General features: G+C 63.2%; 47 protein-coding genes (1 of these 47 running past the window's edge). 7 read left to right on the top strand and 40 right to left on the bottom strand.

Going from position 1 to position 57671, the window contains the following annotated elements:
• The 17 genes from ligA to ACFSM5_RS15290 form a co-directional block, all read right to left on the bottom strand.
• On the bottom strand, positions 1–453 hold the 5' portion of the coding sequence (ligA, locus tag ACFSM5_RS15370; RefSeq protein ID WP_379877355.1) for an NAD-dependent DNA ligase LigA. Its footprint begins 1737 nt before the window's first position; only the first 453 of its 2190 coding nucleotides appear in the window; its start codon is at positions 451–453; the stop codon falls past the left edge of the window.
• Entirely contained in the window at positions 450–2114 is a 1665-nt protein-coding gene (gene recN, locus ACFSM5_RS15365) for a DNA repair protein RecN (RefSeq protein ID WP_379877354.1), read from the bottom strand. Before recN ends, ligA begins: the two co-directional genes overlap by 4 nt.
• 17 nt (positions 2115–2131) lie before the next feature.
• Positions 2132–2941, bottom strand: a complete 810-nt coding sequence (locus ACFSM5_RS15360; protein ID WP_379877353.1) for an outer membrane protein assembly factor BamD — start codon at positions 2939–2941, stop codon at positions 2132–2134.
• Positions 2942–3049: 108 nt separating this feature from the next.
• Positions 3050–3931 carry an S-methyl-5'-thioadenosine phosphorylase gene (locus tag ACFSM5_RS15355; protein ID WP_379877352.1) on the bottom strand — a complete coding sequence of 294 codons (882 nt, stop codon included), beginning with the start codon at positions 3929–3931 and terminating at the stop codon, positions 3050–3052.
• 187 nt (positions 3932–4118) lie between these two features.
• Complete coding sequence (locus ACFSM5_RS15350) at positions 4119–4877, bottom strand: cytochrome c1 (protein ID WP_379877351.1); 759 nt, start codon at positions 4875–4877, stop codon at positions 4119–4121.
• Entirely contained in the window at positions 4878–6140 is a 1263-nt protein-coding gene (locus ACFSM5_RS15345) for a cytochrome b (protein WP_379877350.1), read from the bottom strand.
• 11 nt (positions 6141–6151) lie between these two features.
• A complete protein-coding gene (gene petA, locus ACFSM5_RS15340; RefSeq protein ID WP_379877348.1) occupies positions 6152–6697 on the bottom strand; it encodes a ubiquinol-cytochrome c reductase iron-sulfur subunit in 546 nt (181 codons plus the stop codon).
• 221 nt (positions 6698–6918) lie between these two features.
• On the bottom strand, positions 6919–7050 hold the full coding sequence (locus tag ACFSM5_RS15335; protein WP_379877347.1) for a hypothetical protein: 132 nt from the start codon (positions 7048–7050) through the stop codon (positions 6919–6921).
• 193 nt (positions 7051–7243) lie between these two features.
• Positions 7244–7708, bottom strand: coding sequence for a hypothetical protein (locus ACFSM5_RS15330; protein ID WP_379877346.1), 465 nt, complete (start codon positions 7706–7708; stop codon positions 7244–7246).
• Between the two features lie 10 nt (positions 7709–7718).
• Entirely contained in the window at positions 7719–9758 is a 2040-nt protein-coding gene (locus tag ACFSM5_RS15325) for a serine/threonine-protein kinase (RefSeq protein ID WP_379877345.1), read from the bottom strand.
• A gap of 179 nt (positions 9759–9937) precedes the next feature.
• Entirely contained in the window at positions 9938–11923 is a 1986-nt protein-coding gene (locus ACFSM5_RS15320; RefSeq protein WP_379877344.1) for an acetyl-CoA carboxylase biotin carboxylase subunit, read from the bottom strand.
• 16 nt (positions 11924–11939) lie between these two features.
• A complete protein-coding gene (locus ACFSM5_RS15315; RefSeq protein ID WP_379877343.1) occupies positions 11940–13997 on the bottom strand; it encodes a S9 family peptidase in 2058 nt (685 codons plus the stop codon).
• Between the two features lie 15 nt (positions 13998–14012).
• Entirely contained in the window at positions 14013–15545 is a 1533-nt protein-coding gene (locus tag ACFSM5_RS15310; protein WP_379877342.1) for an acyl-CoA carboxylase subunit beta, read from the bottom strand.
• Positions 15546–15633: 88 nt separating this feature from the next.
• A complete protein-coding gene (locus ACFSM5_RS15305; protein WP_379877341.1) occupies positions 15634–16323 on the bottom strand; it encodes an ATP12 family chaperone protein in 690 nt (229 codons plus the stop codon).
• Between the two features lie 85 nt (positions 16324–16408).
• Positions 16409–17170 carry a substrate-binding periplasmic protein gene (locus ACFSM5_RS15300; RefSeq protein WP_379877340.1) on the bottom strand — a complete coding sequence of 254 codons (762 nt, stop codon included), beginning with the start codon at positions 17168–17170 and terminating at the stop codon, positions 16409–16411.
• 79 nt (positions 17171–17249) lie between these two features.
• Entirely contained in the window at positions 17250–17906 is a 657-nt protein-coding gene (locus ACFSM5_RS15295) for a substrate-binding periplasmic protein (protein WP_379877339.1), read from the bottom strand.
• A 226-nt stretch (positions 17907–18132) separates the two neighbouring features.
• Positions 18133–20904 (bottom strand): AsmA family protein, encoded by a 2772-nt coding sequence (locus ACFSM5_RS15290; RefSeq protein ID WP_379877338.1) that lies wholly within the window; start codon positions 20902–20904, stop codon positions 18133–18135.
• A 191-nt stretch (positions 20905–21095) separates the two neighbouring features.
• Between ACFSM5_RS15290 and ACFSM5_RS15285 the strand changes: the two genes are divergently transcribed.
• Both ACFSM5_RS15285 and ACFSM5_RS15280 read left to right on the top strand, forming a co-directional pair.
• Positions 21096–21389, top strand: coding sequence for a hypothetical protein (locus tag ACFSM5_RS15285; protein WP_379877337.1), 294 nt, complete (start codon positions 21096–21098; stop codon positions 21387–21389).
• Positions 21390–21507: 118 nt separating this feature from the next.
• Positions 21508–21810, top strand: coding sequence for a hypothetical protein (locus tag ACFSM5_RS15280; protein ID WP_379877336.1), 303 nt, complete (start codon positions 21508–21510; stop codon positions 21808–21810).
• A gap of 5 nt (positions 21811–21815) precedes the next feature.
• Here the strand turns inward: ACFSM5_RS15280 and ACFSM5_RS15275 are convergent, their stop codons facing one another.
• The 23 genes from ACFSM5_RS15275 to ACFSM5_RS15165 all read right to left on the bottom strand — a co-directional run bounded on the left by ACFSM5_RS15275 (position 21816) and on the right by ACFSM5_RS15165 (position 50804).
• Positions 21816–22928 carry a hypothetical protein gene (locus tag ACFSM5_RS15275; protein WP_379877335.1) on the bottom strand — a complete coding sequence of 371 codons (1113 nt, stop codon included), beginning with the start codon at positions 22926–22928 and terminating at the stop codon, positions 21816–21818.
• Positions 22929–23041: 113 nt separating this feature from the next.
• The gene (locus tag ACFSM5_RS15270; protein WP_379877334.1) at positions 23042–25126 is read right to left on the bottom strand and encodes a type VI secretion system Vgr family protein; all 2085 of its coding nucleotides are present in this window, start codon (positions 25124–25126) and stop codon (positions 23042–23044) included.
• The gene (gene tssH / locus ACFSM5_RS15265) at positions 25123–27714 is read right to left on the bottom strand and encodes a type VI secretion system ATPase TssH (RefSeq protein WP_379877333.1); all 2592 of its coding nucleotides are present in this window, start codon (positions 27712–27714) and stop codon (positions 25123–25125) included. Before tssH ends, ACFSM5_RS15270 begins: the two co-directional genes overlap by 4 nt.
• 15 nt (positions 27715–27729) lie before the next feature.
• Entirely contained in the window at positions 27730–28758 is a 1029-nt protein-coding gene (gene tssG / locus ACFSM5_RS15260) for a type VI secretion system baseplate subunit TssG (protein WP_379877332.1), read from the bottom strand.
• The gene (gene tssF, locus ACFSM5_RS15255; protein WP_379877331.1) at positions 28722–30599 is read right to left on the bottom strand and encodes a type VI secretion system baseplate subunit TssF; all 1878 of its coding nucleotides are present in this window, start codon (positions 30597–30599) and stop codon (positions 28722–28724) included. The genes tssG and tssF overlap by 37 nt, the downstream gene beginning before the upstream one ends.
• Positions 30589–31092, bottom strand: coding sequence for a type VI secretion system baseplate subunit TssE (gene tssE / locus ACFSM5_RS15250; RefSeq protein ID WP_379877330.1), 504 nt, complete (start codon positions 31090–31092; stop codon positions 30589–30591). Before tssE ends, tssF begins: the two co-directional genes overlap by 11 nt.
• Before the next feature lie 112 nt (positions 31093–31204).
• Complete coding sequence (locus ACFSM5_RS15245; RefSeq protein ID WP_379877329.1) at positions 31205–31705, bottom strand: Hcp family type VI secretion system effector; 501 nt, start codon at positions 31703–31705, stop codon at positions 31205–31207.
• An 83-nt stretch (positions 31706–31788) separates the two neighbouring features.
• Positions 31789–33264 carry a type VI secretion system contractile sheath large subunit gene (tssC, locus tag ACFSM5_RS15240; protein WP_379877328.1) on the bottom strand — a complete coding sequence of 492 codons (1476 nt, stop codon included), beginning with the start codon at positions 33262–33264 and terminating at the stop codon, positions 31789–31791.
• Positions 33265–33277: 13 nt separating this feature from the next.
• Positions 33278–33796, bottom strand: a complete 519-nt coding sequence (tssB, locus tag ACFSM5_RS15235) for a type VI secretion system contractile sheath small subunit (RefSeq protein WP_379877327.1) — start codon at positions 33794–33796, stop codon at positions 33278–33280.
• Between the two features lie 190 nt (positions 33797–33986).
• Entirely contained in the window at positions 33987–34955 is a 969-nt protein-coding gene (locus tag ACFSM5_RS15230; protein ID WP_379877326.1) for a methyltransferase domain-containing protein, read from the bottom strand.
• Position 34956: 1 nt separating this feature from the next.
• Positions 34957–35343 carry a PAAR domain-containing protein gene (locus tag ACFSM5_RS15225; RefSeq protein ID WP_379877325.1) on the bottom strand — a complete coding sequence of 129 codons (387 nt, stop codon included), beginning with the start codon at positions 35341–35343 and terminating at the stop codon, positions 34957–34959.
• Between the two features lie 3 nt (positions 35344–35346).
• Positions 35347–36489, bottom strand: coding sequence for a type VI secretion system protein TssA (tssA, locus tag ACFSM5_RS15220; RefSeq protein WP_379877324.1), 1143 nt, complete (start codon positions 36487–36489; stop codon positions 35347–35349).
• A 2-nt stretch (positions 36490–36491) separates the two neighbouring features.
• Positions 36492–40640: a type VI secretion system protein gene (locus ACFSM5_RS15215; RefSeq protein ID WP_379877323.1), complete on the bottom strand. Its 4149-nt coding sequence runs from the start codon at positions 40638–40640 to the stop codon at positions 36492–36494.
• Between the two features lie 3 nt (positions 40641–40643).
• Entirely contained in the window at positions 40644–41408 is a 765-nt protein-coding gene (locus ACFSM5_RS15210) for a DotU family type IV/VI secretion system protein (protein ID WP_379877322.1), read from the bottom strand.
• A 14-nt stretch (positions 41409–41422) separates the two neighbouring features.
• Positions 41423–42775, bottom strand: coding sequence for a type VI secretion system baseplate subunit TssK (gene tssK / locus ACFSM5_RS15205; protein WP_379877321.1), 1353 nt, complete (start codon positions 42773–42775; stop codon positions 41423–41425).
• Positions 42772–43242: a hypothetical protein gene (locus ACFSM5_RS15200; RefSeq protein ID WP_379877320.1), complete on the bottom strand. Its 471-nt coding sequence runs from the start codon at positions 43240–43242 to the stop codon at positions 42772–42774. Before ACFSM5_RS15200 ends, tssK begins: the two co-directional genes overlap by 4 nt.
• On the bottom strand, positions 43239–44123 hold the full coding sequence (locus tag ACFSM5_RS15195) for a hypothetical protein (protein ID WP_379877319.1): 885 nt from the start codon (positions 44121–44123) through the stop codon (positions 43239–43241). The genes ACFSM5_RS15200 and ACFSM5_RS15195 overlap by 4 nt, the downstream gene beginning before the upstream one ends.
• Positions 44124–44375: 252 nt before the next feature.
• The gene (locus tag ACFSM5_RS15190) at positions 44376–44747 is read right to left on the bottom strand and encodes a J domain-containing protein (protein ID WP_379877317.1); all 372 of its coding nucleotides are present in this window, start codon (positions 44745–44747) and stop codon (positions 44376–44378) included.
• A 3-nt stretch (positions 44748–44750) separates the two neighbouring features.
• Positions 44751–46796 (bottom strand): SpoIIE family protein phosphatase, encoded by a 2046-nt coding sequence (locus ACFSM5_RS15185; protein ID WP_379877316.1) that lies wholly within the window; start codon positions 46794–46796, stop codon positions 44751–44753.
• Complete coding sequence (locus ACFSM5_RS15180; RefSeq protein WP_379877315.1) at positions 46793–48679, bottom strand: HAMP domain-containing protein; 1887 nt, start codon at positions 48677–48679, stop codon at positions 46793–46795. Before ACFSM5_RS15180 ends, ACFSM5_RS15185 begins: the two co-directional genes overlap by 4 nt.
• The gene (locus tag ACFSM5_RS15175; RefSeq protein WP_379877314.1) at positions 48676–49452 is read right to left on the bottom strand and encodes a hypothetical protein; all 777 of its coding nucleotides are present in this window, start codon (positions 49450–49452) and stop codon (positions 48676–48678) included. Before ACFSM5_RS15175 ends, ACFSM5_RS15180 begins: the two co-directional genes overlap by 4 nt.
• The gene (locus tag ACFSM5_RS15170; protein ID WP_379877313.1) at positions 49452–50105 is read right to left on the bottom strand and encodes a hypothetical protein; all 654 of its coding nucleotides are present in this window, start codon (positions 50103–50105) and stop codon (positions 49452–49454) included. The genes ACFSM5_RS15175 and ACFSM5_RS15170 overlap by 1 nt, the downstream gene beginning before the upstream one ends.
• Before the next feature lie 114 nt (positions 50106–50219).
• A complete protein-coding gene (locus tag ACFSM5_RS15165) occupies positions 50220–50804 on the bottom strand; it encodes a GNAT family N-acetyltransferase (RefSeq protein WP_379877312.1) in 585 nt (194 codons plus the stop codon).
• 219 nt (positions 50805–51023) lie between these two features.
• Between ACFSM5_RS15165 and ACFSM5_RS15160 the strand changes: the two genes are divergently transcribed.
• Genes ACFSM5_RS15160 through ACFSM5_RS15140 form a run of 5 tightly spaced genes read left to right on the top strand, consistent with a single transcriptional unit; the run spans position 51024 to position 57495 of the window.
• Positions 51024–52325, top strand: coding sequence for an aspartate aminotransferase family protein (locus tag ACFSM5_RS15160; protein WP_379877311.1), 1302 nt, complete (start codon positions 51024–51026; stop codon positions 52323–52325).
• Positions 52322–53521 (top strand): diaminopropionate ammonia-lyase, encoded by a 1200-nt coding sequence (locus tag ACFSM5_RS15155; protein WP_379877310.1) that lies wholly within the window; start codon positions 52322–52324, stop codon positions 53519–53521. Before ACFSM5_RS15160 ends, ACFSM5_RS15155 begins: the two co-directional genes overlap by 4 nt.
• The gene (locus ACFSM5_RS15150; RefSeq protein ID WP_379877309.1) at positions 53521–54384 is read left to right on the top strand and encodes a hypothetical protein; all 864 of its coding nucleotides are present in this window, start codon (positions 53521–53523) and stop codon (positions 54382–54384) included. Before ACFSM5_RS15155 ends, ACFSM5_RS15150 begins: the two co-directional genes overlap by 1 nt.
• Positions 54381–56468: an MFS transporter gene (locus ACFSM5_RS15145; RefSeq protein ID WP_379877308.1), complete on the top strand. Its 2088-nt coding sequence runs from the start codon at positions 54381–54383 to the stop codon at positions 56466–56468. Before ACFSM5_RS15150 ends, ACFSM5_RS15145 begins: the two co-directional genes overlap by 4 nt.
• 10 nt (positions 56469–56478) lie before the next feature.
• Entirely contained in the window at positions 56479–57495 is a 1017-nt protein-coding gene (locus tag ACFSM5_RS15140; protein ID WP_379877307.1) for an ABC transporter substrate-binding protein, read from the top strand.
• The last annotated feature ends 176 nt before the right edge of the window (positions 57496–57671 follow it).

Genomic DNA, 57671 nt, shown 5'->3' with positions numbered 1-57671 from the left:
GGTGACGTCTTCGCCTTCCTGCCCGTCGCCGCGCGTGGCGGCGTTGACCAGTTGGCCTTTCTCGTAGCGCAGGGACAGCGAAAGCCCGTCGATTTTGGGTTCGGCGGAGATATCGAGCGGTGCATCCTCTGCCAGCCCCAGGAAGCGACGGACGCCATCCAGGAAGTCTGTCACATCCTCGTCGGTAAAGGCATTGCCCAGCGACATCATCGGGCGCGCGTGGCGGACTTTCTTAAAGCCTGCGCTGGGCGCTGCGCCCACGCGGCCTGCCGGAGCAGCCTCTTCGGTGAACTGCGGGTTTTCCTGGATCAGCTTTTCCAGCTCGCGCCGCAGGGCGTCATAGTCGCCGTCGCTGATTTCCGGTGCATCTTCGCCGTGGTAGCGCTGGTCGTGATAGGCGATCTGGTCGGCCAGTTCCTTGATGCGGGTGGCGACGTCCGAGCCAGAGCTCATGCAATCCTCGATATAAGCTTGGAGGCCGCCGCGCGCGCCTCGTCGGTAATGCTGGAGCCCGAGAGCATGCGGGCGATCTCTTCCCGACGCTGGTCGGTGGTCAGCTGCAGGACCGTCGTGCTGACCCCGGCCTCGGCCGTCGATTTCACGACATTCAGATGCGCATCGCCCAAGGCCGCCACCTGGGGCGAATGGGTGATGACCAGCAGCTGAAGATCCTTGCCCAACCGCGCCAGCCGCTCACCGACCGCCGCTGCCGTCGCGCCGCCGATACCGCTATCCACTTCGTCGAAGACCAAGGTCGGCACCGGGGCCACGCCCGCCAGCACCACCTTCAGCGCCAGCAGGAAACGCGAGAGTTCACCGCCCGAGGCGATCTTGCCAAGCGGACCGGGGTTGGAGCCGGGGTTGGTCGCGATCAGGAAGGCGACATCATCGATGCCATCCGGCCCCCAATTGTTATCCGGCAGTTTTGCCACTTGAGTGGTGAAGCGCGCGCGGTCCAGCTTCAAGGGCGGCAGCTCCGCCATCACGGCGGCGTCCAGTTTCAGCACCGATGCCTTGCGCGCCGACGACAGGGCTTCAGCCGCCGCCAGATAGGCCTTGCGGGTTTCCGCCTCGCTGGCTTCCAACTTCTTGAGACCCGCCTCGCCGTTATCGACGGCAGCCAGTTCCTCTTTCAGGCGCTGATAGAGTGCAGGCAACTCATCGCCCGTCACCTGATGTTTGCGGGCCGCAGCGCGCAGAGCGAACAGCCGGTCTTCAAGCCGCTCCAGCTGACCTTCAGAATAGCCGTCGTCGCGCAGCAGGCGCGCCAGCGTCTCGGTCGCATCCGCCAATTCGCTGGAGGCTCGGTCGAGGGAGGCCAGGATCGGATCCAGATCGCCCGCATCGCTGCCCGCACGGGACAGGAGACGCGTAGCGGAGGCTACCTTGGCTTCTGCCCCATCCTCTTCGGCGAGGGCGGAGAGGGCGTTATTGAGCGTCCCCAGCAGCTTTTCGCGCGATTGCAGGCGCGCGCGGGTCGCCGATAGTTCGCTCTCCTCCCCTTCCTGGGGATCGAGCTTATCAAGTTCACCCACCACATGGCGCAGGTATTCCTCCTGCGCCTTGACCCTGGCCAGTTGTTCGGCAGCCACGCGTTTGGCTTCGCGCACCCCGGCCCATTCGCGCCAGGTCGCCCGGCTGGCGGTCACCAGAGACGTCAGATCGCCATAGGCATCCAGAATGCCGCGATGGGTTCCGCTATCCATCAGGGCATGGCCGTCGAACTGCCCCTGGATCTCGACCAGCAGGGCACCCAACTGGCGCAACAGACCGACGCTGATCGCCTGATCGTTCACAGTCGCTCGAGATCGGCCATCGGCCGACAGGGTGCGGCGCAGGATCAACTCATCCTCGCGCTCCAGACCGTTTTCGGCCAGCAGCGCCCAGGCGGGATGGGTGTCGGGAATCTCGAAGGCTGCTGTCACAACCGCCTGGGTCGCCCCAGCCCGCACCAGACCGCTATCGGCCCGTGCACCCAGCGCCAGCCCCAGGGCGTCCAGCAGGATCGACTTGCCCGCGCCCGTTTCGCCGGTCAGCACCGACAGACCGGATCCGAAATCCAGATCCAACCGATCGATCAGCACCACATCGCGGATACCCAGACGTAGAAGCATGACGCGCTTCCCCTGGCCTAGAAGACGGAATTGAAGGCCCGGCTCATCCACGACCCCTCGTCCGCGCGGGGTTCGAGCTTGGCGCCGGTCAGAAGCGAATAAGCCTCCTCATACCAGCGCGATCCGGGAAAGTTATGCCCAAGCACGGCGGCAGCGGTCTGCGCCTCGTTCTTGATACCGATAGCGAGGTAACATTCGGTCAGGCGCAGCAGAGCCTCAGGCACGTGGCTGGTGGTCTGGAACTTCTCCACCACCACCCGGAAGCGCGAAAGCGCGGCGCCGTAATGGCCGCTACGCATATAAAAGCGTGCGACTTCCATTTCCTTGCCCGCCAGATGATCGCGGGTCAGATCGTATTTGACGCGCGCATCACGGGCATAAGGGCTTTCGGGGAAGCGGCGATAGACCTCTTCCAGCGACTTCATCGACAGATCGGTCAGCGCCTGATCGCGTTCGATATCCGCAATCTGTGCGTAAAAGCTGATCGCCTTCAGGTAATAGGCATAGGCGACATCGCGATTACCGGGATGCAGCTGAATGAAACGGTCAGCAGCAATGATCGTATCGTCGAACTGATCCTGGAGATAATGCGAATAGGCGCTCATCAACTGCGCCTTGGTTGCCCAGACCGAATAAGGATGCTGGCGGTCCACTTCGTCGAACAGCCGCACAGCCTGGCTGTACTCGCCCGCCAACATGGCGTCCGTCGCCTGATTATAGAGGGTTTCCACCGGCGCTTCGACGTAGGTGTCCTCTTCCTTGTTCGAGGAGCAGGCCGCCAGCAACAAGGCCGACAGCAGGAGAGCGACACGCAAGGGCGAAGTCATCGACCGAATATTCCTAACATCAAGAACCGGCGGCAAAGCTACATCGGGCAGTCGTATCACGCCAAGCAAGAAGCGCAAGGCCCCGCAGCGTTCTAAGTCAGAACGTGATCAGACCCCTTGAGTCAGCTGCCAGCGCGCCAGAACCGGACCCAGCTTGGTAATCAGCTTGGGATCCCTCTTAAGCTTTGCGGTCATGATGGCACCATCGAGAGCTGTATAGCAGGGCGAGGTCCCGGTCATCCGGGCGATCTTCGGCGCAACCGCCTTCACCAGCGCACGGGCATTGGCGGAGTTCAAGGCGACAACCTGCATCACCGCTTCGGCCGTAACCGCATCATGGGTCGGATGCCAGCAGTCGAAATCTGTAACCATGGCGATGGCGGCATAGGCGATCTCTGCCTCACGGGCCAGTTTGGCTTCTGGCATGTTGGTCATCCCGACCACGGCGCAGCCCCAGGATCGGTAGAGCTCGGACTCGGCCTTGGTCGAGAACTGCGGCCCTTCCATCACGATATAGGTGCCGCCGCGCTGATGCGGAAGACCGAGTTCCTTTGCCGCCTCTTCCAGGGCATCGCCCAGGCGGTGGCAAACGGGTTCTGCCATCGAAACATGACCTACGAGGCCGGTGTCGAAGAAGGTCTTTTCACGGGCAAAGGTGCGATCGATATATTGATCCACCAGCACGAAGGTGCCCGGCGGCAGGTGCTCACGCAGCGATCCGACGGCTGACAGTGAAACAATGTCCGTAACGCCCGCCAGCTTAAGAGCAAAGATATTGGCGCGATAATTCACGGTCGATGGCGTATGGGTATGACCCCGGCCATGGCGCGGCAGGAAGACCAGTGGCTGATCGCCCAGGCGTGCGAACATGAGTTGATCGGACGGTGCTCCGAACGGCGTATCGATGGTCTGCCAGCGCACATCATCGAGACCGTCGATGTCGTAAACGCCGCTTCCCCCGATTACCCCCAGCAACGGCTGCCCCGTCATACTCACTCTCCTGGTTACCTGGCTCAATTTTGTCAGGCCGCGAGAGTGGCATAAAAAAGGAGCGGCGGGAAACCCCGCCGCTCCGATTTCGTCACGCCCTTACGGGCGTTATTTTAGCTCACCCTCGCCGGGCGGGTACATCCGTACCCTTGGCCGCAGCCGCAATGGCTGCCCGGGCGCTGCCGGCTTAGTGCAGATCCTTCCAGATGCGGCGCTTGGCGGCATAGAAGACGCCGGTCGCGACGATCAGGAACAGCAGGACCTGCAGGCCCAGCTGATGACGGCGCTCCAGCTCGGGCTCGGCAGCCCAGGCAAGGAAGACCGTCACGTCATTGGCCATCTGCTCGACGGTTGCCTTGGTGCCGTCGGCAAAGGTCACCTGACCTTCGTTCAGCGGCTGCGGCATCGCGATCTTATGACCGGGGAAGTACTTGTTGTAGTGCTGGCCGTCAGCCAACTGCACATCCGCGGGCGCCTTCTCGTAACCGATCATGAGCGCGTGGAGGTAGTTGTGACCGTCCGGGCGCGCCTTGGTCATGAGCGACAGATCCGGCGGCAGCGCGCCGTTGTTGCCCGCACGGGCAGCATTGTCGTTCGGGAAGGGCTTCACGAAACGATCCGACGGGCGACCCGGACGCTGGAACATCTCACCAGCATCGTTCGGGCCGTCGGTGACCTGATAACCCGATGCAATCGACTTCACTTCGGCTTCCGAGAAACCGAGGTCCTGAAGATTGCGATAGGCGACCAGATGCAGACCGTGGCAGGCGGCGCAGACTTCCTTATAGACCTGGAAACCACGCTGGGCTGCCGGACGGTCGAAGGTACCGAAGAGGCCGTGGAACGACCACTTCACCTTCGGTGCCGGGGTAACGTCGCCAGCTGCAAAAGCCGGAGCGCTGATCGCCAGAGCCAGAGCGAGCGGAGCAAGAACCTTCTTCAGCATTTACGGCTTCTCCTTGCCGGTAACGGCCGCAGCAATCGACGAGGGCAGCGGCTTCGGCGTCTCGATCTTCGCGATCAACGGCAGGATGACCAGGAAGTGCAGGAAGTAATAAGCGGTCGCGAACTGGCCGATCAGAATGTAGGGCTGCTCTGCCGGCTTACCGCCAACCCAACCCAGCAGGATCGAGTCGGCGAAGAAGATCCAGAACGCCCAGAAGTAGAGCGGACGGAACTTTGCCGAACGGACCTTGGAGCGATCCAGCCAGGGCAGCAGCGCCAACAGGATGATCGATCCGAACATCGCGAGCACGCCACCGAGCTTGCTGTCGATGAAGACAATACCCGTGAACGGAATGCCGATGTCGAAGGTCACGGCGCGCAGGATCGCGTAGAACGGCAGGAAGTACCATTCAGGAACGATATGCGCCGGGGTCGAGAGCGGATTTGCCGGAATATAGTTATCCGGTTCACCGAAGAAGTTCGGGGCGAAGAAGACGAAGAACGCGAAGAAGATCGCGAACACGCCGATGCCGAACAGATCCTTCACCGTGTAATACGGATGGAAGGGGATCGTATCCTGGGGACCCTTGTGCTGGATACCCAGCGGGTTGTTAGAGCCATGCTGATGCAGGGCCGCGACGTGCAGAACGACCACGCCGACCAGAACGAACGGCAGCAGGTAATGCAGCGCGAAGAAGCGGTTCAGCGTCGGGTTATCGACCGAGAAACCACCCCAAAGCAGCGTCACGATCTTGTCGCCCACGACCGGGATGGCCGAGAACAGGTTCGTGATAACGGTCGCGCCCCAGAAGCTCATCTGGCCCCACGGCAGCACGTAGCCCATGAACCCGGTGGCCATCATGAGAAGCAGGATGACAACACCGATGATCCACAGCAGCTCGCGCGGCTCCTTATAGGATCCGTAGTAGAGGCCGCGGAAAATATGGATATACACGACGATGAAGAACATCGACGCGCCGTTCATGTGGATATACCGGATGAGCCAGCCGCCATTGACGTCGCGCATGATGCGCTCGACGCTGTCGAAAGCCATCGACGTATGGGCGGTGTAGTTCATAGCCAGGAACACGCCCGACAGGATCATCACCATCAGAACTGCACCGGCCAACGAGCCGAAGTTCCAGAAATAGTTCAGATTGCGTGGCGTTGGATAAGCAGAGCCGACCGAATGATCGATCAGCGTGAAGATCGGTAGGCGGCTGTCTATCCAGCGCACCAGGCCGTTTTTGAACTCAGTTGCCATGGTTGCCTCTATCAGCCGATACGGATCGAGGTATCGTTCAGGAACGTATACGTCGGAACCTCGAGGTTACGCGGCGCCGGTCCCTTGCGGATACGGCCCGAGGTGTCGTAGTGCGACCCGTGGCACGGGCAGAACCAGCCACCGAAGTCACCCTTGGCCTCACCGACCTTGTTTCCAAGCGGAACGCACCCAAGATGCGTGCAGACGCCGACCAGCACCAGCCATTCCGGCTTCTGGACACGGTCGGCATCCTTCTGAGGATCCACCAAGGCACCGGCGTCGTCGGTCTTGGCCTGAGAAATTTCATCGGCCGTACGGCGGCGCACGAAAACCGGCTTGCCACGCCACACGACGGTAATGCTCTGGCCATCCTTAATGGGAGCCAAATCAACCTCGGTGGAGGCGAGTGCCAGCGTATCGGCGGCCGGGTTCATGCTGTTGATGAACGGCCATAGCATGGCAGCGCCGCCGACGGCAGTGAACGCACCGGCGGCGAGCGAAAGAAAGTCACGACGAGTTGCGCCCTCGTGACCGGCGTTGTCGGCGGAAGTAGCCATTCCAAAATACCTCGCGGCGTCCCTGAACCCGTATCGATACCCCCCGATCTATCACACCGAGCGGATGCTTGGCGCGGAACCGGATGGCGCGGCAGACTGTCGCAGCCGTCGACCCTTCGACCGAAAGCTGCCACACAAAAACCGCGGATCCCTTGGCGGGACCAATCGATGACCACACCCCTATAGAGGAAATAGCGCCTTTTGAGAAGTCTGGCGGTGAGCTAGCGGCCTTCCGCCACAGCGGAATTTGGCCCAAGGAGCATCGGTTCGGCGGACGTGCGACCGATCTGCATCGCAACGACCGAGATCGCAGCGATCAAAAGCAGGGTAGCAATGAAAAGTGCACGTTCCATGAGACGGGCGTGTCCGAGGCGATTGGATGGATGTCCTGACCCCAATGCTGCACCGCAAAGCCCGCTTGATCCAGTGAACTTTAGGCAAGAATTCGGACAGTTTCCCTATCGCCAGGGTTGAATTTAAGCTCAAAGAAAAAGCCCGGTCCTATTCGGCACCGGGCTTTTGCAATCTCTGTCCTTGCAGACGCGATCAGATGTCTTCGCGCAAGGGGACGATTTCATCGCCCCATTCTTCAACCAGCTGCTCCTGGCGCTTCTTCATGCCGGCGATCTGCTGACGTTCCTTAAGGCCTGCAACCCGCAGGGCGATTTCGGGCGTGTAATGAAACACCGCCCAACCGATACCGGCGGCGCCATACATGACAAGCCAGGCAACCGGATTGGTCAGGATTGCAGCCAGGGCCTGGAAGTTATGTCCACCCAGGATCAGCTTCAGCAGATAAGGGATCGCGCCACAAAGGTTGAAGCCACCCACGCAGTAGGCCGCATATTTTTCCGGCCGCTTGTCGATGAACAACGCGACCAGCGTCGGAGCCATGCCAATCAGCAGCAGCAGAACCGAATTGAACGCCACCAGCGCGATCAGCGGCAACAGAACCCAGACGATCAGGCCGCCGCTGCCACGCTTCTTCTTTTGTTGAACCCGTGTCGCCATCGCGCGTGCCTTAGGTCATGAAGGAGTAGAAGACCGCAATCGCGGTCGTGATGCTGACCAGCACCCCACCGATTGCGGCTGCCACCTGCTCGCCGAAGTACCGGGCGTCTTCGTCGTGCTTGGGCCGGTTGATTTCCATCGCCTGCAGCTTGGCATCGATGTTGGCGTATTCGTTCACGGCTTCATCGAAGCCACGAGTGTCGGCGCGGCGCTCGGCCTCGTCGTCCACCACGGCCAGCAACTGAATGAGCATGCCGTCGGCCGCAGCCTTGCGGACGCGCTCGCCCACTTTTTCGCGGCGCTTCTTCAGATGATACCCGGCGATGACCGGCTGCAGCAGCGTTGCCATCCACTGGCAAAGCCCTGGGCAGACCGGCGCGTTGGTCTGTTCCTGCACCGACGCCAGCAGCTTGAGGTACGCCAGGTTGCGGGTCGACGGATCGGGATGACCGCAGGCGCGGATCATATCGTCGTTCACACGGCGGGCGCGCGAGGCAATGAAGGCGATCGAATGGCGGTCGAGCGGCGTATCCGGGCGATTATCGTTCTTAGACAGACGATCCAGCACAGGAATCAACTGCCCAAGATCCATGACCGGGTCGCGCTCGAACATCGAGCTGTGGCAATGCTCGCCGGGGTTCAGTTCGTAGAGCGCGCGCTCCACACCGAAACCCAGGGCCGAATTTTCGATGACCGGCGGCAGACGCTCCAGAATCTGGGCGGCGCGCATGTCTTCAGAACGCGGCTTCTGCTGGGCGGCAACCCAGTTCAGCGGCAGGCGCGAGGCAATGATTTCGGAGATCAGCTGACGCTTGTCGCGATCCTCCATCGCCGCTGCCAGCGCCGGGCCAAGCCCATCGATGGCGACGCCGAACCCGCGATAGCGCATCGGCGCTGCGGGATCGAGGGGGATCAGCGCCCGGGCAACCATGCGGTCTTCAGTCGCGCGACCGGCGGTACCGCCACCCGAGACGACGGCCTGCTGCATCTGTTCGGCGCGTGGCTCGTCATTCAGCGAGCGGCGCAGCCACGCATCGAGCTGCTTGGAGCGCAGCGTCGGTGCGGCCAGAGCCGGATCCTGCGCCAGGGCCATGGCCAGAGCACGGGTGTTGAAGAATTCGGTTTCCTGGAACAGGAACGGGCGGCTGGCGCGCTGCGGCAGCTTGGGCTGTTTGGGCGACTGACGACGCCCGGCCAGCCACATGTCGAGATCCTGCACCGTCCAGCGTTCACGCGGATCGTCGGTCAGAAGGCCTCGCAGCGGCTCCATGAGCGAGAGCGGGATACGCGCCTGACCGACCAGCGCGGCGTAGGAGCCGAACTCGATCTTGTTGGCCAGCGCCCGCGCTTCATCCAGCTCGCCAATGGGATTGCGGCCCAGCACCAGGAAGATGATGGTCACGCCAAGCGAATAGAGATCGTTCGCCAGCGAGCCGTTGCCCCGGCCCGTCGGATGTGCCATCGCGGTTTCGATGGTCTCGAAAATCGCAGGCTGATCGTGGGCGGGCGGGCTCGACACGCATTCGCCCAGGATCATCGTCCGGCGACCGCCGTCGGCGTAGAAAATGTTCGTCGGACGGATCGCGCGATGGGTAACCATGCGGCCCGAGAATTCACGCAAAGTGCCCAGCAGCGGCGACATCAGACCGTCAATGATGTCGTCTTCATGCATCGGCGGCTGCGTCTCGGTCAGGGACGGCATGACCCGTGTCCCGACCGGACGTTCAATCACGATGATATAGCGATAGCGCCCGCCCAGCGGCCAATACATCAGGCCCCAGTCGGCGACCTTGATCATGCCCGACTGATTATAGCCGCGCAGCATCTCCAGAATGTCGGTACGGACGGGGATATCGGGATTGCAGACCAAGGCATAGAAAGCACGGGGATCGCCCCGTGCTGTAGCGTGGAAGGCCTGCGCACAGGGGCTGTCCAAAAGCGGGATCGGCTGCCCGGGGAAGATCTGGAATCGACCCTTCAAGTCGATGACGTTGCTGTCACCGCCCTCTTCTTCGATGGCGTCCATCACGCGCCCGTCCGTCTGATCCATCCCCAGCTTTCCGACTTCGTCCGTTATGCCTGGCTAGCGACACTGATCCGTTCTCAGATCAGCTTATGCGAGTATATGCAATGCAGCTCGCGCAAAACCTAACACATAGTGTGAGGATTCGCACGGCAGTCCAACTAAAATTTGTATTTTTTTAGATTGCGACTTTTAGATGCCGTTTCTTAGGCAAATTCCATGATGACTTGATCAACCGCAAGGCTGCTGCCGGGCTTGGCGAGTATCTTGCCAATCGTAACGTCCCGTTCGGCCCTTAGCACATTTTCCATTTTCATTGCTTCGACCACGGCCAGCGGCTCACCAGCCTTGATGGTCTGCCCCTCGACAGCCGCCAGCGACACCAGCAGCCCCGGCATCGGCGACAGGAGCATCTTTGAGGTATCAGGGGGCGCCTTCACCGGCATCAGGGACAGCAGTTCGGCTGCGCGCGGTGCCATCACCCAGGCCTGGATCGCGCAACCGCCCTGGACAAGACGGCTCGTCGTTCCCCTACGGTCAATCTGCACAACCATCGCGACACCATCGACGAAACCATCGAACCGGTCGAGATGCTGGCCCAGCTCGCCGCGCACCTTGCGGATATTGCCCTGACCATCGGTGATATCGACCCCACCATCGACCAACTTGGCCGCAACCTTGTGATGCCCCTCACCCGCAACCACCGTCCATTCCTTGGGCGGCGTATAGAGTTTGCCCGCCGTGCGACCGCTCATGCCCGCATCGCGCACCACGCTCGTCATGTGACGGGCAGCGGCAAGAGCCACCAGACGGTTCAGCGCCTCCCCCTTGGGCGAGGGCGCCACATAGCCTTCCGGGAATTCTTCGGCAATCAGGTTGGTTGTGAGATCACCCGACGCAAAACGAGGCAGATGCATCAGCGCGTTCAGGAACTCGACATTATGGCCGACGCCACGCACCTCGAACCCGTCGAGGGCCAGCGACATTCTCTCCGTCGCCTCAGCACGGGTAGCGCCATAGGTGATGAGCTTGGCGATCATGGGGTCGTAGAACATCGAAATCTCGGCGCCTTCATAGACGCCAGTATCGACGCGCACCCCCTCGCCCACCGGCGGCCGAAATTTGCTGAGACGACCGATGGACGGCAGGAAGCCGCGCGACGGATCCTCAGCATAGAGGCGGCTTTCGATGGCCCAGCCGGTCAGCTTGATATCATCCTGGGTTAGGGTCAGCTTTTCGCCCGCCGCGATGCGCAGCATCCATTCGACGAGATCGAGCCCTGTGACCAGTTCAGTCACCGGGTGCTCCACCTGCAGGCGGGTGTTCATCTCCAGGAAGTAGAAATTCTGATCCTTGTCGACGATGAATTCCACCGTCCCGGCCGAGCAATAGTCGACGGCCTTGGCCAGCGCCACCGCCTGCTCGCCCATCGCCTTGCGGGTCTGGGGCGTCAGGAACGGGCTCGGCGCCTCTTCGATCACCTTCTGATGGCGACGCTGGATCGAGCATTCACGCTCACCCAGATAAAGCGTATTACCGAATTGGTCGGCCAGGACCTGGATCTCGATATGGCGCGGCTGTTCGATGTATTTTTCGATGAAGACGCGGTCGTCGGCGAAGCTGGACTTGGCTTCATTCATGGTGGCGCGCAAGCCTTCGCGCACTTCCTTGGCCGAGCGCGCGATACGCATGCCCTTGCCGCCGCCGCCCGCCGATGCCTTCAGCATCACCGGGAAGCCGATCTCCTCTGCCACCTTCACCGCCTCATCATCGGAGGTCAGCGAGCCGAGGTATCCCGGCACGGTCGAGACCCCGGCAGCGCGCGCCAGCTTCTTCGATTCGATCTTGTCGCCCATGGCGCCGATGGCATGGGGACGCGGACCGATGAAGGCGATGCCGGCGGCGGCCAACGCCTCGGCAAAAACTTTCTTTTCCGACAGGAACCCATAGCCCGGATGCACGGCCTGGGCGCCGGTCTTACGCGCCGCTTCGACGATGCGGTCGATGACGAGATAGGAGGAGGCTGACGGGCTTTCCCCGATATAGACCGCCTCGTCCGCCTCGCGCACATGCAGGGCATCGGCATCGGCATCCGAATAGACGGCAACCGTCTTGATACCCAGGCGCTTGGCGGTGCGGATCACGCGGCAGGCGATTTCGCCGCGATTGGCGATCAGGATCTTGTCGAACATCAGCCGTTCCCTCTTCCTATTCCAGACCGAGCGCGCGTTGAACGAAAGCCAGCCGTTCGGCCACCTCCTCCAGCGCGGCATATCGGCCCGAGGCGCCACCGTGTCCGGCGGTCATTTCGGTCTTGAGCAGCAAAATATTGTCGCCGGTCTTATGGGCGCGCAGCTTGGCCGCCCATTTCGCAGGCTCCCAATAGGTGACGCGCGGATCCGACAGACCGGCGGTGATCAGCATCGCCGGATAATCCTTGGCCGCCACATTGTCGTAGGGGCTATAGGACTTCATGTAGTCGTAATAGGCCGGATCGGCGGGATTCCCCCATTCGAGATATTCCGGCGGCGTCAGCGGCAGCGTCGCGTCCAGCATGGTCGAGAGGACATCGACAAAGGGCACCAGCGCACAGATGGCGCCGAACAGATCCGGCCGCTCGTTCACCACCGCGCCCATCAGCATGCCACCGGCAGACCCGCCCATGGCCGCGATGCGCCCCTTGGCCGTCACGCCGCCTTTGATCAGATGTTCGGCCGCAGCGATGAAATCGGCGAAGGTGTTCTTCTTTTTGAGGAACTTGCCGTCCTCGTACCACGCCCGCCCCATCTCCTGCCCGCCGCGGATATGGGCGATGCACCAGACCATGCCGCGCTTGAGGAACGGCACGCGGTTGGGCGAGAAGCCGGGGTCCATCGAGGCGCCGTAGGAACCATAGCCGTAGAGCAGCAGCGGTCCCTGGTTCACCACCGGCCGCGACTTATGGCGCACAAGGGTCAAGGGAACCTTGGTGCCGTCGTGACTGACCGCCCAGTCGCGCCAGACCTCGTAATCATCGGGATTATGGCCAGGAACCTTGGCTTCCTGGATGATCTCCAGCCGTTCCTCGGCCACGTGATAATCGTAATAGGTCTTGGGCCGCGCCGGGCTTTCATAGCGCAGGCGCAGGGTGCCGCGATCCCACTGGTGACCGTCCAGGGCATAGACGACATAGGCCGCCTCCGGGAAGGTCAGCAGCTTGGCCTTGGCGTCGCTTTCATGCCCGCCGGGGATGACGCGCACGCGGCGCTGGCCGTCCGCCCGCTCGGTCACCCACCAGAAGTCCTGGGCCGTGCCGATGGCGGAGAGATAGACCTCGTCCGACGGTGCGATGACCTCTTTCCAGTTCGTCTCGGCCGGATCTTTCAGCGGCGCGCGCACCAGCCGGAAGTTGCGATGTGTGTCGTTGGTGCGGATCAGCAGCTCATCGCCCCGGTCCGCCACGTCATACTCATGGTCGGCGCGGCGCGGCAGCACGCACCAGGGCTTTTCGCCGGGCGTATCCAGCGACAGCAGCCAGGTTTCCGAGGAGGTCTTGGCCGCGCTTTCGATGATCAGGAACTGGCCTGACGGGCTGGCGCCAATGCCGACGAAGAAGCTGGCGTCGCTTTCCTCGTAGATCAGTTCCGGCATCATGCCCAAGGTCTTGCGATAGACCCAGCGCGGGCGCTGCGCTTCATCCTGCTGGATGTAGAAGATCGTCTTGCCGTCGTTGCTCCAGACCAGACCGTAGGAGCAGGGGAAGGCCGTATCCGTCAGATCCTTGCCACCTTCGAGATCGCGGATATGCAGGCGCAAGCGCTCCGATCCGTCCACATCCTCCAGCCAGGCCAAGCGCCGATGATCCTTGGTGACCGTCCAGCCACCGAGCTGGAAGAAATCCTTCTCCTCGGCCCGGATGTTTTCATCCAGGAACGTCTCGTCCCCGCTCTCGCCGGTGCGGAACCACACGGGGTGCTCCTGCCCATGGGAATAGCGGTAGGAATAGTGGCGACCGAACCACCATTCGGGCGGCGAGGTATCGTCGGGAATGACCAGGGCTTTGAATTCCTCCAGCAGGGCCGGGCGCTGATCGCCCTCCCCGCCCAGCACCTGATCGACATAGGTGTTTTCGGCCCGCAGATAGTCGAGGATCGCCTCGTCCGTCACCTTGGGATAGCCGGGATCGCGCAGCCAGGCATAGGGGTCCGGGCGGCCATCGGGATGGGTATAGGCGACTTCCTGCGCACGCGGCGGCTGCGGGAAAGCGGATTGCCGGAAGGGCTTCATCGGCCGTTCCTCCTTTTAAAGCGGGATATTGTCGTGCTTCTTCCAGGGGTTCTGCAGGTCCTTGCCCCGCAGCATGGCCAGCGCCCGGATGAGGCGACGCCGCGTATTGTGCGGCATGATCACATCGTCAATGTACCCGCGCGATGCGGCGACAAAAGGATTGGCGAACTTGGTGCGATACTCCTCGGTCCGCTCCTCGATCTTGGCCGGGTCCTTCATGTCGGCGCGGAAGATGATCTCGACAGCCCCCTTCGGTCCCATCACCGCGATCTCCGCCGTCGGCCAGGCATAGTTCACATCACCCCGCAGATGCTTGGAGGCCATGACGTCATAGGCGCCGCCATAGGCCTTGCGCGTGATGACCGTCACCTTCGGCACCGTCGCCTCGGCAAAGGCATAGAGCAGCTTGGCGCCATGCTTGATGATGCCGTTGTATTCCTGCGCCGTCCCCGGCAGGAAGCCCGGCACATCGACGAAGGTCACGATGGGGATGTTGAAGCAGTCGCAGAAACGCACGAAGCGCGCGGCCTTGACTGAACTGTCGATATCGAGGCACCCGGCCAGCACCATCGGCTGATTGGCGACGATGCCGACCGGATGGCCGTCGAAGCGCGCAAAACCGATGATCATGTTCTTGGCGTAGTTCGGCTGCAGCTCGAAAAACTCGCCTTCGTCCACGATCTTGCCGATGACTTCCTTCATGTCATAGGGCTTGTTCGGATTGGCCGGGATCAGGGTATCGAGCGCCAGTTCCGGCCGGTCGGCGGGATCGGCGGTCGGCCGAGTGGGCGGCTTTTCCCGGTTGTTCGAGGGCAGGAAATCGAGGAAGCGACGGAGTTCCAAGATCGCTTCGACATCATTTTCGAAGGCCAGGTCGGCAACACCCGATTTGGTGGTGTGAGTGACCGCACCGCCCAACTCTTCCTGGGTCACCGTCTCATGCGTCACGGTCTTCACCACATCGGGGCCGGTGACGAACATGTAGCTGCTATCTTTGACCATGAAGATGAAGTCGGTCATGGCGGGCGAATAGACCGCACCGCCCGCACACGGCCCCATGATCATGGAGATCTGCGGCACCACGCCCGAGGCCAGCACGTTGCGCTGGAACACCTCGGCATAGCCACCCAGGCTTGCGACCCCCTCCTGGATACGCGCGCCGCCGGAGTCGTTCAGACCGATCACGGGCGCGCCGACCTTCATGGCCTGATCCATGACCTTGCAGATCTTCTCCGCATGCGCCTCGGACAGGCTGCCGCCGAAGACGGTGAAGTCCTGGCTGAAGACAAAAACCAGACGCCCGTTGACGGTGCCAAAGCCCGTCACCACGCCATCGCCGGGAACCTTCTGTTCACCCATGCCGAAATCGCTGGTGCGATGTTCGACGAACATGTCCCATTCCTCGAAGGAACCGGGATCCAGGAACAGGTCGATCCGTTCCCGCGCCGTCAGCTTGCCTTTTGCATGCTGAGCCTCGATCCGTCGCTCGCCACCACCCAGCCGGGCTGCAGCGCGCTTCTCTTCCAATCGGCGCAGGATCTCTTGCACGGGCGTTTCTCCCACCGTTTCTTGTTCAGCGGCAGGCACTTTACGTGCACGTAAAGTTATTCGCCAGAGGCTAACGCGTCAAAAACCCTCAAACGCGGGCAAGCTTCAGAAAGCGCTCGATCTCGATGAACTCCAACTTCAGCGCCGCGCGGCGATCCGCGGCTTCGTAATCCTCGCCCCAGAGTTCGATCTGGAAGGTTTCATCGAGCTGACTGACCGAGAAAGCTTCCTCTGCGGTCAGCTTGCCGGCGATCATGGCCGCACCGATCACGAAGGAACCGGCAGGCGGAACCGCCAGGGCGAAGGCCGTCAGTTCCACGTCCGATAGGCCCACGACATAGCGCGCTGCAGCGGCCATAGCCTCTTCCGACTGATCGATGGGCATAATCCCGGATGTCGGCACCAGCGACAGGCCCAGCTTGCCCGACGCCCAATGCAGCAGCGGGTCCCAGGTGGCCGCCTGACGCTCCACCAGCGCGGCCGGTTCCCCAGCGCGATAACAGAGCAGGTCCGATCCCGCATAGGCGACGAGCTCGATTTCCATCTCCGAGCGGCGCGGGGCAACACGGTCGATCTGGGTCGCGCTCATCCGGGTCAGCGGCATGGTTTCGGGGAGAATCTTTTCACCCTGGGCCGCCCATTCATCTGCGATGCCTTGTGCCAGCGGGAGGCTTGCGAAGATCAACGGATTACCGGCCGGCGTCTTGATCGGCCTGCCGTCCAGCAGCACCCGTCCGCCCTGCTCATCGACCGTGACGGTCTTATAGAACTTCTTCATCTGATCGCCCCGCACTTACGCGAAAAACCTGTCGAGGCATCAGGTAGCCCAATCGGCGCCAACCTGCCAGAGGCAGTTGCGGCAGCTATCGGCCCAGGGCTTTTAAGATCATATCGTATTCGCCACTCAAACGGATCGAGGTCAAACCGCGATTAACGGCCTCCAGCAGCGCTTCGCCCTTCGGGTCGCCCCTGCGAACCAGCAGATAATGGCCGCTGACCATCAATTCATCCTGGGCCAAGGCGATACGCCGCTCCACCTTCAACGTGCGGGCGATGTGCCAGATCACAGAGGGGTCGTTGACGACGATATCCGTGCGACCTGCCGCCAACATGCGCACGCAGGCTTCGAGATCGTTCGGCTCCAGGCGCTTCACCCGCCCAGCCTCGACCGCGCCGACCAGCACGCGGGGAATAGGCCAGCCGACCGGGATGCAAGCAGTCTTGCCGTTCATAGCGGTGATTCCGCTCCAGCCACCATGGGCCTGCGACGGAACGAAGGCCCCCATGGTCAGCGCGCCCAGTGGATCGGAAAAACGAAAACGCCGCTCCCGCTCGTCCGTACGGGCCAACGGAAAGGCAGCGTTGATTTCGCCGTGCCCCAATTCGTAGAGCGCCCGGTTTCCGGGCATTTCCACGATCTGCACTTTGACATCAACGGCCCGCAGCGCGGCCTTGACCACTTTGGCCAGCAGACCGCCATCCGGCAAAGTCGAATCTGTATAAGGCGGATATCCAGATACGATTGCGAGGACCGGAAGAGACGCGTCCGATGAGAGCGCCTGACTTTTTGCAGGACCACCGATAAAAACAAGAGCCAGAATAACCAGCCCTCTGCAAAGTCGCATCTGCACAACCCTTTAGAGCATCACCTCTTTATCGCTTAAAAAGCCGTTATTCCGCAATATTTATTCAAATGCTTGACTATCAGGGATAGCCGCGCAACTGCTCCAGTCGCCCACTGGATGCCAGAGCCGAGAGACCATCATTGATGAGTGCAACCATACGGTCGGCATCACCTAATGCTTTCGATACAGCAACAGCCATCGGCACTTCCGTCACTAGCCCTCCGCGACGCACCTGGGGTAAGGTCGGATCGAGTATCCATTGCCGGTCAACGATTGCCGCATCTCCGATAAAGAAATCGACGCGCCGTGCCGCCAACATCCGCAGGCACCCGGCCAGATCAGCGGCGGAGATACGGGTTACCCTCGAGGCTTCTTCCAGCGTCATCGCGGGAGGGTCCGACCAGCCGTCCGGGCGACAATAGGATTTCCCAGTTGCACTGACCGCCCCCTGCCACCAGGGGTCGACTTCCAGTGGGTAATAGATTCGGGAACGCACCATCACCAGGGCATCGGAAAATAGGACCTGCTGGGTACGTTCCGGCGTGATGGCATAGGGAAAGGCCCCAGTATAGGACCCTTCCATCATAAGCTGCCACCCGCGACGCCAGGGGAGGAAATCGACCTGAAGCTTGCGCCCCTGGGTTGCCAAAGCCTCACGCAGAATCTGCGTCGCAACACCGCCTTCTGGGGAGAGTTTGTCAACATAGGGCTGATAATCCGGCCCCGTGACGAACATCAGCGCCTGCTGCCCCTTCGCTTCTCCGAAGGGACCCGAAGTGAAAACCAAGAGAAAGGCGAAGATTGCAACAGCAACGAACCCGCCGCTCCACTCAGATCTCTTTTCCGGAACTCCCCACATTTTCCAACCCCGTCAGAAACGTCAGCAACGCTTACTGAGCGTGGTTCTTATCTTAACCTAATTCGAGTTTCAGCGTGCAAATTGTCTCAACCCATAGGCGAGCTTAGGGCTTTGGAGGATTGAATAACCCCTTTAGGGGCGAGACAGGCTTCTGGGTCGTGGTTTCCGTCGTTGTTGGTTTCGCGGCAGGCTCGGCAGCCTTTTGCGGCGTTGCCTCCTTGGGATCATCGGCAGTTGGTGTAGCAGCGGCTGCTTCTGCCGGAACGCAGGCACTGTTAGCACGGGTTACCGGCTTGTTGTCGCCTGTCTTTCCGCCCGTCGCGGCACCCAGCACGCCACCCAGGACACCGCCAAGCCCCTTGTCGCCAGCAGCACCGATGGCGCCTGCGCCGCCTTTAAGGACATTTTCCGCCAAAGCGCCCATGTCTGGTTTAAAGCGGGGATTGATCAGCGTCCCTTCAACATCAACCGGCGGCGCCAGACTGGTCAGGGACTGCTCGCGCTTCCGGGGGTCAAACCGTAGATCCAGGACTTCCTTGCCTAGATCGACCTGACCCTTGCCGACGACGGACAGGATCTTGCTGTCCATGCCGAAGGTCTTCACGGTCCCCACGCCATCTTTCCAGGCTGTGTCCGAAATGAAGCACTGCAACTGGTCCGATCCGGCATGGGTCGGGATCAGCAACTTGGCCAGATCGCCCGAGAGCGGCTCGATATAGCGGTGATTCAGGATGCCGACACGCGTGGTCATGACATGGGTGGTGCCGTCCAGACTAGCGGCAATATCGTGGGCGCTGCGCCCTTTGGCCGTCAGATCCACGGTCAGATCCACGCCCGTTTCCACCACGGGATTTTGTCCCAACTGCGCCAGCAGCTTCTTGGTGTCGATATTCTTGCCGTTAAGCTGGAAGTGGCTGGTCGCATTCTGCCCATTGAAGGTCAATTGCCCTTGCACCTTGCCATCCGCGAGGGTGAAACCAAGCGGCGCCAAAGCAAGATTACGGTTCAACAGCTTAGTCTCAAGCGTCAGATCGCTCAGCAGCAGACCGTCATATGTGACCTGCGCTGCCGCGACTTGAATGTCCGCGTCTAGGGTACCCAGGGCATCAAGCGAGAAGGGATCGTCGCTGAAGGCCTTCGTTTTCGCGGAGGTCGCAGGTGCAGTACCTGCCCCCGTTCCGGCCCCCTTGGCCTCACCAGACGACGGCATCAAGCTGTCGACATCCAGCATCGGCGCATTGAGGTTGGCGACCACTTTGGGACGTGCCCCGCCAAGGGCCGCCGAAAGATTGCCGCGCACATGGTTCGAACCGGCCTTGAGATCCATGCCGGTTACAGCCACGGCTGCAGGAGACGCCGCGATCTTGCCGCTGAAGGTAGCGGCCTGCTTCAACGGCAGATCGATCCCCGCAAGGGCGGCAAGCGCAGCCGGTGTGGGCGCATTCAACGTCACATCACCATCAAAGCGAGGCTCAGCCTTGCCCATCACCACGGCTGTCCCCTGGGCCGTCAAGCTCGCATCCAGCAGCTTTACCTCGATCCCGCGCAGCGCGAGGTTCGATAGCGGGCCGGAGACCTTGGCGACCAGGGTGACCGGACCGGTGATATCTTTCTTGAGCTGAAGCGGTCCGGTCAGGACTTTCCCATCCGGCACAGTGGCAACGATATCAGTGGTAATCCGGGGCTCCTTGCCCGTCAGGTCCAGCGCAACCGGCCCCCGCACCGATGCGGGACCATAGGACAGCGAGAGATCCTTGCTTTCCGGCTTGTCGAGCGTGCCGGTGACGGTCGCCGTCACGGCGAGCGGCTGATCCAGCGGAATGTCCTGACCGAAGGCTTTGGCCAGTTGCTGAGGCTCCGGGACCTTTGCAGTGACGGTGACGGAGTTGGCACCGCCTGACCTCGACAGCTTGCCGGAGATCGCAACCTCGGCGCTACCGACAGAGGCGGTCACCTTGTCGAACTCGGCTGTATCGGCGGTTGTCCTGATCGATCCCACCAGTTTGAAGGGCGGCAGCTTGGGCAGGTCCATACCCGTGAGCGTCGCCAACATATCGAGCGACTGACCGGAGAGGTCAATGCGGCCTTCACCCAGGCCCAGAGCGCTACCAAGACCCGCACGCGCATCCATATCGATCTTGATGCCAGCCGCCTCGCCCGACAGAATCAGCGGCACATATCCCTCGTTCGCCATCAGCGGCGAGAGCGACTTCAACTGGCCTTTCAGATCCAGCGGGGCACCGTCGATGGTCCCTTTCACCTGGAAGGGCAGCGGATCGCTGGGACCAGTCAGCTGGGTTTCCAGGGTTTCGACCACCAGATCATGTTTGCGACCCGACTTGGCATCGCGATAGGCGATCCTGCCTTTTTCGATCCGCACCACATCAAAAACCGGCAGCGCAGAGGCGGCTGAATTGGCGGCATCTTTAGCGGGGGCCTGAGCCTGTCCCTGGGGCGCTGGAGCAGCGGCCGCTCCCGGCTTATCGAACAGCCAGTTCTTGCGACCGTCGGGCAGGGATTCCAGCAGGATATCCGGGCCGACCATGATCAACTTCTGAATCTCGATCCGGCGATTGACCACCAGCGGCACGAGCGCGACCTGCACCTCAAGCTTCTGCACCTTCGCCATCTCCGGGCGCGATCCGCCTGGGATATTCCCGATAGTGACGTCATTGGCGATCAGCCTAGGATTGAACGACAGGCCCAGTTCCATCGGCCCCGCCAGCGTCACGTCTCGCCCGGTCGCATTCTTCAGCTCGGCCGAGATGCGGTCCCGATAGTCGTTCGGGTCGAACGTGCTCACGAAAATCGCGCCCCCCACTACGGGGATCAAGATGATAGCGGCAGCGGTGAGGAGGATCGTGCGGGTTTTCATCGGGCGCTCCTTCCGGTCGATAAGCCTTCCAGCGATGGGACGGCCTTTCTTTCATATAGGCAGCGACGTGCTTTTGGAAACGCTGCCTGACCAAAGAAGCGCCCAATCAGGGCAAAGACGTGGCGCGGGCGACTGGACAGATCGCATTTCGGCTGTTAAGCAAGCGATATACAATTTAAAGGGGAAAAATAATGAATATACTCGCCTGCTCCAGCGTCCTGCTCTCGCTTATCTGCATGCCGGTGGCGGCCGCGACCGACAAGCCGGCCAAAGCGCCACCCAAGCCCGCTCCCAGCCAGAGCTTTGCCGACATCGGCGCCGCCGAAAAAACCTGCGGCAAGGACAAGGTTGTCTGGTTCAACCCGGCGTCGGGCATCTTTTTCGAGAGCGGCAACAAGTTCTTCGGCAAAACCAAGACCGGCGGCTATTCCTGCCGGGAAACCGCCACCGGATCGGGTTACCGCTCCTCCAAGAACCGGACCTGAGTCAACCCGCCGAACGCATGCCGCCAAGGCATGTTCCGCCACATCATTTGCGTTGTTATGACCCATCTTCGACCATCAGATTTTCTGCGCTTAGCATGACCATCTGAAGGGGAAAATGATGATCCGCGGAATCTGTCTCGCCCTGCTCGCTCTTAGTGTCGTCAGCCCGGCATTGGCACAGGACAAAGCTAAAAAAGCCCCCAAAGAGCCGATGGCGACCCCCGCCAAGACTTTCGCTGATTTCGCCGCGACCGAGAAAGGCTGCGGGAAGGATAATATCGTCTGGTACAATCCCAAGACGGGCGCCTTCTTCGAAACCGACAACAAGTTTTTCGCGAAGACCAAGCTGGGTGGCTATACCTGCCGCGACAGCGCCGTTGCGGCTGGTTACCACACCTCCAAACACGCCACCCGAAAATAACAGCTTCAGCCTCGTGCGGTTCGTGGTCCACGAGGTCTGCGAACCGGCGAGCGGCCAGTAGCCTGACGGACCGACGACAAGGTCGACAGAACCGGCAAAGCGCGCTTCAGGATCGGCACCTGATCGACGCTGGTGGGAAGCCCCTTCATGATGCCCGCCGCCGCCCCATGGGCGACATTACGGGCGGCATCGACACCCCTCGCGCCCATCATGGCCGAAACACCGGGCGAGGCCTGACGCTGGGCGGACTGGAAGGTTTCCATCGCAGCCTTGGCTCTAGTGGTGATTTCCTCGGCCCGTTGGCGCGCCTGATCGATGGCGGCCCGCGCCCCGGCAGCAGTGGGGTCGATATTGAGGTTCTGGCGGACCGCTGCCAGGGCCGTCGCCTGGGCATTCAATTGCGAGAAGCTCTGCCCCGTCCCCTCGCTCCGCAGACGGCTGATCCAATCGACCGCCCCGCGCAGATAGGTGAGCCCCTGCGTGGTCTGCGCCGACAGATCCAGGCGCCCGGCCAATTGCGCCACCGGCAGCCAACTCATGGCGCGCTGCGCCGCTTCCCCCTGCGGGTCCACGGGCGGAGGTTGGGGCGGGAGGGTCAGCCCGCGATTGGCCATCCGTCCCGCGAGATCAACGGCGATATCGCGAGGCTGCCCCTGCCCCATCAGATCGACGCCCAGGCGGTCGCGAACGAAGCCGACACCCCAAGCCAGGGCACCAGCTGCCATCGTTTCGGCAAAACGTTCGGGATCGATCTCAGGCGTGGCGCCTTCGCAATCCTCAGCGGCGGCGACAACTTCCTCCACCGCTTCGGCAAAGCCCTGATCCTCAATGCCGTAGCCCAGCTCCTCCTGCGCCAGTTGATCAAGCGCGCAGATCCCGGCGAAAACACCGGAGATGCCCCAATCGAAGGGCGGGATCTCAAGCTTCGGGAAACCGGGGAAAAACGGCAGCAGTTCCTCCTCGGGTAGCGGCTTGGTCTCAGGCGGTGGGACCTGCTGCGCCGCCTCCACCGTCTCCTCGAAAGGGGTCGGCTGATGTTCTTCCTCGGTCTGCTGCTCTTCCTCAGGCGAACCGAAACCGAAGCCGAATTCGGGGGGGAAACGCGCCGCCTCCCCCATCGCCCCGCAATCGACGGCGTTGCTCCGCTGCCCGTGGGGATCTCCAGAGGAACGCTGCGGGCCGGGCCCGCCCCGCGGCGGGGCGCCGCCCCCTCGCGCCGGGCCGAGCCCGGTCAATTGATTTTCACCAGGGCGCCTTTAACGGTCAGGATGCCACCCGCCGAAACCTCGCCCAAGCCGTCGGCCTTGAAGTTGGCCATGCTGCCCTTGGCATTGAGCATGCCCGCCGTTTCGATATCGATCTTGGCCGGGCTTTCGAGCTTGGCGCCTGCAGTCCCTTTCATGCCCAGGGTTGCGGTGGCTTCCAAGGTCATGGCCTGCATCGATTTGAGCGCCATGGCCGCCCCGCTGTCCAGCGTGATGCCGCTGCCTGCCGAACTGGCCGTGATCTTCACGTCCTTGGCGGAGATGCTGAGGCTGCCCTTGACCTCGATGGTTAGATTACCGCCCACCGACAGGGTGTGATCGCCTTTGACGTTCTGGGTGAAATTGGCGTTATTGGTGTGGGTCTCGCCGCCCTCCACCGTTACCTCGCGGGTGCCGGTGGAAATGGTGATCGTCTCGTTCCCCTCCGTCACCGTGCGTGTGCGGTTGTTTTTGACGGTCTGAGTCTGGTCGTGATCGACGGTCAGGGTGTCGTCGTTGGTGATGGTCGCCGTGCGGTCGTGTTTCACCGTCCAGGTCTCGTCATTCTCGACCGTGACGTTGTGATCCTTCTGGGCGAACATATAGATCTCTTCAGCGTCCGCCTTATCCTCGAACCGGATCTCGTTGAACTTGCCGTCAGTGTTCGCGGCGCGGGTCTTGATCGTGCTCTTGGTCTTTTCTCCCGGCAGGCCGTAGGGAACGCTGTTGGTGCCGTTATAGACGCAGCCGGTGATCAGCGGCTGATCGGGATCGCCGTCAAGGAAACTAACCACCACTTCCATGCCGATGCGCGGCAGGAAGACAAAGCCCCAGCCGCTGCCCGCCCAGCCCTGGGCACAGCGGATCCAGCAGGAGGCTTTTTCGTCCTCTTTGCCCACCGCGTCCCAATGGAATTTCACCTTCACGCGACCGTACTTATCCGTATGGATCTCCTCCCCCGCCGGTCCCACCACCTTGGCGGTCTGGGTCGAAGGGATGAAGGGGCGGAAAGCGGTGATCGGTGCCCGGAACGTGACCGTGGCCGGGAAGCTCAGGGCCGAGACATGGAAGGTTTCGGCCGTGGCATCGATGGCGGTTTCCAGGATCGTCCAGCCGCCGTTCACCGCACTGATCGGGTGGCTGGCCAGTTCGAACTTATAGCCGCAGGCGAGCGAGCGGTTGGTCCCCGCGATGCGCAGCAGCCGCTGCCCAGCCTCATGGGCGCCCAGTCGGAAACCGGCCAGCCGCGTCCCGGCATCCGCCGTCGTATGGGTCCAGCCCCAGTCGTTCTGTTTAGGCGTTGCCGCATCGCCTTCCGAACTGACGGTCAGGCTGGTGGCGGGGGTTTCGAAATGATAGGAGCGCATGCCGACCGCTTGCGTGATCTGGCGCTTCTCCAGCCGGACGTCATGGACACGCTCGTTGTCCATGGTCGGCTCGTCCATATGCTCGGTCCATTCCAGGGCCGCGACGACGGGACAATCCACATGGGCATCGGCATCGTCGCCCAGGACCAGCGTATCGGCGCTGTCGGAATGTTCGAAGAAGAAGAAAATGCCCTCGTCTTCCATCAGGCGGCGGATGAAATTGAGCGGGCTTTCGCGCCACTGCACACAATAGTCCCGGGCCGTATAGGTCCCCGTCAGCGACTTTTTGACATCGGTGACCCCACCATCGGCCAGAATGGCGTCGATGATGTCGGTGACGCTCTTGTTCTGGAAGATCTTGCAGTCAGCCGCCAGATCAAGCGCCCAAAGCTTGGGTCGCAACTGCGCCTGGAAGAATACCCGCTCGATATCGGGCTGCACGCCGGTCAGCGCGACTTCGGTCAGAATGCCGTGGATATAGCGGTCATCCTCATCGGTGACGGAGATCTTGACCGCCGCCGGCAGGCCGACCAGCGCCTCGGTATCGAAATCGGCAGCATCGACGTACATCTCCAGCCGATAGTTATAGAGGTCGGAAATCCGCTCGACGCCCGAGATGCGCGCCAGCTGGACCGAGCCCGATGCACCGCTGATGGTGATGCTGAGATATTGGGTTTCCTGACGATTGTCGGCGGGCGCGCTCATGTAGCCTCGGTAAATTCATAGGAAAAGCGGCCGTCGAGATCGAGGCTCACGAAGATGCCGCCCAGCCGATCACCCTTGGCCATCGCCTCCAGGATCAGGTCGGCGAGGTCCGCTTGCAGGCTCGATCCCAGCACATGGTCGATGAGCCGTGCGCCGCCCTCTTCGGCGCCCAGGCACCGCTCCAGCAGCGAGGCTCGCACATCCCCGCCCAGGGTCAGGGTCGTGCCGTGGCTCTCGAACAGACGGGTCGAGAGATGCGACAGCTTCAGATCCAGCACCTGTTCGATCAGGTCGCGGGTCAGCGGGCCATAGGGCACGATGGTCATGCGGGACAGGAAGGCGGGTTTGAAACGCTTGAGCAGCACCGGACGGATGGCTTCGGCAATGCTTTCGGCATCGATCCCTTGGGTCATCAGCTGCGTGATGGCTTCGGCGCCCAGATTGGAGGTCAGGCAGATGACCGTATTGCGGAAATCGACCTCCGTCCCCTCGGCATCCTCCAGCCGCCCCTTGTCGAAGACCTGATAGAAGAGGTCGCAGACATCGGGATGGGCCTTCTCGATCTCGTCCAGCAGCACCAGCGAATAGGGCGCACGGCGCACCGCCTCGGTCAGAACGCCGCCCTGACCATAGCCGACATACCCCGGCGGGGAGCCCTTCAGCAGGGCCACCGTATGGGGTTCCTGAAACTCGCTCATATTGATGGTGGTGAGGCCCCGGTCGCCGCCATACATCAGTTCGGCGAGCGCCAGCGCAGTTTCGGTCTTGCCGACGCCGGTCGGTCCGCACAGCAAAAAGACGCCGATGGGCTTGCCGGGTTCGGCAAGACCGGCGTGATAGGTGCGCAGGCGGGTCGCGATGGCTTCCAGCGCCTGGGGTTGCCCAACGACACGCCGCTCCAACCGCGCCTCCAGGGAGGTCAGCAGCGAGATATCGTCACGCATCATCCGCCCGACCGGGATGCCGGTCCAGGCTGCCACCACATCGGCGATCACCCGGCCGTCCACTTCCACCGGCACCAGCGGCGTTTCGCCCTGCATCTCCACCAGCTGTTCGCGCAGTTCCATCAGTGCATCGGCGTCAAGGCTACCCGCCCGCAATAGATCGCGCAGCCTGGCCGCCACCGCGCTCTCTTCTTCCCAGCGCTGCTGGAGGTCGGCCTCCTGCGCCTTCAACAGAATGCGCTCCTCCTCCGCCTGGATCAGGCGGCGGTGATGACTGATCCCTTCAGCGGATTCGCGATGCAGGATGATCAGCTCGTTATCGAGAATGGCGAGATGCTGGTGGACAGCCTCCAGCGGCGCAGGCGTGGCATCGCGCGCCACCGCCACCCGCGCGCAGGCGGTATCGAGGACGGAGAGCGCCTTGTCCGGCTGCTGACGGCCGGTGATATAGCGGGAGGTGAGCTTGACCGCCGCCTCGATGGCGCCTGCCGTCACCCGCACCCCATGGTGCTGTTCCATCTTCACCGCCACGCCGCGCAGCATGGCAACGGCAGCCGCATCATCCGGCTCGGCGACTTTCACCACCTGGAAACGCCGGGCGAGCGCCGGATCCTTTTCCACATAGCGCTTATATTCGGCCCAGGTGGTGGCGGCGATGGTCCGCAACTCGCCGCGCGCCAGGGCCGGTTTCAGCAAATTGGCGGCATCTGCCTGCCCCGCCGCCCCGCCTGCCCCGATCAGCGTATGGGCTTCATCGACAAACAGGATGACCGGAACCGGGCTGGCCGCAACCTCTGAGATCACGTTCTTCAGGCGCTGCTCGAATTCGCCCTTGAGGCCCGCACCGGCCTGGAGCAAGCCGAGGTCGAGGCTGCGTAGCACTACCTTTTTCAGCGGCTCCGGCACCGTTCCGGCGGCGATGCGCTGGGCGAAACCCTCGGCGACCGCAGTTTTGCCCACGCCCGGCTCGCCGGTCAGGATCGGATTATTCTGGCGGCGGCGCATCAGGATATCGATGACCTGCCGGATCTCGCTATCGCGGCCGACGATGGGGTCCATCTTGCCCGCCCGCGCCAGGGCGGTCAGGTCCTGGGTATATTGATCGAGCGCACCGCCAGGGGCCGCTGTCGGTGCCTCCTCACCGGCCACACCGGCAGGAGCGGCGCTATCCTCGGCCGAGGACTTGAGGAATTCGCCTAAGTTCTCAGCCAGATGATCACGCGGAATCTTCAGCAGCAGCGGACAGGCGTCGATCAGAACCGACCGCGTGCTATCGCGCGACAGGGCTGCGGCCAGCAGAGTGCCGGAGCGGATACTGGCATGGCCCAACTGGACCGAGGCAATGACCCAGGCCTCCTCCAGCAGATCCAGTAGCCGGGGGCTGAGCGCCGGGGTGCGCCCATTGCCGCGCTTCATCGGTTCCAGCGCCTTGCGCAGATCGGCTTCGATGGCGCCGACGTCCAGCTCGTAATATTTGAGGATTGGCAGCACGTCCTTGCAGGGTGGCTGCAACAGCTGGAGCAGCAGATGCTCCAGTTCTACCGTGAAGTGAGTGGCGGCCAGGGTGGCGGAGGCGGCTTTTTCGAGGGCGCTGCGGGGGGCAGGCCCCAGCTTACCGATCAGTAGACGCATGTCGCGGCTCATCCCGTGTCCCCTTTTTTACAGGCGGGGACGCACGCGTATGTCGCCCGTCGCCCCCGTTTCGTTGGCTGCCCGCAGGATGGAAGTCCAGCCCAGGCGCGCACCATGTCGCGACGATAGTTGCATCGCCGGGATTTCAGCTTTCTTAACTTGCAGATGCAGGCGGAAATCCATCGCATCACCGACAAATAACCGGGTCAGCGACACCAGCGGCTGATGGCGCGCGCCCTCGGGCAGAAAACTCGCCACATCCTGCCAACCCATCGGGCCGATCCGCAGGGTGAAGCAGCTTTCCACATCCCAGACGCGCGACCCGATCATCGCGCCTTGACCCAGCCGATTATGGGCACCCATGCGGCCAAGGCGCGTGCGCTCGTCCGCATCCAGGGTCAACCAGCGGCCGGTCAGCGGCTCGACCTTCACCGGCACCGCGAGCGCGTGGCTCAGCAGCCGCTCCAGCGCCCCGACCGACCGGGTTCGCCCCGCCAGCAACCCGGCATAGGTCAGCAGCATCCGGTCCGGCACTTTTTCGCCGAGCCGCCCCTGAAGACGGCCCGTGCCGAGGCCCATCAGCGAAAACAGATAACGCGCCGCCGGGCTCTTATCCGGGCTCCGGTAACCGAACCCCACCCGCGCCTTGTCCCGCACCTTGTAGAAGAGCGAGAGCAGGCGGTGGTTGAAGAGATCGAAGAAGTCCCGCATGGCGGTATCGCGGCGCGACACCCGCAGGCTCATGACCTCCGTCACCCAATCGGGCAGCGGTCCGCCCTGACCGGCCAGCCCCATGACGCGGGTTTCGATCCGGGGACGCTCACCCTCGACACCAGTGATCCGCGAGACATCGCTGGGGGCGAATTTCAGGCTGGCGGGACTGCCGAGAACAAGGCCTTCCCGGCGCGGATCCGCGCCTTCACCCAAAGGGGTCGCGCCCTTGCGCGCCGCCAGCATTTCCAGCAGGGCGACGGCCTGGAAGAATTCATAGTCATGACCGCGCGCTTCGAGCCGCGCGGTCAGACCAAGGGCTTGTCCCCGATCCGCGTCGGCCATTTGAACCAGTTTCCGCTACGTTGCTGAGAAGTCAGGGTCAGTTGCGTAAAGGCATTCACCCCGGCATAGAGGCCAAGAAAACGTTCGACGACAGACCCCAGCAGGAAGGCACTGCCACCGACGAACTGCCGTTCATCCACATCCATGGTGACGCCAAGCCCGCGCGCGACGGCCGCCCGCCCCCGATTGACGACACGCCGTGTCACCCGCTCGACCCTCAGGTCCCGGATGCCCTGGATCTGCTTTTCGCTGGCGGCATCGAGCGAGGGGGCATGCAGGCGGAGGATTTCCTGCAAGGCCTTCAACCCCAGTTCCCGCTCTTCCCGGTCGGCGGCCTCTGCGGCCTTCCGATCGATGTCTTTCCCACCGATATTTCTCCGCTCCGCCCCAGCGCTCATGGAGAGATAATTGAGCGAAAGATGGGAGACGAGACGCCAGGCTGTATCGCCGCCAAGTGCCGGTTGACGTGGCTGCGTCGGCCTGGTTTCCACCAGAATGCGTGTCACCGGCGCCGGTTGTTCGATCTGCAGCAGCGCGCCTGTCGGCACCTGTTCGGCTAGCAGCCGGTTGGTGCAGAGGCAGGTCACCATGATGGTGCGCTCGGCCGGTTCCTGCGGCTGCAAATCGAGATCGACGAACGACAGCCAGATATCACTGCCCGGCGCCTCACGCCGGTCGGTCGGCACCCGGCGGGCGGACCAATAGCTGTTGGTCTCGCCATTCTCCCAGGCATGGTCGATGGAGAAATAGGGGCGATATTCGCTGCGCTTGTCGCCGGTCAGGGCATTGCCGATGACACTAGTGATCGAATGCACTTCCGTCACCCGGTCGAGGCGCCCGTCCGGCACCACGCGATATTCGCTGCGTCGGCGGTCCAGGCGCAGGGGTTCGGCCGTCTTGGTGAAAAGATTGATGATCGGCGTGCAGCCCAACGCAAACAGCTCGGGCGAAATGCTGAGCCCGCGCGAGGGTGCATAGGTCAGCAGGAACAGGACCTCCACCTCCTCGGTCGCAGGAATATCCACCGGAAACGCGAGGTCGAGAAAGCGGAACTTGTCCGGGAAGACAAAATATTCCTGCAGCAGGCGGTAGGCAGGATGGGCATGTTCCGGATAGGGCAGCACCGACTCCTGTTCCTCGAAGCCTACCGGGTGCAAAGCCTCGTCGATAGGCCGCACCCGAACTTTGCCATCGGGCGTGCAGAAGGCCACGCGGTCCGCTGCCGTGCGCAGCAACTCCAGGGCCGCCAGCGCACCGACAGGCTCGCCACTCAGATAGAACCGCAGTTTGCGACCCGCCAGTCCCAGGAACCCATCGGCGGGACCGGTCAGCTTCAGGCGCAGGACCGCGGCGGCCGTGTCATGGTCGAGGAATTCATAGCGGTCGGTGCCGCGGATATCGGCCTCAGCCACCGTCACCGGCCAGAAGGTCACCGGATAGGCGGACTGGAACCGGCAGCGGTTGCCATCCTCGCTCAAGGCGAACAGCGCCGTCCCGCGCTCGACCGTTTCGCCTGCCGAAGCGCCCGCCTTGGCGGGGTCCAGCTCAAAGCGCGCAATCCCCATCGCCGGGATCGGAGCGGCAAGCTGAGGATAAAGGATCTGGAACAGCGCCTCGGTCAGGCGTGGGAATTCCGCGTCGAGGTTGCGCTGAACGCGCCCGGTCAGATAGGCGAAGCTTTCGATCAGCCGTTCCACATGGGGATCGGCACTGCCATCGGGTCCCAGTTCCAGGCGGGCGGCGATCTTGGGATATGTGCGCGCGAAATCGACGCCCGCGCGGCGCAGGAACCCCAGTTCCCGTTGAAAATGTTCCAGCAGTTCGTCGCGTTCAGCTGCCATCGCCTGCCTCTTCGCCGCCTCCAGCCCCCAACGCGATCTGATAGGTGACCGGCTCGACGATATCGCCCACGACCAGCTGCGCCGTGATCTGCGCAATCAGCAGACCCGGCCGATCCGGCGACGGAACCAACTCAACCAATGTCCCGATCAGGCGCGGCTCGAACGCCAGGATCGCCTGACGGGCAGCGGCGGCCAGCAAGCGGCGGGAGGTGAGATCATGGGGAGAGCGCATGCCAAAATCCGGCAGGCCATAATCGAGCACAGTCAGATCGCCAGCCGGGCGTGCTGCAGCACTTTCAATCCCCTCGGCGCGGCGGCAATCGAACAGACGTGCCAGTTCAATCGCGACCGAGCGTTTGACGTCTTCCACATCCATGCGACGCCAGACCTTCGCCTCGCGTTTGACAGCCGGCTCTAGATCGACAAGCCGGTCGAACAGCGGAACGGAACCGCCGTCCAGCACGTTCGGCATCGATGCGCGGCCTATCGCCAACTGCCTGTTCTCCCGTCTTGGATGCGGCTTCTATCGAGAATGAAAAGGGCGGCGCGGGCCTGAAGCCCACCGCCGCCCCATTCAACTTTGGCCCAAATCAGGCGGCCTGCCGTTAGGCCGCCGAAGCGACGCCGGTCATGACGTCGTAGGTGGCATTGACGTTGCCGCCTTCCATGCCGCCGGTCTCGCCCTGGATCTTATAGTCGAACGAGATGTCGGTGAAGGTCAGGCTGAGCTGTTCCGACATATAGCCGCCGTTCGAACCCGAGACGTTATAGCTCTCGATCAGCGGGTTGGTCAGGGTGACGGTCAGGAATTCTTCCTGGCCTTCGCCATCGATGCTGGCGGCTTTCAGGAAGTGCACGGTCGCTGTTTCGATCGACTTGCCGGTGAACAGCGCGTTCAGGATATGGACCGACGAATTGTCGACCTGACGCGAGAGCGAAACGCTCGAGACATTCACGGTACCGACGGTACGCGACTTGTTGCGGCTCATGTCCGACGGCTGGGTCGCGCCGAAGGAGAAGCTGTCGCAGATGATCTTGCCTTCGAATTCCGAGATTTGCGATTCGCCATCATAGCCATCGCCAAGGTCGAGAAGAATATCGGGCATGGGAACCTCCCCCTAAAGACTGAAATGGGAACAGCCGACCGGGCGCCCTTGGACAGGGCACCCGGCTGGCAGGACTTTAGGCTTTACGCGGCCGGCGGCGGCAGTTCGGCGACCAGACGGATCGACGCCGTCAGCTCTTCGAGCTGGAAGTGCGGACGCAGGAACACGGTGGCGCGGAAGGCACCCGGACGGCCCGGCACTTCGGTCACATCGACCCGGCCTTCGCGCAGCGGATATTTCGCCTTCTGCGACTGGGTCGCGTCATCCATGAGCAGGATGTAGTTCGCCAGCCACTTGTTCAGGAACTGCTCGACCGAGACCTTCGAGGCGAAGGAGCCGATCTTGTCGCGCATCATGACCTTGATGTAGTGCGCGAAGCGCGACGCAGCCAGGATGTAGGTGAGAACCGACGAGAGATGCGCGTTCGCGTTCGCTTCGTTGGTGTTGTAGAGCTTGGGCTTGTTGGCCGTCTGGGCACCGAAGAACGCGGCGAAATCCGTGTTCTTGCAATGCACGAGGCTGATGAAGCCCAGGTCCGACAGTTCCTTTTCGCGCCGATCAGTGATCGCGATCTCGGTCGGGCACTTCAGGGCGATCTCGCCTTCGTCGGTGCGGAAGGTGTGGGTCGGCAGGCCTTCGACCTTGCCGCCACCTTCGACGCCGCGGATAGCAGCGCACCAGCCGTGCTGCGAGAAGGCAGCGCAGATACGCTCGGCCAATGCCCAGGAGGCATTGCCCCAGAGGTACTTCGAGTGGTCGGTGCCATCGACGTCTTCGATGAAGTTGACGCCTTCGACCGGCTTGGTATCCGGACCGTAGGGCAGACGCAGCAGCGTGTGCGGCAGCGTGAGCGCCACATAACGGCTGTCTTCCGAGTTACGGAAGGAGCGCCATTTGATCATCTCGGTCGATTCGAAGATCTTGGCGAGGTCGCGCGGCACACCGAGATCGGTGAACTGCAGCATGTCGAACATCTTGGGCGCAGCAGCCGCGATGAACGGAGCATGGGCAGCAGCGGCGACGTTCGAGATCTTCTCGAGCAGCGCGATGTCCTGCGGGTGACGACCGAATTCATAATCGCCGACCAGCAGGCCGTAAGGCGTGCCGCCGAAGGTGCCGTATTCCTCTTCATAGATCATCTTGAAGAGGGTCGACTGGTCGAACTCGACAGCCTTTTCCAGATCCTTCAGCACATCGCCCTTGGAGGCATTGATGACGCGGATCTTCAGCTTGCTGCCGGTTTCTGCATTCATGACGAGGTAGTGCAGGCCGCGCCAGGTGCTTTCCAGCTTCTGGAAAGCGGGCGTGTGCAGAACTTCGTTCAGCTGGGCGGTGATCAGTTCGTCGATCTGGGCAATGCGCAGATTGATCGCTTCGACCACGTCCTTGGTCATCTTGTCGGACTGGCCGACGACCTGGTCGACGAACTCAGCGATCAGGTCACGGGCGTGATCCTTCTGCGAGTCATCGATGGCCATCTTGCCGTCGGCGACGATCCGGTCGAGCAACGACAGATTGCTGGACGTTTCGATATCGGTACTGGTGCTGGTCTCGCTCATGATCGCGCCTCCCCTACTCGGCGTCCGCCGGTGCGTCACCCTTGCTTAGCTGGGCGCGCAGCTCTTCCTGCTTTTCGGTATTGCCGATGACATCGGCCAGCAGGGCGTCAAGTTCGTCGTTGCCGTCCAGCTTGGTCAGCAGGTCCGACAGGCGCTGGCGGGCTTCGTAAAGCTTGGCCAGCGGCTTGATCTGCTTCAGAACCGCGACCGGCTCGAAATCGTCGATTTCCTTGAAGGTCAGCAGCGTGTTGAGCTTGCTGCCATCATTCTGAAGCGCGTTATTCACCTGGAAGGCGAGGCGCGGCGCGGCACCGGCGAGAACGTCGTTGAAATTATCGCGGTCGATCTCGACGAACTTGCGTTCCTTCATCTTCGGCAGCGGCTGTTCGGGCTGACCCGAAAGATCCGCCATGACGCCGACGAGGAAGGGAAGTTCCTTCATCTCGATCGCGCCGCCCGTTTCGACGTCGTAAGTAATCTGGACGCGGGGCGGCCGAACGCGCCCCAGCTTCTTTTGAGTGCTCTCGCTCATACTTCGCCACCCCGATGAATTGACTACGGCAGGTTGCTGACCCCCAGCCGACCAGTCCTCGCATTACTTCATTTAGTATTACGAAGTAATACAAAGGATTCAGGGCCTTTATTTACCAAAGCCCCGACGATCCAACCGGTAAGTTATAAATACCCCAGCCTTGGCCGGAGTTAAAGTTGTTTCTCCGTTGTCATGCCTTTCTTTGTGCGATGGTTAGGGCAACACGGTAGTGCACCGCCGCCCGATTATGTAAACGTACCTGCCATATTTGATCAGGCAGAGATCGAACGACGAGTTCTTGCCTTGCACTTAACAACTCAGGCAGATCAGAGGGGGGAGCGGATACAACCCGATCCCCGATCCAGGCCTCCGCCGGAGTAACATTGGGCGACCAGTCAAAGGGCGTCGCCGCAATCAGCCAGCCGCCCCGCGCAAGCAACCGAACCGCCTCCCCCACCAGCCGAACCGGATCGGCAACGCAATCGATGACATTAAGGGCCGCGATCAGGCCAAAACTCGCATCGGCAAAGGGCATATCGAGCGCATCGCCCAGAACAAAGCGCAGCTTGTCGCGCTGTCGATAGGGTAAAGCCACCTCGCGCCGCTCATAGGCGGTACCGGCGCGGCGCCTGCCGTAGCGGGCGATACCACTGACTGCGGTCCGGGCCGCCATCCGGATGAGGGGAGCCGACATATCCAGACCGATCACCGGCCCGTTCCCCATCTCCGCCAGCGCCAGACTGATACCACCAGTCGCGCAGCCGATATCGAGCGAAGGCCCCGCGACACTACCGATCTCTGCCAGCGCTGTCCGCAGGATCCGCTCGGCACCGCCGGGCAGCGGTTCGTCGCTGTCCTGATCGTCGAACGCCCCATAGTGATCGCGGGCATAGGAAGAGAGGTGCTGACGGGCGACATCGAAATAGGAACCCGCAGGCAGCAACCCGCCTAGCATATCCTCCTGCCCCGCGCTTAGGTCGTCGCGCATCAGCCAATAGGGCGCAGCTTCGTTGAGGTAGCGCGGCAGGTCGGCAAGCAGCAGAGGAATCCCGTCGACAACGGGGAATCCTCGACCACAGGAGCGGCAGGAAACTCGCTCGTCTGTTTCGATCAGATCCGCCCCGCTGCACACCGGGCATCGCAGGGCGAAAAGCTTCACGTCAGCCGCCGATCAGAACCGTTGGACAGCCGGGCGGCAGGATCTTGCCGGTGGGAGCCGGGATCGGGGCGACGCAGGCAACGTGAGAGGTCATGTCCCCCACCCGCGCGGCGGGCATGCTGCCGATCAGGACGGTCGCAGACCCCAACGCCACCATACCGGGACCACCCGGAACGCAGCCCGCCAGGATGCAGGGCGCCGTGGTGCTGGTCAGGGTGGCGGCAGGCATGCCGCCGATCATGACGGTCGGCTGGCCGGAGATGATCGCTAGCGGCATGGCCGGATGGGGCGCAGGCGCAGGCACCAGAGCGGGCGGATGGATGGGCGCATGGCAGTGCGGATTGTCCTGCAGGACCTGATCGCCGATACGGGCTGCAGGCTTGCTCATGGCTCAGCGGCCCTTGCGCGGCGGCGCTGCCTTGTCGAGCCCCAGCAGCTTGAAGGTATCACTGCCCTCGGCCATCATTTCCTGCAGAAGCTCCGGCAGGCTCATCTGCCCCCAGCCAACCGCCCGCATAATGAGATGCGGCACCGGGCTATGGGGTTCGGTCTTTTCCAGATAGGCCGCGACCTGGGTCAGGATACGATAAGCATGGTCGCGATCGCGGATGCCCTGTGGGCCGGAGGGAGCGGCAGCGGGTGTCGTTTCCTCGCCTTCCATCTCGAATTCCTCGGGCGCATCGCCGTCGGCGGTTTCGCTCATGAAACTATCCTCCGTCATCGGAAGCGCGGGGATCGTTGCGGTATTGCCCGGCACGATCTCTTCAGGCAGGACGCCACGGTCGCTTAAGACCGCATGGATGAAGCCGGTGATGCTGCCCAGCATCTGGCTGATACCCGTCAGGCTGGGAGCCCCGGCCCCCAGTTGATCGCTCAAGACCGACTTCAGATGCTCCAGACGCCCGGACACCATGGTCAGGGCCTGGGTCAGGCGCAGGAAATGGGCGGTATCGGTTGCTTCGACGGCAGCAAAAGCTTCTTCCAGCTGCGCGTCGGCTTCCTGATTCTCGCTCTTGGCCTTCCGGCCGGTCACCTGATTGGCCGAAGCCGCCCGGCGCTGGGAGGAGACCCATTGATGCCAGGACATCAGCGGATCGCTGTCGGTAATGGCGATCATCGCGATACGCGACGGAAGCTTGTCATCAAGCCAATCGAACGGCGCCAAGCGCCCTTCGGTATCGCCGTCATCGCCCAGTTCGGGCCAGAGGTTCGCCCAGAAGGTTTCCGACAGCGCGGCCAGCAGATCGAAGCCGGCGGCCAGCCCCAGCAGCCCCTGGCGCGCCGTCAGGCCTTCGACCAGCCAGGCGGCAATCTGCAGATCCTTGGATTTGGTGGCCAGCGTATCGGCCGCCAGATCGATGAGACCACCCCAGTCGGCCACCTTCATCTTAGTCTGCCAGATACCGCGCGGGGCGCTTTGATCGTCCTCGCGCCGCAGTTCCTGCAACTGGTCGTAGACCGGGTCATAACGCAGGTGCGGTCCGGCAGGATTATCGCCGGGGATCGGGTTCAGGAGTTCGGTAAGATCACGCATATCTATCGGATCGGCGCCAGATCGCCCGACAATTCGGCCGAGGGGGGCGCGGGCAGCAGAACGGGCGGAGCAATCGCTCCGGGTGGCGGCGGCGCCTTGGCCGGGAAGACCGGCGCGCCCAGACGGTCGGTGGTGGCCCGCCCATCGGGGGTCGGCGCGCCCTTGACGGCCAGATCGATGAAGACCTTCGCCACCTGTTCGGTCACCGCCTGCGCCCCGGCACTCGGTGCCGTCGCAATTTCGATGGCCAGCATATGGGGCGGCTTGCCCGGTCCCTGCTTCCAGTCGGTCGGGCGCGGCTCATGGGCCTGCAGCAACGCGATCAGCGCCCAGGGACCGTCCTGGGTAATGGTGACCACCCGGTCGCGCACCGTCACGGCGCCCGAAGCGACAGCGGCAGTCGGCTGACGGGGAGCGTTACGCGCCCAGCGGAAGCTCATAGTGATTGGATCACCATTGCGCCAGACGATGGCTTTCTTGTTCGCGGCATTATCGACCAACTGATCATTGACCGAGAACTGCCATTCGATGATGTCGAAGCCGACGACTTCCTTCTCCGGCAGGGCGCGGAACTTGGGCTCCAGCCCATAGCCCAGCTCCTGCACATCGTCGAGGCCAACCATCGGCTTCAGGAAGGTACGGGCCTGCTTCAGGGCCTGCAGGAAAGCGAGCTGCGAGCGCACCGCGTTGCCGCCCAGCTGCGCACGCTCAGTCAGGTTGGCCAGCAGGGCCTCCTGAACCGGATCGAACGCCTTGTAGAAGGCGGCGATATCCTCGGTCGTCGCATAGGGGCCGGTCAGCGCCTGGGCCGGAGCCGCGAAGGGATAACGACCAGCCACATGCTCATTGAAGCTCTGCTCGATCAGGCGATAGGCGGCGGACACCCGCTCGTCTGCCGCGACCAGGCACAGCTGCGACAGTGTCAGGCGCAACTCCAGCAGTTGATCCGCGAACCAGTCGCCTGCCGAGCCTGCGCCGCGCGGTCCGATGGCCGAGCAGCTTTTGGTCGAGGCTTCGGGCAATTCTGCCGTGATGAAACGCTCCAGGCTGGGGATGGAGGCGTTGGGGCGCATCTGCCCGGCCTTTTCCATTTCCTGGATAATACGCGCCCACTTCCCAGCCGAACCGCCACCGCTGCCGCCGCGCACTTCGGGACGGGCAAGGAAGGCCAGCAGCGGGTCGGCCAGTTCCATGGCGACCGCGCCGATACGGGTCTTGGTCTGATCCAGCATCGCAGCGATGGAGCCGATATCCGCCACGCCATAGACGGCGGGGACATTGACCTTGTCGCCGCTCCAGGCCGCCAGCGACGGGTTCGCAGGCAGGTAAGGACGGTCGCCGAGGTAATAGGCGTCGAGACGCTCCAGCAGCGCCAGCGTCTGCGCAACCGACACATCCATCAAGCGCGAGGCCACCGACTGGGCGCCGTTCTGCCGCAGAGTCTGGGCAAGGCGTAGAATGACCGGCTGGGCCGCCAGTGCCGATTGAACCTGGGCGCGCATATCGGCTTCGGAACGGCCCCGTACCGCATCGGCCACCGGCACCTGTGCCTTGGCAACCGCATCCAGAACCCCGGCCGCCAGCCGCTGCTGGGCAACCGAGCGGACACCGGCCTGGACGTTACGCGGCATCAAGGCCAGATCGCGCCCCAGGAACAGGGCATAATCTTCGGCCAGCGCCACCGCACGCTCCAACCCGCGGGCATCCCACTGCACGACACCGCCACGCATCAGGGCTGCGCCTTCGGCGATGCCGGTGGAGGAGGACATGAAGGGGCGCTTTTCGAGGTCGGTCAGCGCCACGCGGAACTGCTCGGCAACCGGTGCCAGCTCGATCCGGTTACGCTCCGGGATCGCCTGGGCCAGTGGCCCAATAGCAGAGGTGACGGAGCGCACATCGACGGACGAGCGGCCGAGTATAGCCTGTCCACGCTGAACCACACGGGCACGGGCTGGCGCACCGAACAGCGGTGAGTCACTCAAGACCCGCAGCAGCGAACGCAAGGCGGACCCGCCGAACTCTTCCTCACCACCGGCCGTGGTCGGACCGGCGAGCCAGGTGGCATCCTGCACCGACAGAACCTCAGCCGCCTGGGCAAGGCCAAGCTGGATCGAGGATAGGGCCGTCGGTGCCGGTTGAGTTGCGCCGCCACGGGCCAGATTGTCGATCTCGGTCGCCACCAGGCGCATGCGGGCGATGACGTCGCCATTCTGCGCCAGACGCTGGAAGTAGCTGTCCGCCAGGATCTCAAGACGGTCGTGCAGCGGCGCACGGATCGCCAGCAGATCGATCGGCTTGGTGCCTGCGTCGATAATCGCGCCGCGCAGCGCACGGGTGGTCGGAACCGTGGCGAACCCCAGCTCGCCCGCCAGATCCACATAGAAGGCAGGCAGTTCGATGCCGTGGGTATAGCGCACCAGTTCGGTCAGGCCGGTCACATCGCCGGTCTGGATCAGGCGCGCCTGCACCCCGACGAAACGCTCCAACAGCAGAGCTTCGCCAACATAGGCCCGCAGCCGCCCGAACTCGCCAGATCCGGCCGGGGCCTGCACGTCACCCGCAGCAATTGCCGCCGCCCGGCGATCCAGGCGCGACCGCACATCCGCCATCAGCAGGCGATAATGGGCGATGCTCAGGGAGACTCGGATCTTGTCGTCCAGCGGATCGAAGGCGGCAACCGGCCACATCGGACTGGACCATGCTTCTTCGACACGCGACAGCGCACGGATCGCTGCTGCCGCACCGGCATCGGCCGCCGCCAACGGCGTGCCGCCGGGCTGATCGAGCCAACGTGCCGCCGCCACCGGATCGGCCATCAAGCGCAGGGCAGGCAGATAGGACGCGGATTGTGTCACCAGCGAACTGGTGCCAAGCCAGAGCAGCAATGCCGCGACAAGAGCACTGACGCCCGCAGCAGCTTGCCAGAGCATCTGGCGACGGTCGAAAGTGGCGGTCCAGCGCTGGGTCGGCTTGGTGAGATCGCGTTCGGCAAAGATCTTCTGTTCAAAGAGATCGCGGGCAAAGGCCAGCGGACGGGCGGCGATGCTGAGTGCGCCCTCTTCCCGGCCATCGGGCTCGCTGGCGCCAACAAAATAGATCCCGCGGAAATAGAGCATTTCCTGATAGGCGGTACGGCGGAAGACGATCTGCAGCAGATTGGCCAGCGCCCCCGTCAGTTCGCCCAGCGCGCCGGGCACCTGAAGATAGCCGCCACCACGGGCAGGCATGGCGCCACCGGCGGCCAGTTCCAGGCCGCTCGCGACCAGGGCGTCCTGGACCGACGTAATCCCCTCTTCCACCATCGCGGGGCGGAAGGCGGTTTCCAGCGGATAGGGATTGGACCAGCCGAGTATATCCTGGCGCCGGTTCGGCGGCAGCTTTTCAACCAGATCGAGGAAACCCGGCAGCTTGTCGCAATGGGTAACCGCCACCCAGACCGGCAGGCAGAGGCCAAGCGTCTTCTGGGCCTGCCACAGGCGGCCATAGATCTGCGCCGCTTTCTCTGCCAGCACATGGGGCATGGCGGCCAGCGGCCCCATCAGATCGCTGACGGGAATACCCAGGATAATGCCGTCGATGGGCTGGGCCGGGCGCTTGTCCGCCAGTTCCTCCAGCAGGGCAAGCCAGGCGGCATCGGGGACTTTTTCGCCATTGGAGCGCGCGAAGGCTTCCGCCCCCACATCGATCACCACGGCCTGATCGTGATACCACCAGGTGCAGCCGACCGGCTGGCCCGTCAGGGGATCCGGCGTCTCGCCCGGCGCCCGGTGGGTCTCCAGACCGGCGCACAGGGTCGATACCCCCGTGCCGTCCGTGCCGACAGCCAGATACCAGGGTACAAGGTACGGATTCCGCGCACCCGCCACCTGATTGCGATAGAGCTTCCAGCCATTGCGGAAGGCCTGCCGCATGAGGGCGGGCGACAAGATCGGAACGCCGCCACGCGCCACAGTTTCCGGTTCAGGCGGCGGGGCTGCAGCAACGGGAGCAGCGGCTTCAGCTTCGGCAGCGGCGGCTTCCTGGGCGGCAGCCTCTTTGCGCGCCCGCAGGAAGCGGATCAGCAGATAGAGACCAAGCGCCAGGGCCAGAACGGCAAACAGGATGAAGAGCGGAAGCTCGACCCCTTCGACGAGTTGTGCGAGTGCGGCCATCGATTACCTCGCCGCCCGGATGACGGCATCTGCGGCACTGGCCACATCGGCGGTCACAAAAAACCAGATGCCGGTCGATGCGGCCAGGAAGACCGCGACGATGGCGACAATCACCGTCGGCCAGCTGACGGCAGGCCACCGCCGCCGCTTGCCCTGCCCGGCGATCACATTGGCGTAACCGGCGTTCACCAGCCGCTGGCCGGACGGACCCAGATCGGGCCTGCGCCCCCGGATCGCCTGGAAGAGATCCAGCGAGGCCGCTTCCAGCATCGCCGCGCCATTGGAGCTGCGGTGCTTGCCCTTGAAGCCCAGCGCCAGTGCCAGCAGATAAACCGGCGCCAGTTCCTGCTCGCGCCGGCCGCGTCCCTGGGCAATGCCGGTGATATTATCGAAAATCTTCTCGCCCGCCACGCGGGTGCCGAACAGGCGATATTCCAGAATATCCTCGCGCCAGTCGTCACGCCCGGCCCATTCGACCTCATGCAGGAAGAGGTCGTCGGCCAGCGCCGCCATGACATATTGCGCCTCGCGATAGACCAGCAGTTCGGCATCGGTCAGACGACGGCGGGCCAGTTCGGCCTGCACGCGCAGGAACTCCTGCAGATCGTCGCGGATCCGCGCCGGACGCGGGTGCAGAGGGCTATCCTCGGGCAGGCCGCTGGCAGCAGCGATCTCCGAGCGATGCTGTTCGATCTCGGCCTGGAACGCCAGGAACTCCCGTGCGAGTCCTTCGTAGCGCAGTGCCTTGATGTCCTGTGCCGCCAGCATCCGCCCCGCTCCCATCAGGTGGCAACGTAGAGGACGACGTCGGTCGGGCGCATGCGCCCGCCACGGGTATCGGGATTCCAGATTTCCAGCACCTCACCCGGTGTGATGCTGTCTTCCTTGATCGCGATATCGAACAGGACCGTGCCGCGCGGCGGTGCGAAATCGAGATCCGCCCCCCGATCCAGCGGCTTGCGCGGTGCGCCCGAGACGCGCAGATCCCAGAGGTTCTGGCTCTTGTCGCGGGTGGCGATCAGGCTGGCTTCGACCCAGGCGGCAATCTCCGCTTCGGCCATATTGACTGGCCCGCGCACACCGATCAGCAGGCGGTCGGACTTGGTCCAGGCAGGTTCCAGCGCCAGGGTGAACTTCTGGCCTTCGGGCAGGAACGGCACGGGCCGCGCGCTTTCGCGAACCCGGTCCAGCGTACGCATGATGACGTCGCGCACCTCGGCAAAAGCCGGATAGGGATCGTCATGGTCATAACGCGAAAACAGCGGCGCAACGCTGGCGGCGGCAAAGGCCGACAGCAATCCGGCAAACCGTGTGAGTTCGATATAGAGCGTGAAGGGATGCGCCCGGCCGATGCCGATCATCGCTTCCAGGGCGGGCAGACCCGCCGCGAGCCCCTGGATTTCAGCCCGCGTCTCAACCGTCACCGGCTGCCCGCCCGCTTCGGCGGCAGCGATACGACCGGCGAGATAAAGCGCCTTTTCACGTGCCCGACGGGCGATATCGGCCACCAGCACACCCAGGGTCGACCGTTCCCCAACCATCAGGCTGGGCGGCACATAGGTCTGCGAGAGGGCGAAAGTCTCATTCTCGTAAGTAATACGCGCAATCGGCAGCGCGGCATATTTGGCAGGCGGACGCTGACCGGCGGTCGTCGTCACCACCAGCGTGCAACGGGGACGCAGACGCTGAACGGATATTTCCTCGCCACCCCCCGCTTCATCGATCAGCGGGGCGCCTTCATAGGTCTCGTAACGCGGCAACTCGCCACCCGCGCCATCGGCGGACCGACCGATGGGAACCGCGAGATACAGGGTCAGCGGCGCCCGGCTTGCCGCCTCGGCATAGGGGGTAAGGTCGAGACGCAGCGGCGTGTCGAGATCGCGTTCGGCAATATGTTTGACGATCAACCCGTCGGGCAGAATCGCTTCAAGTTCCAGCACCCGCGCATTGCCTGCACCCAACGCCACACGGTCAAAGCTGATGCTGGAAAGCCCCCAATGGAAGGGCGTGCTGGCGGCAGCGTGATAGAGGGTCACCTGCTCCTGGCGGAGGACAAGCTGCTGGAAATGCTGCGGGGACAGCATCATGCCTTCGTGCCAAAGAAGGGCGGGAACAGGTTCGCGGGCGACGGTCATGGCTGAACCGAGAACTCCTTGACGTCGAGCGTCACCTTGACGTCTCGCTCGGTCGTGATGCGATAGCGATGGGCGCCGGGCGTCGTATAGTTCGCGAAGATGAACCCGGCTGCCGTCACCTTGGGCTTTGCCAGTTTTTCGGTGGGCAGGATCTGGCCCGGCACCACTTCGAACGAGCGCACGTCGATATCCTCGGGGAAATCGCGCAGGAACTGCTGACGACGCGCGAACCAGTCGGCGGCCGTGATCTTGGCGAACTCATCTGCCAGCGGCTCGCGCTTGCCGATGAACACAAAATCGACCGGGATCGGCGAGTTGTTGTTGGCCTTCTCGACCACCCGCATCGAAACGGTATCGATGCGAACCTCTTCGCCGAAGAAATATTCCCAACTTGCACTCACGGCACCGCAGGCGGGCAACGCGAGGGCGAGTAGCAGGGGAAGAGCTTTGCGCAAACCGGCCCTCACTTAGGCGCCTCCTGCTTTTCTGTCACAAGGATGCCCGGCAGACGCTGGCGCAGTTCGAGATCCTGGGCATAGGCGAGAGCCTGCGCCCCGTCATTGAAGCGACCTGACCGCACATAGGTCCAGACGCGCCCGGTGGCATCGGGCTCGGTTACCAGCGCGACCTGAATGCCGCGCTTCATCAATTCGCCAGCGAAGGCCGACGCCGTATCGCCGGACAGGAAGAAGCCCAGCTCGACCGAATAAACCAGTGCCGGAGCGGCAGCAGGCCCGGCCAGAGCACGGGTTGGAATTTCCAGCGGCGCCGCAGCGGCAGCAGGAGCAGCGGGCGCCACAGGCGCAGCGGCACCGGCAGCCGGAACCGGCGCGACGGCAGGTCCCAGGCCAGCATCGGCGCTGGCGGACAGGAAGCCATTGCCCCCCACGGCAGGCACGCTGATCGGGGTTGCCATGGCAAGACCGCGCGCTTCAGCAGAACGGCCAGCCGCCAGATCATAGGCTGCTAGCGGATCGAGCAGAGACAGCTCACCCGGCTGGGCAGCGGCAACCGGATCATCGGGACTGCAGACCGGGGCACTCTGGGTCGGATCACCCGTCCGCGCCTGCTGCTGACCGCCGCGAGGAGCACGTCCAAGGCGCGCACCCTGGCCAACGGCGCCGGTGACGGGGGCGGCGGATGTTAGCACAGACTTCGGCAGCAGACCCGTCTGAACCATGATGCGGGTCACCATGCCAAGGCTACGCAGGGTCTTCGGACCCGCCATGCGCAGCAGCAGGAAGCCGCAGAAAATGAGACTGATGATGAACAGCAGCAGGACGAACCACAGGAGGACCTTGTCCCCCATGCTCTTACCGGCTGGCACCGGGAGCTTAGCAGCGGGCATCGCGCCTCCCTTCCATCACTTCAGCACAAACGGCGCCGGTTTTCACCGAACGCCCCGCCTGCCCAAAGTGATGATGACCGACTGGATGCTGACCACATCCGCCGTCAGGAAACTTCCCCGTCACGTCGCCTCCCCTGAGGATTGAAAACAGCATCAGGAATGCTCCTCCAACCCTTTCTCGTGATTTCGACGTTACATCAAGATCGCCCGCTAGAAAACACTGAAATCTATGATTCTTTCCCTTGAGCCCTGCTATTCCTCGGCAAGGTGGCGCAGGAGAATGCTGCGCGCATCATTCAGTTGACGCAGCCTTTCGCTGTCAGGAATCAGCCCGCTGTCGGGGTGAAAAATCGATGCCAGAAATCGGTATCGCGCCTGTATTACCGCTTCATCTAGACCCCAGGCGCCCGGCACCCCCAAGACATAGGTTGCATGACCAACCGACCGCACACCGCCAACAAGGGGTCTGAAGGCCATCCGCGAGAGGGCTGCACGCAGTCTTTCATTCTCAGATTGTAGGTTTCCGCTGCTCTTTTTGACCGGCTCCACCCCATCGAGCATCGCCTGCGCTTCCAACGCCGCGTCGAGCGCGGCCCGAACCTCCCGAGGGTCGCTGGGAGCCACGGACTAAGGCCCGCGATAGCGCATGGCGACGATGGAAGCATCGTCGGCGCGCTCGACCTCCCCCATCGTCAGGCGCAACAGCGCCCGTTCGGCGACCGCATCAGCCCCCAGATCATCGCCATCGGCCAGGATCGTCCCAACCCCACCCATGCCCAGCGGCTTACCGCCCCGCAGGGTGCGGGCAACGCCAGGGCTATGGAACAGCAGGGTGCAGCGGCCGGGCAGCTCTACGACCGCCTGCTCGATCTTCACCCCCTGCTGGGTCGCCAGCGGCGCAGAAACCGGCCAATTCACCAGCTTTGCCTCGCCTGGGCGCGTGCTGAGGAAAGGCATGGGGAATGCCGAAATGGCCGCCGCCAGCGTACCAGTCTTAAGATCGAGCACCACAAGGCAGGCCTGGAGTTCAAGCTGCTGCTCGTTGTCCGCCAGCAACTGATCCGAAAGCCGGGCAAGGCAGGCGGCCGGCCCCGCGCTGGCGCCGATGCTGGCGCGGACCAGGGCGCGGGCGGTGACGGCCAGGAAAGCTGCCGGAATCCCCTCGCCCGCCACCGTGCCGACAAAGATCGCCACTCGATTGCCGTCGAGCGGGAAGAAATCGTAGAAATCCCCCCCCATCTTGGCGCCCTGAACCAGTTCGCCCCGGATCTCGATATCGTCGCGCGGCGGGAAGCTGCGCGGCAGCAGGGCCTTCTGCAGCCGACCGACGACCGCGAGTTGCTCCTTGAGGCTTTCCATCTGCTGCTGCTTGGCCACCGCGTCGCGCAGTTCCATGACCATCATGACCAGGCTGGCATGCTGGGCGCTGACCCGTTCGGTCATCACCCGGAAGGCCACGGCCAGGGCATCGAGGCTGTCGGCATGCCCCTGTTCGGCGCGGGCCTGGGCCTCGATCTTGGTCATATCGTCCATCAGTTCTGCCTTCGCCCCCTCGTCAAGGGTTTCGGACAGTTTCTCCATCTGACGGCGGATGAAGCGCAATTGGCGGCGGCGTAGCCGCAGGCGCCGGTCACCGGCACGCGACAGCTCAAGCTGGCTGTCGCGGAAGACATGCAGCGCACGGGCGGTCTGGCCGATTTCGTCCCGCCGATCTTCGCCAAAAATCTCGACCGAGGTATCGCCATGGGCAAGGCCGCGTAGGGCTTCGAGCGTGCTGTCCAGGGGCCGGAACGCCCGTCGGATGCCCCAGAGCCCGAACAGGACGAGCCCCGCCAAAAGCAACCCATCCGCGCCATAGGAAGTCAGTCGGCGACGATCGGAAGCCCAGCGCCGCTCGGTGCTCTCCACCACCCAGCGCTGCAGGCCGATGCGGGTTCCGGCGGCATTGGCAAGCGGCAGGGTCGCCAGCAGATGCACCTGATCGCCCAGATGAATTTCTTCCGTCCCGCGCGTCAGACCGCGGGCCTTCTGGGTCAGGGCGATAGGGTCGCCGGCGCCGGCACTCATTCGTGCCCGGCCTTCCAGATCGGTCAGCACGACGCCAGCGCCCGACCGGATGGCGACATCATCCAAAACCGGCTGCATCGGGCGCCCGACCACCAGCAGCCCCACCACCTTGTCCTGATGCAGCAGCGTGACCGCCGACACCTGGAGGAAGCTGTCGCCCGTCGCCTCGACGCCGCCAACTTCGCGCCCGGAAACCAGGGCAGCGGTCGCGGCCTGGGTTTCCAGCAGCGCCTGATCACCTGGCAGACGGGGCGCGGCAAAAACCGGCCGGTTCTGATCGTCCACCACCTGGATGGTCGTGATGCCCTTGCGCGACAAGGCATCCAGCAGCCCGGTCAGTTCCACCCGCAACTCCGGGAATCGCCTGTCCGCCAGCATCTGGGCGAGGTTTGGACGCTTCAGTAGTTCGGGGTCCAGCAGACGGCGGGTCGTCAGATCGTGCTTTTCCACCGCCGCCGCGAAGGCACGCTCATGGGCCGAGAGCTGCAAGGAGGCCGCTTCGTCTTTCAGGGCGGTTTCCCGCACATAGGCCGTGCCATGCAGCCCCAATCCCAGGGCCAGCAGCAGCAGGACGACGCCCAGCGCCAGACGGTCGCGCAGGTTCATAGCGTCGGCTCCCCTGGCGGGAGGCTACGGGGCGCGGCAGGCACCGAGATCAAAGCGATCAACGCGCCCAGGCCAATGAAGAGCGTCAGCACCCCGGCGATCAGCTCCGGCACCACGCCGCCTGCGATCAGCAATGGAATGGCGAGGATCCCCAGCACCCGCAGCAGCCGCACGCCGATCAGCACCCGCGCTTCACCAAGGCCCAGCGCTTCGGATTGGGCGACACGCTGGGCATGCCCCGCCAGCGCCGCCAGCACAAGCCCGCCCGCCACTCCGAGCAACGCGGATTGCGCAAGCGGCGGAGCCGCGTCGAGGCTGGCGGCAAAGGTCAGCAGCGCCGCGAACCAACGGGCCGCGAGGCGCGAGGCATTCCGCTCGCTCTGCGCCAGGAAGCGACTCAGCTCCAGGCTGATCAACAGGCCGCCGCCCCAGGTGCTCATCGCCAGGGCGCTTTTTGCGCTCTCCTGCAGCCCAAGCCCGATCAAGGCACCCGTTGGAAGTGCTGCCGCCAGCAGGATCGCAGCGCCTTCCCTGCGCCCGAGCAATGCCCGAAGCTCGATAGGCCGCAACCATGCCCGATGATCCGCCTCCCCCCGCTCGACCCGCAGGGCCAGTGCGCAGAGGCCCGCCAGCGCCAGCAGACCCGGCGCCAGATACCCTGCGATCCAGCTATCACCCGCTGTGATCCGGACCAGCAGCCCGGCCATCACCGCCCCGGCAGCGGCACCAGCAACGCCGTCGATATCCCAGTTCGCGCCCGGCGCCCTGGTCGGCAGACCGCCGCCCTCGCCACCCGTCTGCACAATCAGTCCGGCGCCATATCCGACCAGTCCGGCCAACAGCAGCACCGGCAGCCCAAGCCCGAACTTCTGGGCCGCCACCGCCCCTAACGCCAGCATCACCCCAATGATAATGCAGCGCCGCGCGCCCATCGCCCGATGCAGCGGCGCCAACAGCCGGGGCAGCAGCAATCCAGCGGCAAGCCCGACCCATCCGGCAGCCGTCTCCGGCACCAGCAGCAGCCCGGCAAAGCTTGCCAAGGCCGTCAGCAGTCGTCGTACCGGCCGCTCCAACGACGCCACCTGGGGACGCGTCGCGGCATCGGCAATGCGATAGGGAGACAAGGCAGCGCTCAGAACCCCGTCGATCCTGGCAGAGGTTCCGGTGTCATAGGCATCGCTGCGGGCATCTTCCGCCCGCCCTTCCAGTTCCAGCCGCCGACGGGTGAGATGCCGGGAGAGGCGGCCAAGGGCAATGGCGGCCTGACCGATTTCACCCCGTCCCTCGGCAACGGGACGATGGGAGAAGTCGCCGTCCCCGCCAGCCCGAACCATCGTTTCGATCTGGCGGATCGGTTCAACAAGGCTGCGCCCGGACCAGCAGCGCAGGATCTCCAGCACCGGCAACCCCGCCAGCAGCAGCGCGAAGACCAGAGTCAGACTGACACGGTCGGTATCCCGGGCCACCGCCGTTTCGGCATAACCGACGCGGACTTCACCGATAACCCGGTCGCCTTGCCGCAAGGGTCTGCCAACGAAGCCTCCGTCGGGTTTCGCCCCCGATGCGGCACGGGCAAAGAGGACGGCGCCGCCGCTATCGACCAGTTGCAGCGACCGTATCCGCGGCTGCTCCGCCATCACGTCGGCCAGATAACGGTCGACGCCTTCCAATTCCTTGAAGGGAATGCCATAGCCCAGCGCCCGGTCGACCTGCCCCGCCACAGCGCGGGCAACTGCTTCGGCTGTCGCCCCATGAACCGGCGCCAAAGCCTGACGCGCAAGGCCCAACCCGATGATCGCCACCCCGGCCCAAGCCAGAAGGATGAGCACCAGGGTCAACAGGAGGAACCGCCGCTGAGCGGCAACCGCCGTGCGGGTTCTCATGCGCCCTCGTCCAGATTCTCGAGGGCCGAAGACCCCGCCGCGATACCGATCAAGGCCGCAGAGGCCTTCAACAGATAGGCCTTGGCCGTCGGATCGGCGCTTTCGGGCGGCACGGGCATCGCCCCTCCATCGATATCAGCCCGGCGCAACTCGATCGCACCCTTGGACAGAAGGCTTGCAGCTCTTCCGACGGGATCCAGCAGGATACGGGTGCCGAAATAGGCAGCGGGCAGCAGCAGCACCAGAAGGACGCCACCGGCCAGCGTTACTCCTTCCAGGATCTCCGCCGCACGCACTTCCGAGCGCGCATCGCTTTCCATCACCACGACCATACCCACGGCGGCGCCCAGACCGTCGAGGATCGGCACGCCGACCGCATAACCGCCCTCGACCGCCCGTCGCCAGACCTGGCGCGGCAGGGTCGCTTCCGGTGCGAGCCAGGCTTCCGGTGCCGTTTCACCGATGCGCAGCCGGTCGGTCGCCCGCAGAATACGGCCACCCGGCCCGACCACTTCAATACTGCCCTGCCCTAGCAGAGCGCCACGCGCCCCATCGATCAGGGCCTGCGCCTCGATCAGCAGCGGCAAGGGTTGGCCAAAATTAAGCCGTGCCTCGATACCCAGGCGCAATTCGCCCGCAGTGACCGTCAACCTGTCCAGAGTCGCATCGCGCTGGGAACGCCTGAGGTCGAGAAACAGCGCTGCCGCCGTCATCAGGATCACGATCAGGAAAGCGCCAACCATCCACCAGAAGGCGCGCGTCGCAAGCCGCATCAGCCGACGCCCCCACGCCGCCACAACGACAATCGACCGAGCAGACTATTGGACGGCAAGGTCGAGGGGCGTCCATCGCCTTCACGAGAGTCACCAAAATCAGGCGCCAGTTCGACCGAAGCCGCCTGTTCGAGCAGTTCGCGGATCTCAGTAATTTCAGCCCGCAGCGCCGCCTCGCGGCCTTCAGCAGCCTTGCGCTCATCCTCCAGCGCTTTATAGAGGCGGTTTTCGCGTTCGCGATTTTCGCTGGCAACCTGTTTCAGGGTCGCCAGCAGATCGCCCACCCGCTGCTCCATCGCCTGATAGCGGGTCAGGAAATCGGTCGGAATCTCCACCGGCGGCGCATCCACATCCGGTGTCGCCCGCACCAGGACACTGGTGCGGGTAAAGCGGCGCGGTTCGGCCGGCGCACTATCGGCAAGGCTCTCGCCAAGGCCGGACAGCCAACGCGACACCAGCCCATACTGAACCTGCAGAACTTCGGCGATACGGCGATAGCTATGGCCGCGGGCCCGCAGCTTATGCGCCTCGGCCTCTTTCTCGGCCGCGCCAAGCCAACGCGAGCGCGCCGGGCGCGGCAGATCGGCGGGACGCGGTGTCGCCGAAGCCGCGTCATGGGCGACCACCGTCTGATCGATGCGCTCGAACGACATGCCTCGGTTTGCCTGCCCTAAAACCTTTCGCCCCCAAGCGCGTCGCTAGACCTTTTCAAAAGGAAATAGCCGCGCTGACGCAACGATAGCCGCAAACCCTTGAAAGGTCAGCCGTTAATTCGCCGTCGGCGCCATTAGCAATCCGCCTTCGGCAAGTTCCACACCGACCTCGCCACGGGCGAACGCTTGGGAAAGACTGTCGGGCGTGACCGGAACGACAGCAGCACGCGCCATATCGACTGCCGCATCGCCTGCCGTATCTTTATGCAGCACGACGCGCGGCAAGCCACCAAACAGATAATCGAACTTCACGACCCGCATACCGAAGGACAGCATGTTCTTGAGCGACACGCGGTTGCGCGGCTCGCAGGTCGACAGGATATCCCGGCATCCTTTTGCCCGCGCCTGGTCCAGGCGCCAGCGCAAAAGCAGCTTCTGCAACCCCTTGCCCCTGTATTGACCAAGTACTGCGACACCATCCGGCTGCCCTACAGTTGCCAGCCGATCAGGCGAAAGACCAATGAGACGACCGAAATTTTCGTCCGCAGGAACCTGTGCGCCAAACCCCAACACGCCAAAGGCGATCAACTCGCCATCATCCTCAACCCCGCCGATACAGCCCCAATCCTCGATATGAGCCGCAAAAAACTCCTGCGGATCGTCGGCCAGGAAGCTGGGGTCAGGCAGGGTCGAACGCACGCGGCGCTGTAGCGACCAGATCGCGTCTAGGTCGTGAATGTTTAAACGACGAACCGTAAAATTCGTAATCATAGGTTGTATGGATGTTTGCGAACGGTTTGGAGCCGTCATCGATTGATTTTTCCTTCAAAATATTCCCTATAAAAACACAAGCACCATACTATGGTTACGGGGCCTGCGGAATATAACTATAGTGGACCGATGACAGAGATGCGACCTTTGACGGATGAAATCGCGGAAAACTGGTCCTGGGTGGAAGGCGTCGAATCCCGGGCCCGCTCTTACGCACGGCGCTTTCCGGTGGAGTTTTCCCACGGCCAAGGCTCGGAACTAATTACCGCTGACGGACGACGCTTTATCGACCTGCTGGCAGGCGCTGGCGTCCAGGCGCTAGGCCATGCGCACCCGCGTATACTTGCCGCGATAGCGGATGAGCAGGCGCCGATCATCTCCAGCCTGGACCTCACGACCAGTGCAAAAGTGCGTTTCCTGCAGACATTTCTCGGGGTCCTGCCGAAGTCGCTCGAAGGGGATGCGAAGGTGCATTTCTGCGGCCCGACCGGCAGTGACGGGGTCGAGGCGGCCTGCAAGCTCGCGCGCCGGGTCACGGGTCGACGCGGGCTATTCACCTTCTACGGCTCCTATCACGGCATGAGCCAGGGCGCGCTTTCGCTGACCGCTTCGCGCGATGCCCGCCGCGCCGGGCTGGATGCCCGGATGGATGTCACCTTCTGCCCCTTCCCCTACCCCTTCCGGGGCAAGGGCGCCTGGAGCGACCCCGAAGCAGCCATCGATCTGGCGCTTGCCCATGTCGAAACCTTGCTGGAGGACGACCACAGCGGCACGGACATTCCAGCAGCGATGATCATCGAGGCGGTTCAGGGCGAAGGCGGCAGCATCGTCGCCCCGCCGCGTTTCCTGCGGGGGCTGCGCGCCCTGTGCGACCGCTTCGGCATTCTGCTGATCCTGGACGAGATCCAGGCCGGGATGGGTCGCAGCGGGCGCTGGTGGGCGCTGGAGCATGCCGACATCAACCCCGACATGATGGTGGTGTCGAAGGCGGTCGGCGGCGGCATCCCGATGGCGCTGCTCGTCTATCGCAAAGAGTACGACGTCTGGGAGCCCGGCGACCATATCGGCACCTTCCGGGGGCAGCATCTGGCCTTCGTGGCCGGGCGCGCGGTCCTGGAGGAGATGCAGGAAAGCAATCTCGTCGATCGTGTTGCTCAGATGGGCAGCCGCCTGACCCAGCGTTTGCAAAGCCTTGTCGACCGCTACGATATGGCGGGCGAGGCACGCGGTGTCGGACTCCTTCAGGGATTGGAACTGGTAGGGCGCCCAGGCTTGACGGCAAGCGAGGCCAGCCGCACGGTGCAGGCGCGCTTGTTCGAGCGCGGCGTGGTGATCGAGCGGGGCGGACGCGATGGCGCGACTCTCCGCTTCCTGCCGCCCCTGACGATCCCGGAAACCACCCTCGACCAGGCGGTCGATCTTCTAGAGCAGGAGTTAGCGCGACTGTGACTGCGTCATCAGCGACATCGACAGATCCCTCCACCTTCTTTGTCGCGACGACGCCAGATCCCCATGCCGCAAAACAAGTCGCCGACGCTCTGCTGAGCCCGGCGGCTGTCGGGCGGGCGACGGAGGTCATCCGGTCGACCATCAGTCCTGCCCCAACTCCCTTGATCTCTCTGCCCGCCCTGGCCCGCCAGCTCGGCATCGGCGCGCTGCACTTCAAGGATGAAGGGCAGCGCGCGCCCCTCAAATCCTTCAAGATGATCGGCGGCGCCTTCGCCGTTGCCGAGGTGCTGGCCGATCTGGTTGAGGCCGCCACCGGCACAAGACCCAGCGCCACGGCTTTGGCCGAAGGGCATTTCAAGCATCTGACGGGGCAGGCCGTGATGACCTGCGCCACCGACGGCAACCATGGGCGCGCCGTTTCCTGGGCCGCTCAGCGCTTTGGCGCCAAGGCCGTCATCTATGTCGGCGAAGCGGTGAGCCCCGGCCGGGTCGCTGCCATGGAGGCCTGGGGCTCGGAAGTGCGGCGGGTGAAGGGTGTCTATGAGGATGCCGTCGCCGCTGCTGCCGCCCAAGGCGCGGCGGGCTGGCATGTCATTTCGGATACCGCCTATCCGGGATGCGAAGCGGTTCCACGCCTCGTGATGCAGGGATACGCCGTACTGGCGGACGAGATCATCGCAGCCGTACCGGAAGTGCCGACCCATGTCTTGCTGCAATGCGGCGTCGGCGGCATGGCCGGCGCCGTCACCGCCCGCATCCGTCAGGTCTGGGGCATGGCGCCCCGCATTATCGTCTGCGAGCCCGAACGCGCCGACTGCGCCTTTCAGAGCGCGCGAGCCGGGAGCATGACGCCCGCCAGCGGCGATCTCGACACCCTCTGCGCGGGGCTTGCCTGCGGCGAGCTTTCGACCACCGCCTGGGAGATCCTGTCAGTGTCGGCAAACGGCTTCCTGACCTTCACCGAAGCCGAGGCGCTGGCCGCGATGAAACGGCTTAACCGCCCGCTTGCCGACGACCCTTCTATCGTTGCAGGCGAGTGCGCCGGGGCAGGACTCGCGGGATTGGCGAAAATTAGTAATAATTTTAATCTTCGCAGTTCACTAGCTCTCGACGAAAGCGCCCGTGCCGTTATCATCGGCACCGAAGGAGACACCGACCCAACGGTGCATCGACAGCTTTTGGAGACCCCCCTTTGATGCCTGCGATTGCCGAAACCGGCACCGCGTCCTCGCAGCCTAAACCTCCGCAGGCCAAGAGCGGATCATTCCGCCTATGGATCGTCGGCACCATCGTCGCAACCGTCGCCGCCACCATCGTTCTGCTGGCGCTTCTGAATTACGCCAAATTCGACCGGATCTATCAGCAGCATTACACCTCGCGCTTCATTCTGGTTCTGGATGACATGAAGCAGACGGTGGAGCGCTTTCTGGCGCTCGGCCTGTCCTTGGGATCCATGGGGGATCTGGGCGGCGGCCTGACCCGCGCCCAGGCGCTGAATACAGAGATCCGCACCATCCTTTTGACCAGCGACACCGGCGAGATTCTGACCCGCACCGACGGTGGCGGGGTCGCTCTGCCGACGCCCTGGCTGAAACCAGCGGGCGAGATGCCCCATCGCCTGGAGCTTGGCAACGGCCTGATCGCCCTGACCGCGCCAGTCCGAACCGACTTCGGCGCCCTGGTGGGCCAAGTCGTGCTGGTCCATTCCGACGAAGGCCGCCAAGCCAGCACCCGTCAGCTGCTGATCCAGCTTGGCACCCAGACCGCGGGCATCATCACGGTCGGTGGCGCCATCGCCGCGATCCTATGGATGTACTATCTGGGTCGGTTGCGTCGCCGGATTCTGACCACCGCTGCTGCTATCGAGGCGCTGGATGGCACCGAGGACGGGCTGGAATTCCAGAAAGCCATTGGCGAGCCTCTCGATCCGCAACTGCCGACGGCACTGGAGAAAACCCTGGCCGCGCAGATCGAACTGAATGCCGCCGGTTTTGCCGCCGATATGGAACTACCGCCCGAGCCTGAAGAGCCCGCCCCGCAGCCCGAGAAGAAGTCATGAGCGAAATCGTCGAAGCACCACAATCGACGACGCTTGGCCGCCGCACGGCGGTCCGCCTGCTGGGTCTGACAGCGCTAATCGGCCTGCCGCAGATGCTGCTGCTGGTCTATTTCGCGCTGGGGCAGTTCGAAAATGCCCTGCTGCCTGAACTGGAACGCAAAGCCGCCGTCGTGGGCGAGGTCCTGCGCGCCCAGGTTGATGGCGCCATCGACAAGGGTATCGCCCTGCCCGATCTGGTCGAGCCGGAAGCCTTTCTCAAGATCTACCTCAACCAGTATCCCGAATTGCGCTTCATCGCGCTAACCGATGCCACCGGCAAAGTCATTCATGTCGCGGGTATTGCGCCGGAAGCCGCCGATGAAGCTCTGGCAGAACTCCCCCCGCCCCTGACCCGCGTCGGCCATCCGACCGATGCGACGGTGGGCGAAGCCGCCTTGACGGTTTCCGCCCTGGCCCTCGGACAACCGGGGACACGCGGCTATATCGAGATCGCGGTCGACCGCGCCTATGTGCGGGGCGAGATCCGCGATTTCACGCTGGATATCGTCGTCATCGCCGTGGTCATGCTGATCGTGGCGTTCGAGATTCTGCTGTTTGTCGTCTCGGTCAAGATCGACCATCCCCTGACCCTGATCGGCCTGATGATCGAGCGCATGTCGCGCGGCGATTTCGGCTGGTTCCTTGCCGGGACAGGTCGGAACGAGCTGGGGATGATCGCGCGCGCTCTCAACAGGGCTGTACGCAACACCTCGGACATGGCCGTGAATCTCGGCCAGCGCGTTGTGCGTGCAGGCACCGCCGCCTCGCAGGATATCCGCCAGTCGACGCTGGATCTGGCCGAACGCTGGCAGTTCAAGAGCTTCTCTGAAGGTCGCCGGATCCGCGACGTCAATCTGCTGCTGATCCGCCTGCCGCTGTTCCTTTTTGTCTTTGCCGAGGAACTGTCGCGCTCCTTCTTCCCGCTCTATGTGCGCCAGCTTCATGCGGAGAGCAGCATCACCTGGCTCGACCCGTCGCTGGCTGTGTCGGTTCCGATCTCGCTGTTCATGCTCTGCACGGCAATCGCGACCCCGCCGGGCGGCTCCTGGACAGACAAGTTCGGCTCGCGGCGGATCTTTCTGATCGGGGCTGCGCTTTCGAGCGTCTGTCTAGTGCTGACGGCTTTTGCAGGCAGTTATATCGAACTGCTGGTCTGGCGCGGCTTTGGCGCTATCGGCTATGGCCTTGTCTTCATCGCCTCGCAGAGCTTCGTGCTGCACAATACCGGGCCGGAGAACCGGGCCAAGGGCATCGCGATCTATGTCGGCGCGATCACGGCGGCTGACATCTGCGGCCCCGCCATCGGCGGCGTGCTGTCGGACCGCTTCGGCCCCAGCGTCTCGTTCCTGATCGGCGGCGGGCTGGTCGCCATTGCAGCCGCCTTGATCTGGAGCCAGCTGCGGGATGAAACCGAACGCCCCCAGCGCCCGCCGCTGAAATTCACTTATTTCGTCGAACTGGCGCGCAATCCCGGCTTCATGGTCCTGCTGCTCTGCATGGCGGTGCCTGCCAAGCTGATCCTGACGGGCTTCCTGTTTTATCTCGTGCCGCAATTCAGTGCGGAACTGGGGAACAATCAGGCATCGACCGGCCGTATCATCATGCTCTATGGCCTGATGAATCTGATCGGCGCCCCTATCGCCGCCTTCCTGGCCGACAGGCTGAAGAAGGAAGTGCTGATGATCGGCCTGGGCGGCGTGCTTGCCGGGGCAGGTGCCGCCGCGCTCTGGTTCGAGGTCGATACCTGGATGCTGATCCTGGCGGTCATCACGCTGGGCCTTGGCCAATCGATCTCCATCGCCTCGCAACTCGCCCTGGTCCCAAGGGTAGCGCCCAAGGAAATCGAGAAGATCGGCATGACCACGGTGGTCAGCGTCTATCGCATCTCCGAACGGCTGGGCGGCGTGCTGGGGCCGTTTGTGGTCGGCGCCTTCGTCACCAGTTTCGGCGGATCGGGCTCGGCCACCGTGGCAACAGGGTTGCTGATCATCGGCCTTGCCAGCTTCTTCGTGTTATATTTCACCCTGCGTCCCCCAAAGCGCTGAGGGCTATCCAATGACCAAGCTTCTTTCGTCGCGCCGTGCATTCTTGACCACCCTTGGGGCTTCGCTGGCCGCGCCAGCGATCCTGAAAGCCCAGGGCGCGCGCAAGCGGATCTATATGGTGCTGTTCCGCGGCGAGACAGAGGTCGAGCAGGGATATCGCGCCTATGTCCAGGAACGCGGCCTGCCGTTCGAACTGATCATCCGCAATATCGACCGCAACCGCGCGAACCTGCCCAAATTCATCGACGAGATCCGCGCGACCAAGCCCGATCTTGTCTATGGCTGGGGGACTACGGTCGCCCTCGGGCTGGTTGGAACACAGGATGCGGCCGACCGCAGCGCCTTCATTCCCCCCGACATTCCGTGTGTCTATGCCCTGGTTGCCGATCCTGTCGGCGCAAAACTGGCGTCTCAGCTTGGCACCGGCACTGGGCGCAACGTGACCGGCGTCAGCCATATCGTGCCGCTGGCCAGCCAGATGGCCGCCATTCAGGCTTATCGCCCCTTTAATAAGATCGGCATGATCTTCAATCCGCAGGAAGAGAACTCGGTCCTGAACGTCAGGGCGATGCAGGCGCTCGCCCAGGAGAAGGGCTATAGCGTGGTGGTCGAAGAAGTTTCGATGACCGACGGCAAGCCAGATCCTGCTGCCGTCCCTTCGCTTGTCGATAAGGTTGCCGATGCAGGCGCGCAGTTCTTCTATATCGGCCCGGATACTTTTGTCGGCGACCAGCGCCACGCAATCACGGCCCGCTCCCTCGAGCGGCGCCTGCCGACTTTCACCGCGACCGAGCTCGAAGTCCGTACCTCCGATTGCCTGTTCGGCCTGGTGTCCCGCTATGACAATGTCGGTCGCTTCGCCGCCTATAAGAGCGAACAGATCCTGATGCAGGGCCTGAAAGCCGGCTCTCTGCCGGTGGAGACCCTGCAGCGTTTCAGCTACATCGTGAATATGTCGGTGGCTCAGCGGCTCAAGCTATACCCGCCTATGTCGGTCCTGCGTTTTGCGGAAGTCATCGGCGTCTAGTTGCTTATCGTTATTAAGTTTTAACTTTGTTCTCGACTTATTGTATGACCGGGCAGATTATTCCACCCTAAAGGGTCAAATCGCTTTTAGGATTAGGAGTGCTCGGTCATGGATGGTGGCAGCGATTTAAGCCTGCTCGCGCAGGCTTCAGGTGCTCAGGCCATTGGGCGTATCGA

Origin of the sequence: Lacibacterium aquatile (assembly GCF_042683105.1) — a bacterium.
GTDB lineage: Bacteria > Pseudomonadota > Alphaproteobacteria > Elsterales > Elsteraceae > Lacibacterium > Lacibacterium aquatile.
This window is presented reverse-complemented; position numbering and strand designations above follow the sequence as displayed.

What these genes read in the sequence shown, in the direction of transcription:
- recN (WP_379877354.1), bottom strand. Translation starts at nt 2,114, where the DNA reads ATGCTTCTACGTCTGGGTATCCGCGATGTGGTGCTGATCGATCGGTTG.
- ACFSM5_RS15360 (WP_379877353.1), bottom strand. Translation starts at nt 2,941, where the DNA reads ATGACTTCGCCCTTGCGTGTCGCTCTCCTGCTGTCGGCCTTGTTGCTG.
- ACFSM5_RS15355 (WP_379877352.1), bottom strand. Translation starts at nt 3,931, where the DNA reads ATGACGGGGCAGCCGTTGCTGGGGGTAATCGGGGGAAGCGGCGTTTAC.
- ACFSM5_RS15350 (WP_379877351.1), bottom strand. Translation starts at nt 4,877, where the DNA reads ATGCTGAAGAAGGTTCTTGCTCCGCTCGCTCTGGCTCTGGCGATCAGC.
- ACFSM5_RS15345 (WP_379877350.1), bottom strand. Translation starts at nt 6,140, where the DNA reads ATGGCAACTGAGTTCAAAAACGGCCTGGTGCGCTGGATAGACAGCCGC.
- petA (WP_379877348.1), bottom strand. Translation starts at nt 6,697, where the DNA reads ATGGCTACTTCCGCCGACAACGCCGGTCACGAGGGCGCAACTCGTCGT.
- ACFSM5_RS15335 (WP_379877347.1), bottom strand. Translation starts at nt 7,050, where the DNA reads ATGGAACGTGCACTTTTCATTGCTACCCTGCTTTTGATCGCTGCGATC.
- ACFSM5_RS15330 (WP_379877346.1), bottom strand. Translation starts at nt 7,708, where the DNA reads ATGGCGACACGGGTTCAACAAAAGAAGAAGCGTGGCAGCGGCGGCCTG.
- ACFSM5_RS15325 (WP_379877345.1), bottom strand. Translation starts at nt 9,758, where the DNA reads ATGGATCAGACGGACGGGCGCGTGATGGACGCCATCGAAGAAGAGGGC.
- ACFSM5_RS15320 (WP_379877344.1), bottom strand. Translation starts at nt 11,923, where the DNA reads ATGTTCGACAAGATCCTGATCGCCAATCGCGGCGAAATCGCCTGCCGC.
- ACFSM5_RS15315 (WP_379877343.1), bottom strand. Translation starts at nt 13,997, where the DNA reads ATGAAGCCCTTCCGGCAATCCGCTTTCCCGCAGCCGCCGCGTGCGCAG.
- ACFSM5_RS15305 (WP_379877341.1), bottom strand. Translation starts at nt 16,323, where the DNA reads ATGAAGAAGTTCTATAAGACCGTCACGGTCGATGAGCAGGGCGGACGG.
- ACFSM5_RS15300 (WP_379877340.1), bottom strand. Translation starts at nt 17,170, where the DNA reads ATGCGACTTTGCAGAGGGCTGGTTATTCTGGCTCTTGTTTTTATCGGT.
- ACFSM5_RS15295 (WP_379877339.1), bottom strand. Translation starts at nt 17,906, where the DNA reads ATGTTCGTCACGGGGCCGGATTATCAGCCCTATGTTGACAAACTCTCC.
- ACFSM5_RS15290 (WP_379877338.1), bottom strand. Translation starts at nt 20,904, where the DNA reads ATGAAAACCCGCACGATCCTCCTCACCGCTGCCGCTATCATCTTGATC.
- ACFSM5_RS15285 (WP_379877337.1), top strand. Translation starts at nt 21,096, where the DNA reads ATGAATATACTCGCCTGCTCCAGCGTCCTGCTCTCGCTTATCTGCATG.
- ACFSM5_RS15280 (WP_379877336.1), top strand. Translation starts at nt 21,508, where the DNA reads ATGATCCGCGGAATCTGTCTCGCCCTGCTCGCTCTTAGTGTCGTCAGC.
- ACFSM5_RS15275 (WP_379877335.1), bottom strand. Translation starts at nt 22,928, where the DNA reads ATGGGGGAGGCGGCGCGTTTCCCCCCCGAATTCGGCTTCGGTTTCGGT.
- ACFSM5_RS15270 (WP_379877334.1), bottom strand. Translation starts at nt 25,126, where the DNA reads ATGAGCGCGCCCGCCGACAATCGTCAGGAAACCCAATATCTCAGCATC.
- tssH (WP_379877333.1), bottom strand. Translation starts at nt 27,714, where the DNA reads ATGAGCCGCGACATGCGTCTACTGATCGGTAAGCTGGGGCCTGCCCCC.
- tssG (WP_379877332.1), bottom strand. Translation starts at nt 28,758, where the DNA reads ATGGCCGACGCGGATCGGGGACAAGCCCTTGGTCTGACCGCGCGGCTC.
- tssF (WP_379877331.1), bottom strand. Translation starts at nt 30,599, where the DNA reads ATGGCAGCTGAACGCGACGAACTGCTGGAACATTTTCAACGGGAACTG.
- ACFSM5_RS15245 (WP_379877329.1), bottom strand. Translation starts at nt 31,705, where the DNA reads ATGCCCGATATTCTTCTCGACCTTGGCGATGGCTATGATGGCGAATCG.
- tssC (WP_379877328.1), bottom strand. Translation starts at nt 33,264, where the DNA reads ATGAGCGAGACCAGCACCAGTACCGATATCGAAACGTCCAGCAATCTG.
- tssB (WP_379877327.1), bottom strand. Translation starts at nt 33,796, where the DNA reads ATGAGCGAGAGCACTCAAAAGAAGCTGGGGCGCGTTCGGCCGCCCCGC.
- ACFSM5_RS15225 (WP_379877325.1), bottom strand. Translation starts at nt 35,343, where the DNA reads ATGAGCAAGCCTGCAGCCCGTATCGGCGATCAGGTCCTGCAGGACAAT.
- tssA (WP_379877324.1), bottom strand. Translation starts at nt 36,489, where the DNA reads ATGCGTGATCTTACCGAACTCCTGAACCCGATCCCCGGCGATAATCCT.
- ACFSM5_RS15215 (WP_379877323.1), bottom strand. Translation starts at nt 40,640, where the DNA reads ATGGCCGCACTCGCACAACTCGTCGAAGGGGTCGAGCTTCCGCTCTTC.
- ACFSM5_RS15210 (WP_379877322.1), bottom strand. Translation starts at nt 41,408, where the DNA reads ATGCTGGCGGCACAGGACATCAAGGCACTGCGCTACGAAGGACTCGCA.
- tssK (WP_379877321.1), bottom strand. Translation starts at nt 42,775, where the DNA reads ATGACCGTCGCCCGCGAACCTGTTCCCGCCCTTCTTTGGCACGAAGGC.
- ACFSM5_RS15195 (WP_379877319.1), bottom strand. Translation starts at nt 44,123, where the DNA reads ATGCCCGCTGCTAAGCTCCCGGTGCCAGCCGGTAAGAGCATGGGGGAC.
- ACFSM5_RS15185 (WP_379877316.1), bottom strand. Translation starts at nt 46,796, where the DNA reads ATGAACCTGCGCGACCGTCTGGCGCTGGGCGTCGTCCTGCTGCTGCTG.
- ACFSM5_RS15180 (WP_379877315.1), bottom strand. Translation starts at nt 48,679, where the DNA reads ATGAGAACCCGCACGGCGGTTGCCGCTCAGCGGCGGTTCCTCCTGTTG.
- ACFSM5_RS15175 (WP_379877314.1), bottom strand. Translation starts at nt 49,452, where the DNA reads ATGCGGCTTGCGACGCGCGCCTTCTGGTGGATGGTTGGCGCTTTCCTG.
- ACFSM5_RS15170 (WP_379877313.1), bottom strand. Translation starts at nt 50,105, where the DNA reads ATGTCGTTCGAGCGCATCGATCAGACGGTGGTCGCCCATGACGCGGCT.
- ACFSM5_RS15150 (WP_379877309.1), top strand. Translation starts at nt 53,521, where the DNA reads ATGCCTGCGATTGCCGAAACCGGCACCGCGTCCTCGCAGCCTAAACCT.
- ACFSM5_RS15145 (WP_379877308.1), top strand. Translation starts at nt 54,381, where the DNA reads ATGAGCGAAATCGTCGAAGCACCACAATCGACGACGCTTGGCCGCCGC.
- ACFSM5_RS15140 (WP_379877307.1), top strand. Translation starts at nt 56,479, where the DNA reads ATGACCAAGCTTCTTTCGTCGCGCCGTGCATTCTTGACCACCCTTGGG.